Annotated in this window: 48 protein-coding genes and 1 pseudogene; 27 read left to right on the forward strand and 22 right to left on the reverse strand. The window is 57.9% G+C overall.

What is annotated here, in order from left to right; all coding sequences use genetic code 11:
* A pseudogene (locus tag ACFORG_RS20465) lies at positions 1 to 321 on the forward strand (calcium-binding protein); the annotation flags it as partial.
* 133 nt (positions 322 to 454) lie between these two features.
* Here ACFORG_RS20465 and ACFORG_RS20470 read toward each other — a convergent pair.
* The 8 genes from ACFORG_RS20470 to ACFORG_RS20505 form a co-directional block, all read right to left on the reverse strand.
* Complete coding sequence (locus ACFORG_RS20470; protein ID WP_386737428.1) at positions 455 to 1,645, reverse strand: acyl-CoA dehydrogenase family protein; 1,191 nt, start codon at positions 1,643 to 1,645, stop codon at positions 455 to 457.
* A gap of 81 nt (positions 1,646 to 1,726) precedes the next feature.
* Positions 1,727 to 3,319, reverse strand: coding sequence for a class I adenylate-forming enzyme family protein (locus ACFORG_RS20475; RefSeq protein WP_386737429.1), 1,593 nt, complete (start codon positions 3,317 to 3,319; stop codon positions 1,727 to 1,729).
* Positions 3,320 to 3,355: 36 nt separating this feature from the next.
* The gene (locus ACFORG_RS20480; protein WP_386737431.1) at positions 3,356 to 4,123 is read right to left on the reverse strand and encodes a FadR/GntR family transcriptional regulator; all 768 of its coding nucleotides are present in this window, start codon (positions 4,121 to 4,123) and stop codon (positions 3,356 to 3,358) included.
* A 72-nt stretch (positions 4,124 to 4,195) separates the two neighbouring features.
* Positions 4,196 to 4,876, reverse strand: a complete 681-nt coding sequence (locus ACFORG_RS20485; protein ID WP_386737432.1) for an ABC transporter ATP-binding protein — start codon at positions 4,874 to 4,876, stop codon at positions 4,196 to 4,198.
* Positions 4,873 to 5,625: an ABC transporter ATP-binding protein gene (locus tag ACFORG_RS20490; protein ID WP_386737433.1), complete on the reverse strand. Its 753-nt coding sequence runs from the start codon at positions 5,623 to 5,625 to the stop codon at positions 4,873 to 4,875. Before ACFORG_RS20490 ends, ACFORG_RS20485 begins: the two co-directional genes overlap by 4 nt.
* Entirely contained in the window at positions 5,622 to 6,560 is a 939-nt protein-coding gene (locus ACFORG_RS20495; RefSeq protein WP_386737434.1) for a branched-chain amino acid ABC transporter permease, read from the reverse strand. Before ACFORG_RS20495 ends, ACFORG_RS20490 begins: the two co-directional genes overlap by 4 nt.
* Complete coding sequence (locus ACFORG_RS20500) at positions 6,560 to 7,462, reverse strand: branched-chain amino acid ABC transporter permease (protein ID WP_386737435.1); 903 nt, start codon at positions 7,460 to 7,462, stop codon at positions 6,560 to 6,562. The genes ACFORG_RS20495 and ACFORG_RS20500 overlap by 1 nt, the downstream gene beginning before the upstream one ends.
* Positions 7,463 to 7,541: 79 nt before the next feature.
* Positions 7,542 to 8,864 carry an ABC transporter substrate-binding protein gene (locus ACFORG_RS20505; protein WP_386737436.1) on the reverse strand — a complete coding sequence of 441 codons (1,323 nt, stop codon included), beginning with the start codon at positions 8,862 to 8,864 and terminating at the stop codon, positions 7,542 to 7,544.
* A gap of 313 nt (positions 8,865 to 9,177) precedes the next feature.
* Between ACFORG_RS20505 and ACFORG_RS20510 the strand changes: the two genes are divergently transcribed.
* Positions 9,178 to 9,591, forward strand: coding sequence for a universal stress protein (locus ACFORG_RS20510; RefSeq protein WP_386737437.1), 414 nt, complete (start codon positions 9,178 to 9,180; stop codon positions 9,589 to 9,591).
* A gap of 212 nt (positions 9,592 to 9,803) precedes the next feature.
* Here the strand turns inward: ACFORG_RS20510 and ACFORG_RS20515 are convergent, their stop codons facing one another.
* The gene (locus tag ACFORG_RS20515; protein ID WP_386737438.1) at positions 9,804 to 11,411 is read right to left on the reverse strand and encodes a BCCT family transporter; all 1,608 of its coding nucleotides are present in this window, start codon (positions 11,409 to 11,411) and stop codon (positions 9,804 to 9,806) included.
* Positions 11,412 to 11,755: 344 nt separating this feature from the next.
* Positions 11,756 to 14,020: a DUF3604 domain-containing protein gene (locus ACFORG_RS20520; protein ID WP_386737439.1), complete on the reverse strand. Its 2,265-nt coding sequence runs from the start codon at positions 14,018 to 14,020 to the stop codon at positions 11,756 to 11,758.
* A 344-nt stretch (positions 14,021 to 14,364) separates the two neighbouring features.
* Here ACFORG_RS20520 and ACFORG_RS20525 point away from each other — a divergent pair, with 344 nt between their 5' ends.
* From ACFORG_RS20525 to ACFORG_RS20560, 8 genes are read left to right on the forward strand one after another with little or no spacing between them, the layout of a single operon-like run.
* Positions 14,365 to 15,093: a succinate dehydrogenase/fumarate reductase iron-sulfur subunit gene (locus ACFORG_RS20525; protein ID WP_386737440.1), complete on the forward strand. Its 729-nt coding sequence runs from the start codon at positions 14,365 to 14,367 to the stop codon at positions 15,091 to 15,093.
* The gene (locus ACFORG_RS20530; RefSeq protein ID WP_386737442.1) at positions 15,093 to 15,431 is read left to right on the forward strand and encodes a succinate dehydrogenase; all 339 of its coding nucleotides are present in this window, start codon (positions 15,093 to 15,095) and stop codon (positions 15,429 to 15,431) included. The genes ACFORG_RS20525 and ACFORG_RS20530 overlap by 1 nt, the downstream gene beginning before the upstream one ends.
* Positions 15,428 to 15,769 (forward strand): succinate dehydrogenase, cytochrome b556 subunit, encoded by a 342-nt coding sequence (gene sdhC, locus ACFORG_RS20535; RefSeq protein WP_386737443.1) that lies wholly within the window; start codon positions 15,428 to 15,430, stop codon positions 15,767 to 15,769. The genes ACFORG_RS20530 and sdhC overlap by 4 nt, the downstream gene beginning before the upstream one ends.
* 3 nt (positions 15,770 to 15,772) lie before the next feature.
* Positions 15,773 to 17,536, forward strand: a complete 1,764-nt coding sequence (locus ACFORG_RS20540; protein WP_386737444.1) for an L-aspartate oxidase — start codon at positions 15,773 to 15,775, stop codon at positions 17,534 to 17,536.
* Positions 17,533 to 18,489, forward strand: a complete 957-nt coding sequence (locus ACFORG_RS20545) for a fumarate hydratase (RefSeq protein ID WP_386737445.1) — start codon at positions 17,533 to 17,535, stop codon at positions 18,487 to 18,489. The genes ACFORG_RS20540 and ACFORG_RS20545 overlap by 4 nt, the downstream gene beginning before the upstream one ends.
* The gene (locus ACFORG_RS20550) at positions 18,486 to 19,151 is read left to right on the forward strand and encodes a fumarate hydratase C-terminal domain-containing protein (RefSeq protein WP_386737446.1); all 666 of its coding nucleotides are present in this window, start codon (positions 18,486 to 18,488) and stop codon (positions 19,149 to 19,151) included. Before ACFORG_RS20545 ends, ACFORG_RS20550 begins: the two co-directional genes overlap by 4 nt.
* The gene (locus ACFORG_RS20555) at positions 19,151 to 20,260 is read left to right on the forward strand and encodes a molybdopterin-dependent oxidoreductase (RefSeq protein WP_386737447.1); all 1,110 of its coding nucleotides are present in this window, start codon (positions 19,151 to 19,153) and stop codon (positions 20,258 to 20,260) included. The genes ACFORG_RS20550 and ACFORG_RS20555 overlap by 1 nt, the downstream gene beginning before the upstream one ends.
* Positions 20,257 to 21,825, forward strand: coding sequence for a thiamine pyrophosphate-binding protein (locus ACFORG_RS20560; RefSeq protein WP_386737448.1), 1,569 nt, complete (start codon positions 20,257 to 20,259; stop codon positions 21,823 to 21,825). Before ACFORG_RS20555 ends, ACFORG_RS20560 begins: the two co-directional genes overlap by 4 nt.
* Here the strand turns inward: ACFORG_RS20560 and ACFORG_RS20565 are convergent.
* Genes ACFORG_RS20565 through ACFORG_RS20575 form a run of 3 tightly spaced genes read right to left on the reverse strand, consistent with a single transcriptional unit; the run spans position 21,822 to position 24,096 of the window.
* Positions 21,822 to 22,439 (reverse strand): glutathione S-transferase family protein, encoded by a 618-nt coding sequence (locus tag ACFORG_RS20565; RefSeq protein WP_386737449.1) that lies wholly within the window; start codon positions 22,437 to 22,439, stop codon positions 21,822 to 21,824. The genes ACFORG_RS20560 and ACFORG_RS20565 overlap by 4 nt on opposite strands.
* A gap of 23 nt (positions 22,440 to 22,462) precedes the next feature.
* Positions 22,463 to 23,212, reverse strand: a complete 750-nt coding sequence (locus tag ACFORG_RS20570; protein ID WP_386737450.1) for a sulfite exporter TauE/SafE family protein — start codon at positions 23,210 to 23,212, stop codon at positions 22,463 to 22,465.
* Positions 23,209 to 24,096 carry a LysR family transcriptional regulator gene (locus tag ACFORG_RS20575; protein ID WP_386737451.1) on the reverse strand — a complete coding sequence of 296 codons (888 nt, stop codon included), beginning with the start codon at positions 24,094 to 24,096 and terminating at the stop codon, positions 23,209 to 23,211. Before ACFORG_RS20575 ends, ACFORG_RS20570 begins: the two co-directional genes overlap by 4 nt.
* Before the next feature lie 114 nt (positions 24,097 to 24,210).
* On the opposite strand from ACFORG_RS20575, the gene ACFORG_RS20580 reads away from it, so the two are divergent.
* The 4 genes from ACFORG_RS20580 (at position 24,211) to ACFORG_RS20595 (ending at position 28,439) form a co-directional block, all read left to right on the forward strand.
* Positions 24,211 to 25,188: a Bug family tripartite tricarboxylate transporter substrate binding protein gene (locus tag ACFORG_RS20580; protein ID WP_386737452.1), complete on the forward strand. Its 978-nt coding sequence runs from the start codon at positions 24,211 to 24,213 to the stop codon at positions 25,186 to 25,188.
* 82 nt (positions 25,189 to 25,270) lie between these two features.
* Positions 25,271 to 25,750 (forward strand): tripartite tricarboxylate transporter TctB family protein, encoded by a 480-nt coding sequence (locus ACFORG_RS20585; RefSeq protein ID WP_386737453.1) that lies wholly within the window; start codon positions 25,271 to 25,273, stop codon positions 25,748 to 25,750.
* Positions 25,747 to 27,246: a tripartite tricarboxylate transporter permease gene (locus ACFORG_RS20590; RefSeq protein WP_386737454.1), complete on the forward strand. Its 1,500-nt coding sequence runs from the start codon at positions 25,747 to 25,749 to the stop codon at positions 27,244 to 27,246. Before ACFORG_RS20585 ends, ACFORG_RS20590 begins: the two co-directional genes overlap by 4 nt.
* 65 nt (positions 27,247 to 27,311) lie before the next feature.
* A complete protein-coding gene (locus ACFORG_RS20595; RefSeq protein WP_386737455.1) occupies positions 27,312 to 28,439 on the forward strand; it encodes a mandelate racemase/muconate lactonizing enzyme family protein in 1,128 nt (375 codons plus the stop codon).
* Positions 28,440 to 28,582: 143 nt separating this feature from the next.
* Here ACFORG_RS20595 and ACFORG_RS20600 read toward each other — a convergent pair whose 3' ends face one another.
* Entirely contained in the window at positions 28,583 to 29,314 is a 732-nt protein-coding gene (locus ACFORG_RS20600) for an IclR family transcriptional regulator (RefSeq protein ID WP_386737456.1), read from the reverse strand.
* A gap of 133 nt (positions 29,315 to 29,447) precedes the next feature.
* Between ACFORG_RS20600 and ACFORG_RS20605 the strand changes: the two genes are divergently transcribed.
* The 8 genes from ACFORG_RS20605 (at position 29,448) to ACFORG_RS20640 (ending at position 38,762) form a co-directional block, all read left to right on the forward strand.
* Positions 29,448 to 31,049, forward strand: coding sequence for a GMC family oxidoreductase (locus tag ACFORG_RS20605; RefSeq protein ID WP_386737479.1), 1,602 nt, complete (start codon positions 29,448 to 29,450; stop codon positions 31,047 to 31,049).
* A gap of 128 nt (positions 31,050 to 31,177) precedes the next feature.
* Positions 31,178 to 32,272, forward strand: coding sequence for a C4-dicarboxylate ABC transporter substrate-binding protein (locus tag ACFORG_RS20610; protein WP_386737457.1), 1,095 nt, complete (start codon positions 31,178 to 31,180; stop codon positions 32,270 to 32,272).
* A gap of 118 nt (positions 32,273 to 32,390) precedes the next feature.
* The gene (locus tag ACFORG_RS20615) at positions 32,391 to 34,862 is read left to right on the forward strand and encodes a TRAP transporter large permease subunit (RefSeq protein ID WP_386737458.1); all 2,472 of its coding nucleotides are present in this window, start codon (positions 32,391 to 32,393) and stop codon (positions 34,860 to 34,862) included.
* A 3-nt stretch (positions 34,863 to 34,865) separates the two neighbouring features.
* Entirely contained in the window at positions 34,866 to 35,267 is a 402-nt protein-coding gene (locus ACFORG_RS20620) for a hypothetical protein (RefSeq protein WP_386737459.1), read from the forward strand.
* Between the two features lie 23 nt (positions 35,268 to 35,290).
* Complete coding sequence (gene hisD / locus ACFORG_RS20625; protein WP_386737460.1) at positions 35,291 to 36,598, forward strand: histidinol dehydrogenase; 1,308 nt, start codon at positions 35,291 to 35,293, stop codon at positions 36,596 to 36,598.
* Entirely contained in the window at positions 36,591 to 37,349 is a 759-nt protein-coding gene (locus ACFORG_RS20630; protein WP_386737461.1) for an SDR family NAD(P)-dependent oxidoreductase, read from the forward strand. Before hisD ends, ACFORG_RS20630 begins: the two co-directional genes overlap by 8 nt.
* Positions 37,346 to 38,323: a zinc-dependent alcohol dehydrogenase gene (locus ACFORG_RS20635; RefSeq protein WP_386737462.1), complete on the forward strand. Its 978-nt coding sequence runs from the start codon at positions 37,346 to 37,348 to the stop codon at positions 38,321 to 38,323. The genes ACFORG_RS20630 and ACFORG_RS20635 overlap by 4 nt, the downstream gene beginning before the upstream one ends.
* Positions 38,324 to 38,351: 28 nt before the next feature.
* Positions 38,352 to 38,762, forward strand: coding sequence for a universal stress protein (locus ACFORG_RS20640; protein ID WP_386737463.1), 411 nt, complete (start codon positions 38,352 to 38,354; stop codon positions 38,760 to 38,762).
* A 55-nt stretch (positions 38,763 to 38,817) separates the two neighbouring features.
* Here the strand turns inward: ACFORG_RS20640 and ACFORG_RS20645 are convergent, their stop codons facing one another.
* The 5 genes from ACFORG_RS20645 to ACFORG_RS20665 form a co-directional block, all read right to left on the reverse strand.
* On the reverse strand, positions 38,818 to 40,608 hold the full coding sequence (locus tag ACFORG_RS20645; protein ID WP_386737464.1) for a calcium-binding protein: 1,791 nt from the start codon (positions 40,606 to 40,608) through the stop codon (positions 38,818 to 38,820).
* A gap of 165 nt (positions 40,609 to 40,773) precedes the next feature.
* Complete coding sequence (locus ACFORG_RS20650) at positions 40,774 to 41,961, reverse strand: MFS transporter (RefSeq protein ID WP_386737465.1); 1,188 nt, start codon at positions 41,959 to 41,961, stop codon at positions 40,774 to 40,776.
* Between the two features lie 74 nt (positions 41,962 to 42,035).
* On the reverse strand, positions 42,036 to 44,438 hold the full coding sequence (locus ACFORG_RS20655) for an FG-GAP repeat domain-containing protein (RefSeq protein ID WP_386737466.1): 2,403 nt from the start codon (positions 44,436 to 44,438) through the stop codon (positions 42,036 to 42,038).
* A gap of 59 nt (positions 44,439 to 44,497) precedes the next feature.
* The gene (locus ACFORG_RS20660) at positions 44,498 to 44,755 is read right to left on the reverse strand and encodes a hypothetical protein (protein ID WP_386737467.1); all 258 of its coding nucleotides are present in this window, start codon (positions 44,753 to 44,755) and stop codon (positions 44,498 to 44,500) included.
* Positions 44,756 to 45,202: 447 nt separating this feature from the next.
* Positions 45,203 to 46,183 carry a sterol desaturase family protein gene (locus ACFORG_RS20665; protein WP_386737469.1) on the reverse strand — a complete coding sequence of 327 codons (981 nt, stop codon included), beginning with the start codon at positions 46,181 to 46,183 and terminating at the stop codon, positions 45,203 to 45,205.
* Between the two features lie 98 nt (positions 46,184 to 46,281).
* On the opposite strand from ACFORG_RS20665, the gene ACFORG_RS20670 reads away from it, so the two are divergent.
* The 4 genes from ACFORG_RS20670 to ACFORG_RS20685 all read left to right on the forward strand — a co-directional run bounded on the left by ACFORG_RS20670 (position 46,282) and on the right by ACFORG_RS20685 (position 51,494).
* Positions 46,282 to 47,202: a LysR family transcriptional regulator gene (locus tag ACFORG_RS20670; protein WP_386737470.1), complete on the forward strand. Its 921-nt coding sequence runs from the start codon at positions 46,282 to 46,284 to the stop codon at positions 47,200 to 47,202.
* Between the two features lie 443 nt (positions 47,203 to 47,645).
* Complete coding sequence (gene dctP, locus ACFORG_RS20675) at positions 47,646 to 48,746, forward strand: TRAP transporter substrate-binding protein DctP (RefSeq protein WP_386737471.1); 1,101 nt, start codon at positions 47,646 to 47,648, stop codon at positions 48,744 to 48,746.
* A 76-nt stretch (positions 48,747 to 48,822) separates the two neighbouring features.
* Entirely contained in the window at positions 48,823 to 50,136 is a 1,314-nt protein-coding gene (locus ACFORG_RS20680; protein WP_386737472.1) for a TRAP transporter small permease subunit, read from the forward strand.
* Positions 50,137 to 50,138: 2 nt separating this feature from the next.
* Positions 50,139 to 51,494 carry a TRAP transporter large permease gene (locus ACFORG_RS20685; protein ID WP_386737473.1) on the forward strand — a complete coding sequence of 452 codons (1,356 nt, stop codon included), beginning with the start codon at positions 50,139 to 50,141 and terminating at the stop codon, positions 51,492 to 51,494.
* 156 nt (positions 51,495 to 51,650) lie between these two features.
* Here the strand turns inward: ACFORG_RS20685 and ACFORG_RS20690 are convergent, their stop codons facing one another.
* The gene (locus ACFORG_RS20690; RefSeq protein ID WP_386737474.1) at positions 51,651 to 52,712 is read right to left on the reverse strand and encodes an AraC family transcriptional regulator; all 1,062 of its coding nucleotides are present in this window, start codon (positions 52,710 to 52,712) and stop codon (positions 51,651 to 51,653) included.
* A 189-nt stretch (positions 52,713 to 52,901) separates the two neighbouring features.
* On the opposite strand from ACFORG_RS20690, the gene ACFORG_RS20695 reads away from it, so the two are divergent.
* Complete coding sequence (locus ACFORG_RS20695; RefSeq protein ID WP_386737475.1) at positions 52,902 to 53,801, forward strand: LysR family transcriptional regulator; 900 nt, start codon at positions 52,902 to 52,904, stop codon at positions 53,799 to 53,801.
* Between the two features lie 52 nt (positions 53,802 to 53,853).
* On the opposite strand, the gene ACFORG_RS20700 is transcribed toward ACFORG_RS20695, so the two are convergent.
* Together ACFORG_RS20700 and ACFORG_RS20705 are read right to left on the reverse strand one after the other, a co-directional pair.
* A complete protein-coding gene (locus ACFORG_RS20700) occupies positions 53,854 to 55,431 on the reverse strand; it encodes a calcium-binding protein (protein WP_386737477.1) in 1,578 nt (525 codons plus the stop codon).
* Positions 55,432 to 55,581: 150 nt separating this feature from the next.
* Positions 55,582 to 57,507 (reverse strand): calcium-binding protein, encoded by a 1,926-nt coding sequence (locus ACFORG_RS20705; RefSeq protein WP_386737478.1) that lies wholly within the window; start codon positions 57,505 to 57,507, stop codon positions 55,582 to 55,584.
* Positions 57,508 to 57,671 lie beyond the last annotated feature (164 nt).

A 57,671-nucleotide genomic window follows, 5' to 3' on the forward strand; every position in this document is an offset into this window, starting at 1 on the left:
TTCGGCCAGTGGGGGGACGACCGGCTTTTCGGTGGCAACAACGCCGATCGGCTGGATGGCGGCATCGGCAACGACACCATGACCGGGGGACTCGGCGCAGATGTTTTCGTCTTCAACACGGTGTTCAACACCGGAACCGATCTGATCACCGGCTGGGGCGACGGGTTTGACCGGATCGAGATCGCGGGGCCGGTGACGCAGGGCGGAACCACGATCACGAGCAACGCAAGTGGCACGCTGATCAGCTGGGCAGGCGGGTCGGCGCAGGTTGACCACGCCACACCGGGCATCGTGACATTTGCCGATATCGACTTCGTTTGAGCCTTTGATCGACAGGGATCGGCCCCGTCCGCATCAGTGTTCCGAGGCGACATGCCTGCCTTGCATGTTCGTCCGGTTAACGCAGAACCACGCCCCCCGCGGTCAGGGGCGTGGTCCGTTACGGTTCAGAAAGTCACGCGCCGTGCGCTGCTTTCCATTCGCGCTTGATCTTCTTGGCAAGGCTCCACTTGTGCACTTCCGTGGGGCCGTCGTAAATGCGGAAGGCCCGAATTTCACGAAAGACTTGTTCGACGATCGTGTCGGCCGTTACACCTTGACCGCCCATGCATTGCACACAGCGGTCCGCAACGCGCATCAATGCCTCGGAAACGGCAACCTTGGCCATCGAGCTTTCGGCTCCGCCGGGCGAGCCACTGTCAAGCACGTCGGCGCACCAGTAGATCATCAATTCCGCCTGTTTCAGATCCATCAGGTTCTCAGCCAGCATGAAGCCCACGCCTTCGTGGTCGATCAACTGTTTGCCGAAAGCCATTCGCCGATTGGCATAATCCGTGGCGATCTCGTGAGCGCGCACGCAGGCACCGAGCCAGCGCATGCAATGGCTCAGTCGTGCGGGCGCCAGACGGACCTGAGCGTATTTGAAACCTTCGCCGGAGTCTCCCAGCATTTGGCTCGCCGGTACGCGCAGATTGTCGATGGTGATGACGGCATGTCCACCGGGCATGGAACTGTCGATGGTGTCCATCACGCGTTCGATCCGGATTGCCGGGTCCGGCAGGTCGACGAGGAACATGCAGGCGCCATCGTCCGATTTGGCCATGATGATACCCATGCCAGCCCCATCTGCGCCGGTGATATAGGTCTTGCGCCCGTTGATCACCCAATGATTGCCATCCAGTTTGCAGGTTGTGAGCATCATTGAAGGATCGGATCCTGCGCCCCCGTCTTCCGCGGGTTCAGTCATAAAGAAAGCGGTGCGCATGCCGCCGTCGACCATTCGGGACAAGTAACGTTCCTTCAATTCGGGCGAGGCGACCTTACCCAACAGGAACATGTTGCCCTCGTCCGGTGCGCATGTGTGGCACGCAAGCGGCCCCAGCGGCGAAAGCCCCGACCGGATAAGAACCGCTGCTGTTTCTCGCTGTGTCAGGTGCCCGCCATCGTCGAGAATATGGGGCGTCATCACTCCGGCTTTACGCGCAAGTTCTTTCAACTCCATCGACAGATCCTCGGACGGGCCATGACCGCCAAGGCGGCTGTCGCGCTCGAAGGGAATTACTTCTTTTCTGACGAAAGCTTCGACCCTGTCGGCGATTGCAAGCGCCCGGTCAGATATTCCATCGCGTTGAAGCAGTTTACTCATTCGGGTTGGTCCAGTTCTTCTGTGCCGGATTATCTGTCCGGCGGGTTAGTTGTGTACGTCGTATTTCGGCGGGGTTCGTTCTCACCGGTCGATGAAGCCGAGGTCCTGCCTGATCTGGCGTTTCATGATCTTGCCGTTTGCATTGCGGGGCAGGGGTGTCTCGAGAAAGGTATAGCTTTCAGGGCATTGATAGTCGGCAAGTTCCGCTGCGCAGGTCGCGGTCAAGTCCGCCTCGTCCACCGCGTTGGGCGTCACCGACAAAACGGCATGGACACGTTCGCCCAAGATTTGGCAGGGCTTGGCGACAACAGCAGCCTCGATCACCCCGGGGCACGCGGCCAGCACACTTTCGACCTGTGCGCTGAAAATCTTGTGGCCACCCCGGTTCACCATGTCTTTCCTTCGATCATGAACGTAGACGAACCCATCCTCGTCGATCGTTCCGATATCGCCGGACTTCCAGAAACCGGCAGCGAATTCACGGGCATCGGCCTCGGGGTTGCGCCAGTATCCGGGTACCACCATCGCCCCCCTGATCCAAAGCTCTCCGATCTCGCCGGCCGGCAATTCGCGGCCGGTCTCGTCCATGATGCAGATCTCGGCCCCAGGCACGGGGCGCCCCACGGACAGTCGGCGCGCGGCAGTATGCTCCGCAGGCATAACCGTGGCTGGCGATGTCAATTCAGTTGCCCCATAGGCATTCATCAGCCCAAGTCCGGGCAGGGCTTCGGCCAGCTTCTCGATGGTTGCAGCAGGCATCGATGCTCCGCCATACCCTCCCACACGCCATTCTGAGAGGTCATAGTCACTCAGTTCGGTCTGATGCAGGCAGAGATTGTACATCGCGGGTACCATGAGCGAGCAGGTCATTCGTTCGCGTGCGGCGCATTCGAGGAATCTGGCAGCCTTGAATTCCCGCATTATCACGATGGTGCCACCGGCGCGGACAAGTGTATGTATCCCCGCCACCAGACCCGTGACATGGTTCATCGGGACGACGACAATCGTCCTGTCCTTGGACCCAAGGCCCATCGTGACAACGAAATTGGTGGCTGAATGAACGATACCCAAACCGGTCAGCGTTGCGCCCTTGGGAACACCAGTCGTACCGGAAGTGAAGAGGATCGTGGCGACTTCATCCTCGTTGACCTGCTTCGGAACCGTCAGCGGGGATGACTGACGCAATTCCTCGTAGTCGGAAAACCCTTCGGCTTCACCGACCGAGATGCTTCGTTTCCGAGCGGGCGTTTCGCCTGACGGGGGCACAAGGTGAGCAAACTCAGCGTCGACCACCAGTGCAACCGCCTCGGACGCCACCAAAGCGTGCCTGATACCGGGCATCTGGTCCCTTACGCTCAGGGGGACAGTGATTGCGCCAATCCGTGCAGCGGCGTAAAGTAGCACGACGAATGGAATGCCATTCCCAAGCAGCATTGCCAGCCTGTCACCCTTTTGTACGCCCTGCGCGCTCAGCCCTGCTGCAACGCGCCCGACCTCGGCGTCGAATTGGGCATATGTCAGGCGAACATCACCGCAAATCAGCGCCTCGTTATCAGGGTGCTTCGCGACGGCCTCCTCAAGTAGACCGTGCAGACTGCGCGGCCTCTCGGCATAGCAGGCGACCACCCGGTCGCCATAGTGCAACTCGCGCCGCAACGACGGCTCATCGGTCATGATTCAATTTCCACTTCTGCGCATTTACTTGGTCTGTCATTTCTGCGTCTTCCTTTTGTTCATCAGCCGTGTCGCAGCGGCGGCGATGGGCTTGTCGAGGGGTAGGCCGGCCTGGACATACCCCCGTTTGAAATCAGCGATATGCCGCGCCATCCAATCGCGTGCGGTTGCGCCATCACGCGCGCGGATCGCCTCGATCACGTGATGATGCGCAACCAACTGCCGCGCCATTGCTTGCGGGAGTTCAGGGATCAGCGCTTCGGTACCGCTGTAAAGCAGGAAGCCGATCGGCTCGCGCGCCATCTGCAGAACGCGGTTCTTGCTGGCGGCCGCTACGCTGGAGTGAAACTCGGTGTCGATTTCCACCGTCTCCGTTCCATTGCCTTCGGCCGCCATGAGCTGCGTGTGGATCCGGTCCAGATCGGCTATATCGTCTGCATCGGCGTGGCGCGCCGCCAACTCGGCAGCCAGCGGTTCGGTCGCGATAGCGACGTTCCAAAGTTCATCGAAGGTAACGTCCAACATGCTGAGCGCCCGGCTTTGGCGGGAAGACAACTCTTCCATGCGCGGAATACTCACGATCATCTTGCGCGGCGATATCCGTCGCACGAAACCTTCACTTTCGAGGCGACGAATACCTTCCCGGACGGTCGACCGGTTGACATTGAACATGTTGGCCATCTTGATTTCACCGGGCAACCGGTCACCCGGTTTCAGTGAGCCGTCGATGATCTGGGCCTCAATCTCGCTCGATACCTGCTCGTAGGCATGTTTTACGCGCAGGGGGGTCGCTTTGAATGGCATGGGCAATCTACTTCTTTCCGGGCCGATCCGAGCGATGTGTCGTGGTCATGGTCCGAGCAAGGATGGAAATCTTCATGTGGCTCCGGCCAATGCATGATCGATCACGTTGACCTTGATAATTTCGCCTCGCTCGATCACGGACTCGCGTTGCAGCAGGTCAAGCGAATGGCTCAACTCTGACTGCGCAATCAGCACGGACAGCCCTTCTTCCTTCAATGATGCGATGACCTCGGAGATACGCTTGGCCAAAGCAGGCGCCACTCCCTCGAAGGGCTCATCAAGCAGCAGAAGCTTTTGCCCGGCGATCAAGGCCCGTCCAAGCGCTACCATCTTCTGTTGCCCTCCGGACAACAGTAGCGCCTTGCGCGAGGCCATCTCGGTCAGTTCGGGCATCAGATCATAAACGAAGCCGAGGCCCGTCGCCGCGTCGATGTCCTTGTTGACCCAGGCCGGCAGCAGCATGTTTTCTTCGACCGTGAGATCGGGAACGAGGCGGCGGTCCTCCGGCATGTAACCGAAGCCCAGCAGCGCCCGCTGGCGCGGCGGCATGTTCGAGATATCTTCGCCGTTCCAAAGAACCTTGCCAGCGGAAAGAGTCGCCAGCCCTGTTATGGTGCGCAATACTGTGGTCTTTCCAGCACCGTTGCGACCGACGAGACCCATACGCTCGCCTGTCCCGACTTCAAGGCTCACTCCGCGCAAGATCGGCGCGGCTTGAATTTTGACTTCGACATTTTCGAGTTTGAGTGTCATCCGGGCGCCCCTGTCACGTAACGTTGCACTTCGGGGTCCGACAGCACTTCGTCCGGTGCATCGTCTGCGATAACTCTGCCGTCATAAAAGGCCAGAACCCGTTCCGAATAGCGGGTCACGATATCCATGTCGTGCTCGACAAAGATGACGGTCACACCGGTCGAGCGTAGGGCTTCCATCACGAGATCCATGATCGGGAATTTCTCGTCCGCAGCCACGCCCGAGGTGGGCTCGTCCAACAGCATGATCTGAGTGTCTCCAGCCATCGCCATTGCAATGTCGAGCAGCTTCTTGACCCCACCTGACAGCTCCGGGATCAGCCGGTTTCGGTGTTCTGCGATGTTGAATCGTTCCAGCGTTTCCATTGCCCGGTCGCGGGCTTTGCGATCGTGGGCCTTTCGTAGGAATGATGGCCCCTTCTCGGCGTGGATCGCGTCAGCGACCAGAATGTTTTCTTCGACCGTAAGCTCGTTGCAAAGCTGTGCGATCTGGAAGGAGCGGTGAATACCCAGACGCGTTATCTCTCGCGGGGACATGCCGATGATGCTTCGACCACCGAAATTGATCTGGCCCGCGTCCGGCCTGATATAGCCCGTCACCATGTTGACGAAGGTAGTTTTACCTGCGCCGTTGGTGCCGATCAGCGAATACACTGCGCCCTCTGGAACGGTGACGGAGATATCTTTGGCGGCTGTGACCGCCCCAAAGGTTTTCTGGACGTCGCGAACTTCGAGAGAACCCCTGCTCATGCCTCACGACCTTTCCGTCGTCCGACAAGCGATCCCAGGCCGTTGGGCAGGACGATGATCACCACGAGCAGGAAGATCCCGAGAGCCAATTGCCAGGTGTTCGGGAAGTAGAGATTCGAAAACGACCGTACGAGTTCGAGGATGATAGCCGCGACAAAGACCGCTGGCACAGATAGATATCCGGCCAGAATGGCAACGAAAACGAACTCGCCCGACGTCGTCCAGAAGGCGAATTCCGGATCTACGTGGCCAAGCGCCAGCGCCGCGATCGTTCCGCCTATCCCTCCGAGAACCGCACCAAAGACGTAGTTGTAGGTCATGATGTTGCGCACCGAAGCCCCGAGGTATTCGATCCTCAGTTCGTTGTCGCGCGTGGCAAGCGTCAGCAACCCACGCTCGCTGTCGAAGTAAACGCGCATCAGGGTTCCGGCGATGACGACAATCACAACGACGTAAAGGTAAAGTGCCGTCTGCAATGGACGCCCCTCTGGTGCCCAACCCAGGAATGTCGGGGCGGCAATGTTCAGACCGTCTGTCCCGCCGATGAAACTCATCTTGGATAGTGAGCCATAGAGAACCATCGACAGAGCCAGGGACAGCATCGCAAAGAATATGCCGCGATAGTTGGATAGCAGAGGTCCAAAGGCCATACCCACCAAAAGGCAAACCAAAGCGCTCAGCAGTGTCAGCAAAAAGATGTCCGATATGCCGAACTGATTGGCGACCAGTGTGGCTGTGTAGGCTCCGAGGCAGTAGTACAGGCCTTGTCCAAAGGAAACGACGCCGCCCCTCATCATGCCCACGATGCCCAGGCACACCAGTCCTTTGGCCAACGCCATTGCGCATAAGAACATCGCCCAGTCGGGTAGCACGACTGCCCCTGCAGCTAGGATGGCAAGTGCGATGAGTGAACTGGCAAGCAGTTTCGTTGGCATCAGATCTTCCTCGCCTGGGTTTTTGCAAACAGACCCTCGGGTCGAAACAGCAGGACGATGGCCATCACGAAGTAGATAATGAAAAGCTCGGCCTCCGGCAGAAGATGAACAGAAGCCGCCCGGCTGACGCCCACCAACAGCGCCCCGATGGCTGCTCCGGGCACAGAGCCCAAACCCCCGATGATGACCACGGCAAAGGCCACGATGATCACGTTAACGCCCAACCCGGGCGTGACCGAAATCATGGGAGCGGTCAGTGCTCCGCCCAGTGCCGCAAGAAATGCACCCGCCGTGAAAGCCCCGAGATAGATCCGCTGGACATTGACGCCCATGGTCTGGCTCATCTCGGAGTCGTGGATCACCGCCAGTACGATCTTGCCAATCTGCGTATGATTGAGTGTCAGCCAAACCGCGAGGCCTACGATGATTGCGGCGGCGATGACGGCGAAGTCATAGCCCACGTAGAAGAGTGGACCGATCTCGACATCGCCCAATAGCGTGTAGGGCTCGTAGACGAAATAGGGGTTCACGCCCCAGATCAGTTTCATGACGTCTTCGAGAATGAGGAAAACGGCATAGGTTACCAGGACGTTCAAAACCTCGTCTCGGCCGTAGAAGAATCGCAAAAGGCCCCGTTCCAACAAAGGACCCAGCACCAACGCTACAAGGAGCGCAGCGAGGATCAGCGCGGCATAGCTGCCGAAGGGAAAAACCTCACCGCCCGAGGCAAAATAAACTCCGACGAGAGACGCCGAGGCATATGCACCGATCGCGTAAAGGCTGCCATGCGCAATGTTCAAGATGTTGAGCACGCCAAAGACGAGCGTCAGGCCGACGGAGACGATGAACAGCCACCCGGCGTAAATCAGTCCATCGACAAGGATGGTTGCCGCAAGATCCATGGATCAGGTGCCTCTGAGTTTTCGTGACGGGAATTTAGCCCGCCGCCGTACTGCGGCGGGCTTTTTCAGTTGCAAGCGATCAGTCGCACTGTGCGCCGGGGAAACCCTGCGCGATCCACTCCTGCGACTTCATGCCGTCTGGCGGGTTCACGCAGCGGGCGTCGTAATATTCAACATCCACCAACTCCATCTTGCCAGTCTCTGCATTCCACTTGGTGGTACCGATGGCGTTCGGCTGAATTGCCTGATGTCCATCGGCAAGGGCCATTTCGATCCGCCCAGATGGCGCGTCCCATGACAGGCCTTTCATGGCTGCCGCCAATTCCTCGCTCGTCGGTTTCGTTCCGCCGTTCTCGGCCATTGCCTTTTCTATCGCTGTCTTCAGGCCGAAAAGCGCCTGCCACATGCGGAAGGGCGCCTGAACCGGGAAGGTATCGTATTCCGCCTCGTAGGCTTGCCACATGGTATCGGTCAGTTCCTGCAACTCGCCGCCGCGCGCGTAAGCTGCGAGCCCGTTGACGCCGCGGGCGCCGAGGAAGATGCCGTCAGGCATCTTGTCCTGAAGCTGCGGGATCACGTGGTCGCCAGCCGCCAATGCAAGCTGCGCACGTTCGTGCAGGCCACGGGCTGTCGACTGGATCAAGAAACCCTGAAGATCGCCACCCCAGTTCGAGGAATGCACCAGCGCCGGCTTCTCGCGTAGCAGCGCTGAGATTTCAGTGCCGTACTGGCCCGCGCCGAATTTCGGGAAGAGTGCTGTCTTGACCTCGGCATCAGGGTAGAGTTGCTTCATCGAAGCTGTGAAATCGGCCCAGCTGTCCTGGCCCCAGGCGTAATCCTGATTGAGGCCGGCAAAACTCGGAACGTCGAAATTTCGCGACTTCAGGTAACGCGCTAGGCTGACATTATCCATCGTGGCATGAGCCGCGGTGCGAAAGACATATTCATAGCTTCCATCCTCGAATACGCGCGGCGTGCCGCAGTCATAAAGGATGGTGAAAGCCTTGAGTTCATCCGCGACAGGGGGGATGGCGAGGCAGTCGCCCGAAGACACGTAGCCAACGACCGCATCGACTTCTTCGCGCTGTACCAGATTTCGGAACTCCTGGACTTGTTTGGTGGCACCGCCTGCCTCATCAACGACGACGACTTCGATGTTCATACCGCCAAAGCCCTTCTGATCGTAGGGCGCAGGCAGTTTGCCACCTTCGTTCAGCATGTCGACCAGCAGCTTGCCGCCATTCCATGCAGGCACCCCAAAGCTTTCCGCCGCCTGACCGGACAGGAAAGTGATCACGCCGATCTTGAAGGTGTCATCCTGTGCCGATGCAGCGCCGGAAAATCCTGCCGCCAATGTCATGGCAGTCAGCGCGCCACCAATTCTGGATTTGATCGTCTTCATGGTTTCCTCCCTGAAACACCATAGGACCGGCCAGTTTTCGCGGGCAGACGCGGCAACCTCCTCCTCCGGTGCTTGGCAGCTACCAGATACCGCCGCCATCACTCCCCAAGATGGCTCAATTAGTGTCCTATTGTTGGACACTGTTGCCAGATTGACTTTGGGTCAACCCGGTATTTGGATTTGAGCGGAAAAAATCACGACAGCCGATCGCATCGGATGCCATAGCCTGTGGGGAGCCCTCCTCGCGCCATTGCAGTGGCGAGGAAGGCAAAACCGACATAGACTGTTGTTCCGTATCGAAAGGTGGCCAGGGATGCCCAACGACACAGAACTGATCCTTTGCCCGGTCAATCTTCGTCACGCCAAGCTTGACCGCAGCGCGTACAACGAAGCCGTCTCAATGGCGAAACGTCGTGACGCAAAACTCCTCGTGGCAACCGTTGCGCCAGAGATGGAGCGCAACCTGAATATTCGCGACTCCGTGGGCTATTGGACACAGAAACTGGACGCATTCGTCGCGACCTATCGACCTGACGGCTTGGACGTTGAAACCTGTGTTCGGACAGGCGCCGTACATCGCCAGATCGTCAAACTGGCAGAAGAGCGCGGTGCGGACGTGATCGTGATGGAGTCGGCCAATCCCAGAATCCAGGACTATCTTCTGGGAACCACGGCCAGCCACGTCGTGACGCATGCCAAGTGTTCGGTGTTTGTCGTGCGCGGATAGCAAATTCTTGGAAATGGCCGCGGCTGCAACAGATGCAGTACCTTGTCGGTTCTAAGCACTGACCTACAGCATTGCCGGTATTCACCAACCTGCAAGGGGGGTGATCGAATCCTGATGGTTGGCTGGCAATGATGCTGGTTTGCAGTTTCGCCAAGCAGGAAACAATGTCGGCTCCAACACTCCACTGGGCGGGATTGGAGCCGACGAAGGGCTTAGATCTTTCGATACTCGGATCTCAGCGCCAGCCAGAGGCAGTAGCACATTATCAGGATCACGAGGGTAAACGGGATCCCCATGGATACTGCCGCCCCCTGAAGGGCGTTCAGGCCGCCTCCCAAAAGCAGGGCGATTGCCACCAGCCCTTCCAACGTGCACCACCATACCCGCTGGACAACAGGGGCATCCAGTTTGCCACCAGCCGTGATCGTGTCGATCACGAGCGATCCAGAGTCGGACGAAGTCACGAAGAAGATCACGATCAGGACAAGTGAGATCGGCGCTATGATGGAGTATAGTGGAAGCTCCTTCAGGAAACCGAACAGGGCACCTTCAGGGGCGTAGCTGTCGATCACCGTCGCCTTCACGCCTTCCGCGCCGCCGGCGTTGAGCATGTCGATCGCCGCGCCGCCGAAGGTGGACATCCACAGAGCACAGACAGCTGTGGGCGCGATCAAGGCGCAGAGCACGAATTCCCGTACCGTTCTGCCCCGGGAGATGCGCGCAATGAACATGCCGACAAAGGGCGACCATGCGATCCACCAAGCCCAGTAAAACGTTGTCCAGCCATGGAAGAAACTGGTGTCTTCGCGTCCAAACGGATTTGAGAGCGCCGGCAGCAGTTTAACGTAGTCGACCATCACCGAGAAGTACCGCGCAATGGCCGTTGCGGCGCCTGTCATGATTATCACGAACAGGAAAAGTCCGACTGCCATGATCATGTTGATCTCGGACAGTCTTTTCACGCCTGCGTCCATTCCCAGAAGAACCGAGCCGAGTGCGATGATCGTGATACCGACAATGATGGCGACAGTCAGGGTAGGGGAGGGCGCAATGCCGAACACTTCGTTCAGGCCGGCAGCAACCTGTTGCGCGCCCAGGCCAAGCGACGTGGTCAAGCCGAAAAGCGTGGCAAAAACCGCCAGTGTATCGATGACATGCCCCCAGAACCCCCAGACTCGTTCGCCCAGCAAGGGAAAGAAGGCGGAACGCAGTGTAAGCGGCAGGTTGAGATTGTAGGCAAAGATGGCAAGCGAGAGGCCTACAGCCGCGTAGACTGCCCAACCCTCGAGGCCCCAGTGATGTATGGTCCCGACGATGCCGATGTACTCGTTTCCGGGTTGCGCGATGTCCATATTGAGAGGCCGCGCGCCTCCGTCTTCGGCAAAGTTGTAGTAGACCGGTTCGAGGACTCCGAAAAATAGCAGGCCGATACCGATGCCCGCTGCGAACATCATCGCGATCCAACCCGCATAAGAGTAGTCAGGAGTCGCATCTTTGCCGCCTATGCGGACCTTCCCAACGGGCAAAACGATGAGTGCGAGGCAAAACAGCGTTATGGCGTTGACCGACAATACAAGGAACCAGTCGAAGGTGCTGGTCAACCATGGGCGCAACCACCCGAAAAAGCTTGCCGCCGCTTCTTGATTGGCCAACGCTACAATGACGAAGCCAAGGATCAGGATGCCCGAGATCACAAAGACAGGATTGTGAATGTCCAACCCCAACGGTCGGATGTTGTCTTGTCCTATTTCGTATTCTGTCTCGAAGTCCCACACTCGGGGATCTGGATCGAGCATCTTTTTTGCATTTGTATCTGTCATGTCTCCTCCCGTAGTTCGCTATTTTAGTTGTTCTTGTGGAAAAGCTTCGCACAGCGCCCGGGCTTGCGTCCAACCTAAAGACTCCATTTCGTGCGGCCGAGAACCTACGATACGCTCTGGATCGGATGCTCCAAGGGGCTTTCGGCATATGGCAGAGACGCAGAAACACCATGCAGGCACCAAGTCCCGGGTTGGTTTGCGCTGCTTGGAGCAGTGGGGCCCGACCGGGGCATTCTCTACCTTCGGCGTGTCGATGAACTCATCTCCCGGTCACAGATCCGGTAAAACCGCTGAGTCAAAAAGGCCCAACGAAACCTGAGTAAAACATCGGCGCGAAGTGAGAATTAGCGAGTAACATAAATCGGGCTGGACCATGCGACGAAGCCGTCCTCGGTCACGACCCGGACCCAAATCGGATTGTCCCGGCCTGGATTCAACTGAAGGGTAAGGTCCTCTTGTAAGTTACGGCGATCCATTATTCTGGGTAGTCGGAAGAGGCGCAACTTACGGTCGAGGCCACCCGCTTCGATGATCGTGTCGTCGCCGGTGATCCGCGAGAGTTCAAGGCTTGATGAGACGAGATCCGTTTTGATGGATACAGTGCCTTCATCGCGGTCCAGCCATATGTCGCAGCCGCCAAAGTTTCCTGTTGTCACCGCGTCAAAGGCGATGCTTCGCTCGCTGACGATTTCGAATTCACGCTCCAGATTCCACGAGTTGATCTTGGCCATCTCTCGAATGCGGGCTTGATCGAAGCTGATTTTTCCGCGCCAGCGCGTCGTTCTTCCGCGACCCCGGTACTCGGCCCCTTGCCACACTACCCGCAGTCTTCCGTCCGGTTCGGCGTCATGGGGACGCAGCGTCCGGACTATTGCAGCGCCGTTCAGGATATCGACGCGTTCGATCGGTGAGGGCGCTTCGACCAGAACCGAAAGATCGAGATGATCGCCAGTCGTTCGAACGATGTCTCCCATCTGCGCGGTTTCCGATGGCACGGGTTCGTTCATTTCAAGCCTCGGATCGATGGCGAACACGCCGCCGCACTTGCCGAGATGTGCCGTAACTTCGAGATGCAGGCGGCACCCGGTCGTTCCGTAATGGTGCCGCCGGCGCAAAGAGCCAAAGACGTCTTCGCGGGTCAGGTTATCGGCGAGAAAGCAGGTCAGGCCGCTATAGGCGCCGAACTCCGACGCGCCTGGATAGCAGGCCCCCGGTGCGCCCTTGTGGCCATCGCTGTTGCAGACAAGGCCGACACGGTATCCAAGCTCAAACGCGTCAGTCATAATCCATTCGAACGTTCCCCAATCCGAATGAACTTCGACCGCAGTGCGCAACCGGGCGTCTTCTGCGCGCGAAATATCCGCAGGACGGCCGCCTACATGGGCAAAGAGAACGCAATCCTCGTCCTTAAGCGCGGCGAAAAGCTCGGGAAGCGTGTTTGCATCGGTGTCTATGTCCGATCGATCCTCAAGCAACGCGTGAGACGAGCGCCGGATCTGCCGACCTTCACTCGCAAAGAACACGTTATGATCGCCGCCGACCGGCGTATTGCCGGACCATTCATAGCCGGGAAAGACGACAAACGAGCCGTTCTGATTGAACTCTGCAGTCAACTCGTTGATCTGTTGCCAGAAGGCGTTCGTGAGTTGGAAGTCGTTCGCCTGGTGGGATGTGACATCAAGGAATGCAACGTCGCGTGCGAATTGCAGGTAGTCCCGCATGGGATTTATTCCGACGGTTTCGCCACTTTGCCCATGCAGGTCCCCCCAAAAAGATCTGGGGCCGGATGAGCGGACGACGAGGGGATTGGATACGGCCAAAACCGCGCCTTCAACATCCTGCAATGTGAGGCGATACGTTCCTTCTGCCTCTGCCCGCAAACCATCGACGCGGGCCGCCCGTGCGCCCGGTTCTAACGCAACGGATTGCGGAAGGCCCGTGATCCCGGCACCTGTTACCTGCAGGTGCGAAGGTGTTTGGTCGGACGCATTGCCCCACGCATCCTCGCCGCGAATCCCCAGGCTGAAGCTGTCGCCCGCGTGACGCAAGGTCGGCGCGGTGAGCACCCATTTCGTTACAGGTCCCGGTCCGATTTCGATTGCATGCGAGGATACAGGAAGAAACACACCCGTTGCACAGACATCGGCAAGCACGCGAAACTCAAAGGCCGCTTCGCAGAACGTCTGAAGTTGGAAACCGGGAGATCCCAGACTGCGATCCCCCAGAATGACGGTGATCGTGTCCCCGGGGCTCATGTATCCGCGCTTCACGGTAACTCGAATGCCATTGTACCAAGGGCGCTGATGGGGGAATGGCTCGGCGTGCAGATAGAGGTCAACGCCATTGGATGCCGTAGCCGTGACGTAGTTCATCGCGCCGGGATCAGTGAACTGGACGCCGCCGCCGTCACTTGTCCAACGGCCCACGATCTTGATAGCGCCGGTATCGTCGAGGCCAAATTCGCCTACCGTGTACACCAAGGTGAAAGATTGGAACGATCTGACCGGAAACCGTCCCAAGGGCGAAAAACGTGTCGAGCCGTAATCGGCATCGTCGGGGCCGGGCTGCGCCTTGGGCCAGATATCTCCCATGAGATCGTCCGGTATCATCGCACCACTATCCTCCGCGAGGTGTTTGCGCAGACCACATCCCTGTTCAAACTTGGCCAAGGTCACAATGCAAGGAAAAAGGCGAAATGAAACCGATAGCCGTTCATTGCTCTGCTGGTGGCTGTCCGGATGGGCACAAGCAGGTTCGCTCATTTCCTTGATGGGCATCTTGGTGATCGGCGCCTGTCCGTGCTTGAAGCGAAGCCGGCTGTGTTCCGAGTTGTGGCGTGTCCGGTGAATCGATTTTCTGAAATTTTTTCTTACGAAAGATTCAAAAAATTATTCCTTTTTGTTAGGGTTTCTGCAGGTTATCCTCTGTCAGTGTTTTTCTTGAGGGAGCAGACGTGTCCGATCCAAGCAACTCGCTGACCGTATCCGTGCATAGGAGCGGTGGCGCGGGCCACCATTTTGAGGAGTTCATCGTTCCGGCCTATGAAAGCCAGACCGTGCTGGATGTTGTCTCATGGATTCAGCAGAATGCGGATGCCACCCTTAGCTATCGCTTCGCTTGCCGCGTCGGGATGTGCGGCAGTTGCGCGATGATGGTCAATGGTGTGCCACGTTGGACTTGTCGGACCAATGTGAGCAAAGTGATCAATCAGGGCCGTCTTACGATAGCGCCTTTAAGAAACCTGCCAGTGATAAAGGATCTTGCGGTAGACATGGACCCTTTCTTTGACAAATGGGTCGAAGCTGAAGGGTATCATCATCCTGGGCGCAACCGCAGCGAGCCCATCGCGGAAATCGATCCTGAGAGCGATGAGCGCCAGGTCGCAAATGCCGGGATCGAGTGTATCAACTGTTCGGTCTGTTATGCGGCTTGCGACACAGTTACCGGAAACCCAGAGTATCTTGGTCCTGCTGCACTTCAGCGTGCCTGGACCCTTCTCAACGATGCAAGAGATAGCGAGCGGTCGCGCATTCTGGACGCAGTCAGCGGAGTAGGTGGGTGTCATAATTGCCATTCCATGGGCAGCTGTACAGCCTATTGCCCCAATGAGCTGGACCCCATGTCCGCTATTGCGGGCCTGAAACGGGAAACGGTTCGTGGCTTCTTTCGGAGGCGCGGGTGATGCTTGATCTGCGGCTGTACATGCTTCAACGCCTTTCGGCTCTTGTCATGGCGCCGTTTGTCTTGGTGCATATCGGCGTCATTATCTATGCCATCGATGGTGGCCTGTCGGCCGCTGAGATACTAGGGCGGACACAAGGGTCTCTGGGCTGGTTCCTGTTCTACGGCACCTTTGTCCTGGCTGCCGGTTTGCACGGCGCTATCGGGCTTAGGGTGATCCTCCATGAGTGGGCGGGCCTCAGGGGCGCGGCTCTCTCAGTTGTCTCTTGGGGCATCGGCACCTGTCTTATTGCGCTGGGCGGTCGGGCTGTTTTCGCAGTGACATGGTGGGCGGTATGAGGCGTCCAGCGCGATCCCATCCACTTTGGCTGGCCTTTGTGCTGCATCGTCTTTCCGGGCTCGCACTGGCCTTGTTCCTGCCGGTCCATTTCTGGATGCTGTCGCTCGCACTTACGGATCCGGTGCGCCTTGATGCCTTCCTGACCTTCGCCGAAATGCCGGTGGTCAAGATTGCCGAGTTCGGTCTCGTGTTCCTGCTGGCCATTCATTTCTTCGGCGGAGTACGTCTGCTTGCTCTCGAGTGGCTGCCTTGGTCCGGGCCAAGGAAAACGGCGGCAGCGGCTGCAGTTGCGACGTCGTTTCTTGTCTCCGCCATGTTCTTGTTAAGGGCGATCTGACCGATGATCTCACCGCGCGATATTGACAGGCACGATACGGACATTCTGATCCTAGGGACGGGTGGCGCGGGGCTGTTTGCGGCTCTGCATGCACAACAGACTGCACCGCAAGGCACACGCATCACCATTGCAGTAAAGGGATTGATCGGTAAGTGTGGCTGCACCCGGATGGTGCAGGGCGGGTACAACGTTGCGCTTGGTGGCGGCGACAGCGTCGAGCGGCATTTCATGGACACGATCCAGGGCGGCAAGTGGTTGCCCAATCAGGACATGGCGTGGCGTCTTTGCGAACTGGCGGTCGAGCGCATTCGCGAGCTTGAAAACGAGATCGGGTGTTTCTTCGACCGCAATCCCGACGGAAGCCTGCACCAAAAGGCCTTTGCAGGCCAAACCGCCGACCGGACAGTGCACAAGGGCGACCTAACTGGCATCGAGATCATCAACCGCCTCATGGAGCAGGTGCTTGCCCGCCCGATAGAGAAATTGCAGGAACACCGTGCAATTGGCCTGATCCCGTCGCGCGACGGCACCTCGCTCGCTGGTGTCCTGATGATCGACATGCGCACCGGACGGTTCCGTTTCGTCAGGGCCAAGACCGTTTTGATGGCCACTGGCGGCGGACCGACGATGTACCGCTATCACACCCCTTCTGGCGACAAGACGATGGACGGTCTTGCGATGGCGTTGCGCGCGGGCCTTCCCCTGCGGGATATGGAGATGGTCCAGTTCCATCCCACAGGCCTATTGGCTGGCGAGCATACACGGATGACGGGAACGGTTCTCGAAGAAGGGTTGCGCGGTGCGGGTGGGCACCTTCTCAACCATACCGGCCACAGGTTCATGTACGATTACGACGAAAAGGGCGAACGGGCGACGCGCGACGTCGTCAGCCGCAGCATCTATTCCGAGATGCGCAAGAACAACGATCCCGACCAGGAGGGCGTATTCATCTCTATGGGTCACCTTGGACCGGAACACGTGCGTCACAAGTTCAAGGGTATGGTGAAGCGTTGTGCGGATTGCGGCTTCGATTTGGCTGGCGGGCGCGTCGAGGTTGTTCCGACGGCGCACTACTTCATGGGTGGGGTCGTCGTCGATGTCGATACGCGTACCGCGCTCGAAGGCCTTTATGTGGCCGGCGAAGATGCGGGTGGAGCGCACGGTTCGAACCGGCTGGGCGGTAACGGCGTGGCAAACTCGACTGTCTACGGCGGGGTTGCTGGCGAAACCATGGGACGCGACATCAGCGCAATGACTGCTCTTCGCGAACCGGACGAGGCGATCCTCGAAGCCGAGATCGCGCGCGCTTGTCATCCGCTTACCCGTCCAGCGGCTCTGGTGCAGCCGCTCCGCAAGGAGCTTCAGAACGCAATGTGGGATCATGTCGGCGTAATGCGGACCGAAGCAGGTCTCCGTGAGGGACTGGGCCGCATATCGGAGATTTCCGACGACCTGATGGATATCGGGGTGGCCCCTGAGAACCTCGCATTCAACTTGACCTGGCACGATTGGCTGAACCTCCGTTCGCTTTGCGACGTGTCAGAGTTGATCGCCCGGGCGGCGCTTGCCCGAGACAACTCGCGCGGGGCGCATTATCGTGAGGATTTTCCCGATTCAGGCCCGCTTGAGGACAGTTACTTCACGGTTGTACGGCAAAACGGCGACGATCTGAGCGTGACCCGCGAAGCGGTTGATTTCTCCATTGTAAGACCGGGGGAAACCGTTCTGCCGGACGACGAACCCGAAACACTGGTGCCAGCTCAATGATACCTTTATCTCTTGTCAAAACCACGGCCCTGACCTTGATGGACAAGGCCGCAATCGAGATACCGGAGGACTATCTCGACGGCTTGAAACAAGCTGCCGAGACGGAAGATGGTGATCTTTCCTCGTTTGTTCTCAAGGCTATGCTCGAAAATTACGAAGCGGCCAAAGAAGACAGGCGCGCCATGTGCGGCGACACGGGCGTTCCGCGCTGGTTCGTGAAACTGGGCAACGACGCAAAGGTCGAGGGCGGGATGTGTGCCCTCGAGACAGAGTTGCGCCGTGCGACGGCCGAAGCGACAGACAGTGTGCCCCTTCGACCCAACCGCGTTCATCCGCTGTGGCGAACCGACCACAACAACAATGTCGGTATCAATGCGCCCGAGATTGAGTATGCCTTTGAGCCAGAAGGCGACTGGATCGACTTGATTACCGTTCACAAGGGGGGGCTTTTCGGGACGGACTACCGAATGCTCTTCCCGTCTGATGGCATACAGGGGATAAAGCGGTTCTACCTCGACAGTCTTATGGCCTTTGGAAAGCGCGGCCTTGCGTGTCAGCCGGCAATCATCGGCATCGGGCTGGGTGGATCGAAAGATGTTTGCATGACACTCGGTAAGCGCGCCTCCACCCTGCGTGTTGTCGGTTCACGCAATTCCGACCCACGCATCGCCGAGATGGAGGACGAATTCAAGGAACTGGGAAATTCGATCGGTATGGGGGCCATGGGATTTGTCGGCAAAAACATGGTGATCGATTGCAATATCGAGGTGGGCTACTGTCATACCGGTGGAATGCCGATGTCCGTTCATGCCTTCTGCCTGTCGTCCCGTCGCGCGGTTGCTCGGCTTTTCCCGGATGGTCGCGTCGAATACCGGACCGACCCCGATTGGTTCACACCCTACCAGCGGCGCGAGACGGTTGACTGGACCCCCGCTAGGGAGGCCGCGGAATGAAACCCAGAGAGGTCCGCCTTTCCACAACCCCGTCCGCCGAGGATATCGCCAAGCTGCGTCTTGGAGATATCGTGTATCTCGATGGTCTGATGTACACCGCCCGCGAAGGTGTCTACATGCGCGCGCTCGAAGAGCGGGCCAACATTCCCATGGAATTGCCCCGCGATAGTGCGGCCAACTTCCACTGTTCGCCCGCCGCGACGATCCGCTCGGATGGGTCTTTCGATATGGGAGCCGTGACGGCGACCGCCTCGTTTCGGTTTGCCAAATGGCTGCCCGAGTGGATCGAGAAAACCGGCGCGAAGCTCATTATCGGAAAAGGTGGCATGAGCTCGAAAGACTACCGGGAGTACTTCGTTCCAAACGGGGCAATCTATCTCTCGACGGTTGGCTACGGCACTGGTGCGCTGCTAGGGCGGGGTGTCGAAAACGTCGAGGCCGTGCACTGGAACCAGGAACTTGGTCTTGCTCAGGCCATGTGGGTGATCCGGTGCAACAGGATGGGACCTTTCATCGTGGCCTCGAACCTTGAAGGAGAGTGCCTGTTCGAGCGTGAGAACGCAAAGATCGCCGGCAATATCGAACGGCTATACGAGGGAACGAAACCTGCGGTTCTGCGCCGATATGGCGAGACCGACGACCGCAGCGACGAGGTTATCTGATGTCGACAACCAGAGAGATATTCGAGCAGCACCCGGGCAAACCCTCTACCGTGGACGGGCTTTACTCCGAGCACGAGGTACGGCTGGCAAACCGAAATGCGGGCGCGATTCTCGAGCTTTTGCGTCACGACGTGACGCCCACAGGTGCACATTACTTGCTGACCCATTTCGACGTGCCAATGCTCGACCCTGCACGACACAAGGTCAGTTTTGGCGAGGGGTTTGAACGCTCCTTCGATCTCGGGCTTGAAGAGCTTCGCCAACTGCCGCAGGTCACCGTTCCGGTTACCTTGGAATGTGCCGGAAACGGGCGTGCAGGGGTTTCGCCCCGCAATCATTCCATGCCGTGGACCGAAGGTGGGGTCGGCACGTCCGAGTGGACGGGTACGCCGCTCGCGCCACTTATCGACAGGGCCCGGCCTGCTGATGGAACGGTCGACATTGTGTTCACAGGAGCTGATGAAGGTTTCGACAGCGGCACGCGCCATTTCTATGGGCGCAGCTTGTCGCGTGACCGGATAGCGGAATTGGGTGTGTTGCTCGTGCACGAAATGAATGGAGCGCCGCTGTTGCCACAGCACGGCGCCCCAATGCGCCTGATCGTGCCGGGGTGGTACGGCATGGCATCGGTGAAATGGATTTCCACGATAGAGGCTATTCCAACCGCCTATCAAGGACTCCAGCAAGCCAAGAACTATCGCTATCGCAATCATCCGGACGATCCAGGCGAACCTGTCGAAGAAATCCGAGTGAAATCATTGATGGTTCCGCCAGGCATACCGGATTGGACCACGCGGTCCCGCTACGTCGAACACGGCAGATACGAAATTGTCGGTCGGGCCTGGGCTGGGCGAAGGCCGGTGGCGAAGGTCGAGTTCGGGATCGGGGAGGAGTGGATCGAAGCGATGCTGTCCCCGGCCACAGTCCCGTCCGCCTGGGCTAAATGGTCGGTCACGTGGGACGCGAAGCCAGGCGAGCACATCCTGCGGTGCCGAGCCACTGACACCGATGGCAATACACAGCCCGTGGATCCACGTTGGGACGCCGCTGGTTTCGGAAACAACGCGGTTCAGCAGGTCCGGGTATTTGTCAGTGCAGGTACATCGTGAGGGGCGCTGACGTTCTCGTGAGAACGCTGGAGCAAGCGGGTACGGAGATCATCTTCGCTCTCAGTGGAAATCAGATCATGCCAGTTTTCGACGCATGTCTCGATTCATCTGTGCGGATTGTTCACACGCGCCATGAGGCCGCAACAGGGTTCATGGCCGAGGGGTATGCCCAAAGCCGCGGAACCTTGGGGGTCGCCCTTGTCACCGCAGGGGCAGGGCTTGGCAACGCCATATCGCCGCTCATGACTGCTCGGGCCTCGCAGACACCGCTCTTGTTGTTGTCGGGAGACAGCCCGGTTCGCTTGGACGGCCAGGGAGCTTTTCAGGAGATGGACCAGGTGGGTTTGACCGCCTCGGTTACAAAGCTGTCGCGCAGGGTGACCGATCCAAACATGATCGAAGCTGAGTTGCAGACCGCAATCGAGGTCGCCACCTCCGGGCAGCCCGGTCCCGTTCATCTGTCATTGCCAGCGGATGTTCTGGAAGCTTCTAGCGCTGCACCCCTTGCATCGGACAGCGCCATTTCGAAGGCTATGCCGGACCTTGCCGAGATATCGGCCAATTTGAGCAAAGCGGAAAAGCCGCTTGTCCTGCTGGGTCCCGAGCTTACCCCATCCCGCGTCGCCTTGGACTTCGCAAGGCTGGGTGTTCCGGCAATTCCTATGGAGAGCCCAAGAGGCGCGAATGACCCGAGCTTGGGGCGGGTTGGCGCTGCATGGGCGGAGGCGGACTTCGTGCTCGCGCTGGGCAAACCGGTGGATTTCTCGCTGCGCCACGGCAGGGCGGAAACCTGGAAAAACGCGCGGTGGATCACGGTCCACGGGGATCCACTCGAAGTTGCGCGGGCAGAACGTTGCCTGAGTGACCGGCTGATCGTGGCGGTCGAGGGCCCTCCTCGCCGTGTCGCCGAGGCCCTTGTCAGATCTGTCGACGCTCGGTCGTTGCCGCATGACTGGGCAGATCGCGTCGCGGGTCTTTGTGATATCAAACCCTCGGCGCCGCTGATGACCGATGGTCGTCTCACCTCCGCTGGCCTGTGCGAAGCTGTTTCCCGATTTGTCAGTTCCGCAAGGGACCCGATTTTCATAAGTGACGGTGGAGAAATCGGGCAATGGGCTCAGGCGCTGGTCCGGTCGTCGCGTCGGGTCGTCAATGGCGTTTCAGGCGCTATCGGCGGGGGTGTATGCTACGCGATAGGTGCAAAAGCGGCCTCGCCTGCTTCGGATGTGATTGCAGTCATGGGAGACGGAACAGCCGGGTTCCACCTGATGGAGTTCGAGACTGCGGTTCGAGAGGACATTCCCTTTGTTGCCGTGATCGGGAACGATAGGCGATGGAACGCCGAGCATGAGCTTCAACGCCGGAGTTTCGGCGCTGACAGGACGCATGGGTGCATGCTGTCGGGTGCGCGATATGACCAGGCCGTCGCGTCGTTAGGCGGCTACGGTGCGCACGTTACACGCACTGACGAACTGTCCGATGCTTTACAGGACGCCTTGACATCAGGGCGACCAGCTTGTGTGAACGTTGAAATTCAGGGGCTGCCAGCCCCGGTAATGGACTAGATGCCGTGCTGTGATAGCGCGGCCATGGTTCCGTCCCGCGCAAGCATCGACTTACGATGTGCGTTGAGCTTCGGAAATTCGGCGATATCCAAATCCGCTTGCTTCATCCAGCGATGTAACAGGAAGAGATATGGGTCGGATATCGAATAGGTGTCGCCGAGGGCCCATCGACCGGTCAGATACTGCGTCTCGACGAGCGTTGCGCACTCGCGCAGGTTATCGGCAACCTTTGCCTTCATGCCTTCGATGACCGCGGGGTCGTCCGACCAGCGTTGCCCACGACCCTTGTGGGCGAATGCGACATGCGCTGTCGAACAGATATAGGCGTTTAGTTCCTGAATTCGGGCGCGGCTGTAAAGGTCAGTTGGTAGCAGCTCGGCCTCTGGAAAAGCTTCCCCGATGTACCAGAGAATGGCCGGGTTTTCGGTAATGATACCATCAGGCGTCAACAGGGCAGGGACGCGCCCCTTTGGGTTCACGGCAAGGAATTCCGTCGTAAGGTGAGCGCCTTGCGGGATGGACCGCTCATCTGCTTTGTAATCGGCACCGATCTCTTCCAACAGGATATGCGGGGCCAGCGCGGAGGAGCCTTTGGAAAAATAGAGCGTGAACATTTAGGTTGCCTTTCCTTGCCGCGTCACAAAACACCGAATTCGCGGAACACAATTCCTAGCCCTAGGGCGAGACAAAGCAAGATCAGGGTCCGGCGGAATTGATCGTCACTTACCTTTCGAAAAACAAAGATGCCGATCTGAACCGCGACGAGCGCCGAGGGAAAGGCGACCGCGAATGCGAGCCAGGTCTGCTGTGTGAATGCGCCGTTCCATGCCAGCATCAGGACCGTCGTGCACAGGATTGAGACGTTGTAGGGCTGCAGTACCGCGCGTGTCTCTGCCTTGGGCCATGGGCGCATCGACAGCCAGATTGCGGGCAGCGCACCGGAGAGCGACGCGAGCCCGCCAAGAATTCCGCCGATCAGGCCCACGGTGGCGTCGGTTCTTGGGGTGCGTTTTTCAAAGCGGGGTAACGCCCTGCGGAACCCGAAATATCCGCCATAGAAGATGAGAAAGCCCGCAACGATCAACCGCAATGCCGTCGCGTCCACGAATGACAGCAGCGAGACCCCAACCGGAACGCCGATGAGGCCGGGCAGGATAAAACGCATCAAGCGCGCCTTGTTCTCTGTAAGTTCCCTACGAACCACGTAAAGGCCCTGCAGCCCCGTTAGCGTCGACATGAGCGCCACGATGGCTACGGCAGACTTCGGCTCGAGTACGGAAAGGAAGAACCCGAGCGCGAAAAGCGCGGTTCCAGTCCCTGCAAAACCATTGATAAAACCGCCGGCGATACCGCCGAGTACAAGGTAGAGTGCTGTTTCTAATGTCATGCGAGGCTATTTCCGGGGGTGCAAGCGCTTCGCATGGCGGCCTCTACTTCGGCGATAATACGTCCTTTGGGCGTGTCGGCCTTGAAGGCAAGCCCCAGGGTGCGATCAGGCGCCGAAGGGCCGAGGTCTATCCATTTCAATGGCAAGGCATTGGCGGGTGCGACGCAGCATTGCGGCACGATCGATACCCCGAGATCGGCGTAGACCATGCTTGAAATAGCGTCGAGATTGTCCAACTCCATCGTTTCGCTCACTCTGATCTTTTTGGTCTGAACCCAGCTTTCAATTTGTGTTCCCACCACGGCTTCGCGGTTGAACCGAATAAAAGGTCGCGTGGACAGCAAGTCTATGGGATCATCGTTAGCGGTGTCCGACGACGCAATCAGCCTTAGCGGCTCCACGGCGATCTCGCGAAACTGGAATCCGTCTGGAAGAAGGACGGGTCGGGTGACGACCGCGGCATCAAGCTGGTGGCGTTCGATCGCCGCGATGAGCGGGGTTGTCAAACCGGGCCGGATGCTGAGCCTGAGCGCGGGGCAAGTGCGTTTCAGCATGGTCATGGCTTGGGGAATAAGGCCAGTTAGGGTCGTCGGCACGGCCCCCAAAGCGATTTCGCCAGCGAGGCTCGTCTCGTCGAGTATGGAAGGCACCAGATTATCGTAGCTTCGCAGAACCCCGCGCGCCTTTTCGACAAGTGCTCGCCCGGTCGCATTCAGCGTCGGCGTGCGGGTGGTGCGATCGAATAATTTGAGGTCGAGTTCTGTCTCGAGCGCCCGCATTTGCTGACTGACAGCAGCATGGGTCAAGTGAACTGCGTCCGCCGCTTCACTGAAGGTTCGATGCTCGGCTACGGCGACGAGCGTTCGGAGATGCTTGATCGACATCCGAAGGATAGCTTTCTTTCAGGAAGTGTAAGACCTTATTACTTTCTTTAAAATATTCTTACGGTTATGTTTCCACAACACCGAAAAACTCGGGACACTACTTGGGAGGAACAAATGACAGTCAAACAAATCGCCGCGGCGGTGGCCATCGCGACCGGGCTCAGCGCTACGGCCGCTTTTGCAGAGTATCCGGAGCGGCCAATCAACATGGTCATCCCATACGGCGCGGGTGGGGCAACCGATATTTCCGCGCGAACGATTGCTGAGCCCCTGGGCGAGGCAGTAGGAAAGCCGCTTGTCATGGCGAACGTCACCGGTGCCGGTGGCGCGACCGGGTCGGTCGCCGTCCAGAACGCAAATGCCGATGGTTACACCATGCTGTTTGCGCGCGTTGGGTCGCACTCGGTGAACCCTGCCATGAAGGCGACGCTGCCCTATACGCTCGATGACTTCCGTTTCGTGACCGTTTACGAGATCAACCCGGTTGCCTGCGCAGTGACCCCGTCCTCTGGCATCGAGAGCATGGATGACCTCATCGCTCGGGTCGGCGAGGGTGGCGTGACCTATTCGTCATCGGGCGTCGGGTCCTTGCTGCATCTTGCTGCTGTAATGGTACTTGACGAATTTGGTGTTGAGAACCCGCTCGAACAGGCCACCCACATCCCGCAGCAGGGCGGTGGTGCGGCGGCAACTGCCGTCTTGAACGGAACGGCCACCTTTCTTTGTACCAACTCCTCGGCGCTTGCGAGTTTTGTGGCCAACGGTCAGCTCAAACCGCTCATGGTGACGACGGCAGAGCCTGTCACCGGGTTTGACGCACCCACGGCAAACGATCTGGGCAAACCCGAGCTCAACCAGCTGGTCGGTTGGACCGGCATTGCTGGGCCGGCTGGACTGCCCGATGATGTGTCCGAAAAGTGGGGCGCCTGGATGGCCCAAGCGACACAAGACGCGAAATTCCTCGAACAGATGCAGGCTCGCGGCTCGGTCATCGAACTGATGGATCCCGCCGAGGCCAATGCCTTCATCGAGGCGCAGTACACGAAGTTTCGCGCGCTCGTAGACAAGCTGGGTATGCGCATCGAGGGATAAAACGCGGAAAGGCGGATCAAGTTTTTGACGGGCCGTTCCAAATGCGACGGCCCGCCTTTTTCTTCGGGGGGAAGACGAAACCGTGTCATTGAACGATCTGAACACACGATTGGGCCTTGCCGCACTTGCGGGAGCGGCCTTTCTTGTTCTTGTCGCCATTCCTCAGTGGGTCTTCAGCCCATCCAATGTCGGCAACATCATTCTTTCTCCGACATTCTGGCCCTACATTCTCGCCGCGTTTCTTGCACTCGTCGGGGTTGGCCTTTTACTAACGCCTGCAGGGCCGGTCAGCGACACGGAAGAAGATGATCCCAAAGGGTCGCCTTGGCTGCGTCTCGCCGGTCTGGGCGCGATCATGATCCTGACCATGTTCGCTCTGCCGCGTCTGGGAATGGTCTGGAGCTGCATGCTGGCCTTTGCCGCCACCGCCTTCATGTTCCGCACGAGATACCCGAAAGCCGCTCTTGTCTGCGCCATTTTGGTTCCGCTGGTTTTGTATGCTTTCTTTGCGCATGTTGCCGGGGTGGCGATCCCGCAGGGACAGTTCGTGAGGTTGCCATGAGTTTTACCGACAGCCTGATGGCGGGCCTCTCACTTGTCGGAAATTTCGAAGCCTTCCTGTCGCTATTCATCGGCGTCGTGGTGGGTGTCATTGGTGGCGCAATTCCCGGTCTTTCCGCGACCATGGCAGTTGCGCTGACGCTACCCTTCACATTCTCCATGGCGCCGATCAACGGTATCTTGCTGTTGCTCGGGGTCTACAAGGGGGGCATTTTCGGTGGCTCGATCCCGGCGATCCTGATCAAGACACCTGGAACCCCCGCATCCTCGGCTACAATTCTCGATGGCTACCCGATGGCCGAACGGGGCGAGGCGGGCAAGGCGCTTGGCATGGCGCTTTGGGCATCGTGCACGGCTGATTTCGTCTCGAACATGGCTCTTATTGTTTTTGCCGGATGGCTTGCGTCCTTTGCTTTGAGTTTCGGGCCGCCCGAATTCTTTGCGCTTATCCTTTTCTCGCTGACGATCATCGCCGGAGTGTCCGGCGAGAGCCTTCTTCGGGGTGCACTCTCGGCAATTCTGGGCTTGTTGCTGGCGACCGTCGGACTCGATCTTGTCTATGGCACGAACAGGTTCACCTTCGGCGACCCGAACATGATGGGTGGGTTGAACTTCATCGCTGTGCTCATCGGGCTTTTTGCCATTCCAGAGATCATTGCGATGGCCTGGCATCCCGAAGGGCATTTGGGCAAGGCGCGATCACTCGGTAACGCATGGGTGACTGTCGCTGAGTATCTGCGCTCGTTGAAATCGATTATTCGGGGCAGTCTGATCGGTGTCTTTCTCGGCTCGATCCCAGGGATTGGGGCCGCGCCTTCGGCATTCCTCAGCTATTCGGAAGCGCGGCGCACGTCGAAAAACCGGGCCAACTTCGGCAAGGGCGAAATCGAAGGGGTCGCTGCGTCGGAGGCAGGTAACAACGGCGTGGCAGGAGCGACGCTCATTCCGCTGCTTGCCTTGGGTGTCCCCGGCGATGTGATCACCGCGATCATCATCGGCGCCTTTATGATCCATGGGCTCCAACCGGGGCCGATGATGTTCGTGTTGAACGTCGATATCATCTACGGCCTGTTCATCGGCCTGATTGTCAGTTCAGTGTTCCTGTTCATCGTGGGTTCGGTCGCTATCAGAGGGTTCCGTTTTGTCTCCGATATCCCCAAGCGCATCCTGATGCCCGCGGTGCTCGTGCTTTGCATCTACGGTGTCTTTGCGGTGAACAACAACATTTTCGATGTGGGCGTGATGTTTGCAATGGGGTGGGTAGGCTACCTGATGATGCGTGCGCATATCCCTGCTGCGCCGTTCCTGATCGCCTTCATTCTTGGCCCGCTGCTCGAAGACAATTTTCGGCAGTCAATGCTGATGTCTGGCAGTGATCTGTCGATACTCGTCCGTGGCCCGATCACGTGGTTCTTCTGGACAGTTACCTTCATCACCGTCTTTGCGATCATCAGAAACGCCCGGCGCGCCCGCCGGTTGGCCAAGTCGCTGCCCTGATGACCTCGCGCCAGGGCAAACAGGGCCCTCTCTGGGCCGGGGGCGCAAACGCGACTGACCCACACGTGGTTTCGCGGATTGATATCTGGGCTTTGCGTTGCCCGATCGAACGTCCGGTGGAAACCTCTTTCGGACGCATGTACGACCGGCCAGCGGTGTTCGTGCGGGTCGAAGCGGCTGACGGCTGCTTCGGTTGGGGCGAAATATTCGCCAACTGGCCGGCAGCCGGGGCAGAGCATCGGGTCAATCTTCTCGCAAGGGACATCGCGCCTCTCATCCTCGGGCAAAAGGTAGACAGCCCCGACACTGTTTTTGACGCATTGACCCGGCAAACGCATATCCGGGCGCTTCAATGCAGCGAATGGGGGCCTTTCCGGCAAGTACTTGCCGGCATCGACACTGCGCTGTGGGATTTGAAGGCGCGGAGTTTGGGACTGCCCCTCCGTGTCTTGCTCAACGCTGATGCCTCGAACCATGTGCCGGCCTATGCCAGCGGCATTCATGTAAACGCCGCCAAGGCCGAACTGCCTGCGCTTCGCGCGATGGGATATAAAGCCATCAAGGTGAAAGTGGGGTTCGATACATCTTCTGATATCGAAAACCTTACCGACTTGTCGCAATCGTTGAACGATAAGGAGCGCCTTTTTGCGGACGCAAATCAGGCGTTTGACGTGACCCGCGCGTGCCATTTCCTTGATGCATCGACCGAGCTTGGACTTGGCTGGTTGGAGGAACCGATCCCGGCAGATGCCCCCCCGTCCGACTGGGAACGTGTTGCCGCACGATCAAGTACACCCTTGGCCGGAGGTGAGAATATTGCTGGTGAGGTGGCTTTTGACGAGGTTCTGCAACACGGCGTGCTAGATATCGTGCAACCTGACCTCGCCAAGTGGGGCGGTGTCACCGGTTGCGTTCGTGTAGCGAAAGCGGCGGTTGAAGCAGGCCGCATCTATTGTCCCCATTTCCTTGGCGGAGGTATCGGTCTGGTGGCGTCGGCCGAAGTTCTCGCAGCGGTCGGAGGCGGCGGACTGCTTGAGGTGGACGTTAATCCGAACCCGCTGCGCCAAGCCTTCGCGATTGGTGGTATAGATGCGAACACTGGGCTCTGGGACACGGGCCCTTCCGAAGGGCTCGGCATTGAAACGCTACCGGAAAGCCTCTTGCAGTACGTTACACATTCCGTTTCGGTTTGACGCGGACAACTCATGGCTTTCCGACTGCCGTAGTCGACACTGGACAGTATAGTGGCTGGACTAGGCTCGCTCCGTTTGATCTCCGGCGCATAGTCAACTTCAAGCCGGGCCGAACTGATTGCTGCTGGCAACGGACCTGAAGGTCAGGAAAACAGTGCTTCCCGCAGTTTGATCGCTGCCTTCTGCAGTATCGCCTTGCGAGCGACGGCCTCTTTCAGGGAAATCCGCTGGGTCGGACCATGGAAGGCGAGAGAAGCGACAAAGCGGTCAAACTCGTCGGTGACCGGGACAGCGATCGCGACCATCCCGTCAATGAATTCTTCGTTGTCCAGCGAATAGCCTTGTTGGGAAATCTCATCCAGTTCCGTCATCAGCCGGTTTGGGGTAACGTGTGTCGCCGCGGTCATTTTTTGCAGAACCAGCGCTTCGACGAAGGCTCGTCTTGCTGCCGGTTTCAGGCTGGCCAGAAAACACTTGCCACTTGCCGTGCAATGAAACGGGACGTTCGAGCCGACCGGCAGCTGTATCCGGAACGCCCAATCCGTTTCCACCCGGTCCAGATACCGCATGCCGGAGTCCTCGGGAATAACATAGTTTACTGTCTCTCCAACCTGGCGGGCGACCTCCATGAGGATCTGCCGCCGCGCTATGTGATCGCGGGAATTGTGAAGCAGCCCAGCACCCAGTTCTCTCAGCCGTCGGGCCACCCGATAGCGTTTCGAGTGCCCTTGCCTGGCGATGAAGCCGTTTTCCTCCAGCGTCGCGCAGAGCCTGTGGATGGTCTGTTTCGGCAACCCCAGCGAAGCATTGATTTCGGTCGCGGTCAGCGCCTGATCACTGTTCCCGAGGACTTCAAGGATCATCAGGGTCCGCAAGTTGGTGGGGATGCGTTCAGTCGTTCGCACGCGCAATCTCGTTCCGAAATGTATGTTGCATCGTGTGAGAATCATTGTAGCGTTAAAAATCAAGAACAAAAGTCTCAGTTTTTACATTTTTCTGTTGGTGAGAATGGAGCTCGATTTCGTCATCGTGGGGGCCGGTTCAGCCGGTTGTGCCGTTGCAAACCGACTTTCGGAAAGCGGCCGATACTCTGTCGTCTTGCTTGAAGCAGGGCCGCCAGATACGAATCCATGGATCCATGTGCCCGTCGGGTACTTTCGAACCATGGGAAACCCGAGGACGGACTGGCGTTACAAGACAGAGCCTGATGACGGTATTGCCGGGCGTTCCATTCCTTGGCCGCGCGGTCGCGTACTGGGCGGATCCAGTTCGATCAACGGACTTCTCTATGTAAGAGGCCAACCGCAGGACTATGATGGTTGGGCACAAATGGGTTGCATCGGTTGGTCTTGGGATGATGTGCTTCCGTATTTCAAGAGATCCGAAAACTGGGAAGGCGAAGATCATGATGGACTGCGCGGCAAGGACGGTCCGCTGTCTGTTCAGTCTTCGCGCCTGAACCGTGACGTGGTCGACAAGTGGGTCGAGGCGGCGATTGCAGCGGGTTTCCCGCGCAACGATGACTACAATGGAGCGGTTCAAGAAGGCGTGGGCTATTTTCAACTCACGATGAAGGGAGGGCGGCGCTGCTCATCGGCAGCAGCCTACCTCAAGCCCGCGAAAGACCGTCAAAGCCTGGAAATCCTGACCGACACGCAGATCGAGAAACTGTTGATCGAAAACAACCGCGTTCGGGGCGTTCGCGCCCGGATCAACGGCAGTTTTCAAGAGATCAAAGCACGGCGCGAGGTCATCTTGTGTGCCGGCGCCATAGGCTCGCCACAGATTCTGATGCTTTCTGGTATCGGCGATCCCGCCGACATCTGCCCGCATGGTATAGACCTACAGGTCGAACTGCGCGCGGTGGGCAAGAACATGCAGGATCATCTGCAAGCGCGTCCGGTTTTCCAGACCGATCTTGCAACGATTAATGTCGAGACCAGCAATATTTTCAAGAAGGGTCTGATCGCCGCTCAATATGTTCTGACACAACGCGGACCGATGACGATGGCCGCGAGTTTGGGCACCGCATTCCTTAAGACTGAAGATCATCTCGAGACACCGGACATCCAGTTCCATATTCAGCCCTTTAGCGCAGACAGTCCTGCCGAAGGCCCGCACAGGTTCTCGGCGTTCACGGCATCGGTTCTGCAATTGAGGCCAGAAAGCACGGGGTACCTTACCCTGAAATCGCGCGACATGGATGAGCATCCAAGCATCCACCCAAACTACCTTAGTACTGACACCGACTGCCGTACAATCGTCAAAGGTATTCAGATCGCGCGCCGTATCGCGTCGACCGAACCGCTGAAGAGCCACGTGACCCGAGAACACGCGCCCGGTGCTGGTATCGGCCCGGACGATGAAACGGCGATTTTGGACTGGGCGCGCGAAACTGCGGTCACGATTTATCACCCGACCGGAACCTGCAGGATGGGCAATAATGATACTGCCGTTGTCGACCCCAGGTTGCGTGTGAGGGGCATTGACGGTTTGAGGGTCGCGGATGCGTCGATCATGCCGCGGATCGTCAGCGGAAACACTAACGCGCCCGCCATCATGATTGGCGAAAAGGTTAGCGACATGGTTTTGGAGGATGCCCGCGCATGACAGGTTTCCGACATGAGAACCAAGAAGAAAGCGATGTTGAGCCTTGAGAACGAACGGGAAATAGATCCGGGACGTGCCTTCGCCTCGGGAAAAACAAGAAACAGAAGGCAAAACTTGGGAGGACAAGAATGATTAACGCAAAAAACCTGGCGGTCGGCGCCGTGGCGTTCGCCATGATGGCATCATCCGCGATGGCGGAGAAAGTACTGAGAATTCAATCGGTTTTACCCGCAACCGCTGATGAAGTCTTTATGCTCAACGAGTTCGGCAAGGATGTTGCCGCGCTGACAGGGGGCTCTCTCACGATCGAAGTGCTGCCCGCGGGCGCGGTTGTCGGGCCGCGTGACATCATGGACGCGGTCGATGCTGGCCTCGTCGAAGGAGGCTTTGCCTGGACGCATTACTGGGGCGGCAAACACCCAGCGGCAAACCTGTTTGGCGCACCTGTGGCCGGGGCCGGCGTTGGTCTGGACAACATCGCCTTTCTGTCATGGTTCCAGTACGGCGGCGGCAAAGAGCTTTACGACCGCCTCTGGGAAGAGATGGGGGTGAACGTGAAAGGCTTTATGCTTCAACCCGTCGGTCCCGAAGCGTTGGGCTGGTTCCCGGAGCCGATCAAATCGATGGACGATTTCCGGCAGATGCGTTTCCGCGCCCCGCCGGGCATGGTTGGTGCAGCTTATGCTGACATCGGCGTTCCAGCGGTTGCCATGGGCGGGGGGGATATCCTGCCAGCGCTGGAAAAAGGCACGATCGACGCGGCAGAATGGTGCTGCCCCAAGCCGGACTCGGTCTTTGGCTTCCAGAAAGTGTTGAAACACTACTATTTGCAGGGCCTTCACCAAGTCGTTGTGAACGCCGACATGTATGTGAACGGCGATTTTTACGACTCGCTGACCGATATCGAGAAGAAAGCGCTCGAAGTAGCCGCCAATGCCTCGCTTTCCAAGTCGATGTCGTACCGCATCTATGAAAACGGCAAAGCCTTGAAAGATTTGACCGATAACCATGGGGTCATCCTCGAGGATACACCTGCTGATTACTTTACCGAGTACATGGCTGCGGCGAAAAAAGCGCTGGAGGCGGCCGCGGCAGAGAACGAGTTCTTTGCCGAAGTCTGGCAGTCGCAAAAAGACTTTGCCGATATCGCGGTGCCTTTCTGGGCGGGTGCTCAGGCGTCTAATGCCGGACTGGGCAAAGCCCACGCGGACTCGCTCAAGTAACGTCCTGTTCCGCGCTCCGAACAAGGCTTCGGAGCGCGGACATCGGATCAACACCCTTCCCAAACATTCATGAGTCGCCCGTCGCGAGGGCCGCTTGTGAACAAGGGGGACCATTGCTATGGCCGACGAAGTCAATCCTGACAATCTCGAGATCGCCGATGAGTTGATCGCAGAGCGCCGCGCCGAAGCGCCTGGCGAAACGCCTGAAGACATGACGCCATGGCAGCGGCCCATAACGGCGGCCATCGACACCATCAATTATCGTGCCGGCCAACTCATTGCGCTTCTCATGGTGCCATTGATCGCGGTCGTCGTGTTCGAGGTGGTATCCCGCAATTCCTTTACAATACTGCAGAACGCGGGTTTCGAAGACTTGGCTCGGTCGCTTGGTCTCGGTCCGACGCTGTGGGTTTATGACACGAGCCGTATGCTCGCTGGTGTACTGTTCATGGCAGCTGCCGGATACGGCCTCATGCGTGGTGTGCATATACGGGCAGATTTCCTTTACCGCTCCTGGTCGGACAAAACGCAGGCAACGGTAGATGCGACGCTCTATCTGTTGTTCTTCATGCCGTCGATGATCTTCTTTACCATCGTGTCGGCGCAGTTCTGGTGGCTTGCCTTCTCGACAGGCGAAACCATGCAGATCGACAGCGCGTGGGGACCGTTGTTGTGGCCTGCGCGGACGGCCATGCCGGTTGGCGGTTTCCTTTTGACGCTGCAAGGCATCCCCGAAATCTTTCGCGCCTTCCACAAGATGGGCAAGGAACGAGAGCGTTGGTTTCTGCGCGCGTTGCCGTTCTACCTGGTGGCGTTGATCTGGCTGGTGCTGGCAGTTTTCACGCCGGATCTTGTTCCCGGCGGGCAGTGGTTTACGGATCTGATGGCGGCCCGTCCCGAGATATCCAGACCTACGATCGGTTTGATCATGCTCGGCGCTATGCTTTTCGTGATCTTCATCGGGTTCCCGATCTCGTTCACGCTCATTTTCCTCGCTTTCGTTTTCGGAATTTGGGGCGCCAATTTCAAACTGACCACACTGTTGATGACGTTGAACACCAACTCGACAATGCTGAACGATCAGCTCATGGCGGTTCCGTTGTTCGTCCTGATGGGGATCGTGATGGAAGCTGCAGGCCTGATGGAGCGCCTGTTTGCATCTATCCAGATGATCATGGCACGGGTACGCGGGGCGTTATTCATTGCCGTGTTGCTCGTCTCGACGATTTTTGCCGCAGCTACGGGGATCGTCGGAGCTTCCGTGACGCTGCTTGGTATCATGGCCGGTGCTACGATGAGCCGATCAGGTTACAACGTGCAACTTGCGGCCGGGACCATCACCGCGGGCGGGACGCTTGGCATCCTGATACCGCCGTCGATCATGTTGATCGTGATGGGCCCTGTATTGGAGGTGTCGACGCTTGACCTCTTTCGCGGGGCGTTCATTCCGGGGGCGCTCCTGGCGTCGCTTTACCTGCTCTACACGCTGGGGCGTTGCTGGCTGAATCCGAGTTTGGGGCCAATTCTTCCGGAAGAGGACCAACCCGATACGTCGAAGTATTATGGGGCAGAGGTCGCACTGATCTGCTTGGGCATCCTGACGGTTTGCCGTGTCTTCGGCCTTGGTCTTGGTGGTGCTTTTGGGGGTCTTATGCCCTTTGGCGGGCTTGTTGTCCTGGCTTTGACCATGGCGGTGGCCTACGCGGCCTACCGAAGGTTGAATGTGCTTCGGATCGTGGTTCCCGTCGCCTTGCTGTTTCACGTCTACATGATTTTTGGAAACATCGGCGAGGACGGAAGCCTGCCCGTCTGGTCGATTGTTTTCGCTGCATTCACGGGGCTGTTGGCGTATCTGGCAAAACCCATCTACGGGGCCGAGGCGGATAAAAATTTTTACTTTTCTCAGCTTTGGGACGAGTTCTTTGCGGGGCTCATGCCGCCCACGATCCTCATCTCCTTTGCCTTAGGTTCCATTCTGCTGGGTCTGGCGACGCCTGCAGAGGCGGCGGCAATGGGGGCATTCGGCGCGATCCTCTTGTCGATAGGATACCGCAAATTCACAATCCCCAGCTTCTTCGACAGCCTTATCAAAGCGTTGGAGATCACTGTTCTGATCATGTTCTTGGTCGCTGCCTCGAATTTCTTTGGCGCTCAGTTCAGCGCTCTCGGGACACCCAAGATGCTCACAGAACTGCTTTTGGGACTTGAGATGTCGCCCTACCTCGTCCTGATCATGGTTATGGCGTTGATCTTCCTGCTGGGATGGCCGCTAGAGTGGGTTCCCATCGTGCTGATCGTCGTGCCTATCCTTCTGCCAACCGTCGAAACACTGGAGGTGTATGGCCTCGAGCGATACGACCTGATGGTTTGGTTCGGCATCCTTGTTGCCGTAAACCTTCAAACTGCGTGGTTGTCGCCACCGGTTGCGCTCTCCGCCTATTTCCTGAAGGGCGTCGTTCCGAACTGGGATCTAAGAGATATCTACCTCGGTATGATGCAATTCATGCTGGTTCAGTTGCTTGGCCTGATCCTGTTGTTCATCTTTCCGCAACTCGTCCTTTGGCTCCCCGCCTTCATGTCGGGGAACTAGCCGATGCACGGGGAAACCAGAGCGCTGTCCTGCCTGAAATGGCTTTGGAGCATTACCGCGAACGGGTTCGATCTGTCCGATAGGGCTGGATGGGTCATCGAGAATGCCAATGCGTTGAGCTGCAAGAAAGTGGACCGACCACAGCAGTTTTCGGGCAGTCGTGTCGGTAGCCTCACAGGCGCGGCAAATGAAACTTCGTTGACTGTTTGCTACGTGGCCAGAAACCCGCCGGTAAACTTATGCAGCCTCAAGCACGTCGCTTTTTCCTCGATGTTTGCTTTGTCATTTACCCTCTGCGCGCAAGCGTTTGCAGATGATGTCGAGATGATTGCCGGAGGATTGGGTGTCGTTCTAGTTGCCGGGACCGTTTGCTCGTCGATCCGCTGGACCCGACGATCAGCTTGAATTTGGAGTTGGAAAATACTGATATGCCAAGAGAATATTTGAAGAAAGCAAAGCTCACATCGGTTTCCGATGCTGGAGAAGTCCGGGAAACAGTGTCGAACATCATCGCGGACATTTCCGAGAACGGAGACGCGGCAGTTCTCAAGTATGCCAAGAAATTTGACAATTATGACGGGAATATCCTTCTCACTCCCGATGATCTTGCCGAAGCGGCGGCCAAGGTGCCGCAGAAGTTGAAAGACGATATTCAATTTGCGCATGACAACGTGCGCCGGTTTGCGGAACAGCAGCGCGCCACCGTGTCGGACATTCAGTATGAAATCGTTCCGGGCCTGATTGCCGGTCAAAAGGCGATCCCGGTGGATGCTGCCGGATGCTATGTTCCGGCTGGGAGATATCGCCATATCGCAAGTGCCGTCATGACGGTTACAACGGCTAAAGTCGCGGGCTGCCGCCACATTACCGTATGTTCGCCGCCACAACCGGGCGAGGGGGTCTCGCCCGCCATTGCATACGCGGCTCAGATCAGCGGAGCAGACAAGATCATGGCCATCGGCGGCGTCCAAGCCATTGCCGCCATGGCATTCGGGTTGCTGGATCAACCGCGGTCAAACATTCTTGTTGGTCCGGGAAACCAGTTCGTGGCAGAAGCCAAACGCAGCCTGTACGGGCGTGTTGGCATCGACATGATCGCCGGACCAACCGACAGCCTGATACTGGCAGACCGGAACGCGGACCCGTTCATCGTGGCGACTGACTTGGTGAGCCAAGCCGAACACGGGTACAACTCGCCGGTTTGGCTGGTTACCGATGATCGCAAGCTGGCAGAGACGGTATTGGAAACCGTGCCCAGGTTGATCGATGACTTGCCCGAATTGAACCGGGAGAACGCTGCCGCCGCGTGGCGCGATTATGCCGAGGTGATCATCTGTTCGGACCGAGAGGCAATGGCGGCTACATCGGACGAATATGCGCCAGAGCATCTGACCGTACAGGCCGATGACCTCGACTGGTGGCTCGATAGACTAACATGCTACGGCTCACTGTTTCTTGGAGAAGAAACGACCGTGTCCTACGGCGACAAGGCATCCGGAACTAATCACGTTCTGCCGACGTCACGCGCCGCCACCTATACTGGCGGTCTGAGCGTACACAAGTACATGAAGATAGTGACTTGGCAGCGCGCGACGCGCGAAGGGTCCAAATCGGTTGCCGAGGCGACGGCGCGCATCTCGAGGCTTGAGGGAATGGAAGGTCATGCACGGGCGGCAGATGTGCGATTGGCCAAGTATTTTCCGGACGAAACGTTCGACCTGACAGCAAATGGATGATCTTCACCAGTTATTCGACCTTACGGGCAAAACAGCCTGCATCACCGGCGCAAGCTCGGGTCTCGGGCGACGGGCGGCGACTGTTCTCGCGGCAGCCGGCGCTTGCGTGGTTGGCGTAGCGCGCCGCGAGACCCAACTGCAGGAATGGAGTTCTGAAATCGGACCGACGGCGAGAGCCATCGCATGCGATCTGATCGACATCGATCCAGCGGTTCTCGCCGCAGAGATATCCGCCCCTTATGGCGCCCCCGACATTGTCATCCACGCCGCGGGCATCAACCCGCGACAGAATGCGGATGATGTAACAATGGACAAGTGGCAGGCGACGATCGACCTGAACCTCTCCGTTCCCTTTTTCTTGACGCAGGCACTGGTCCCTTCAATGCAGGCAAAAGGTTGGGGGCGCGTGGTGAATTTTGCATCGCTGCAAAGCGACCGCGCTTTTCCTGGTGGCATCGCTTACGGGACCACCAAGGCTGGTCTGGTCCAGATGACGCGCGCAATGGCGGAGGCGTGGTCGCGATTTGGCATCAATGTCAATGCGGTGGGTCCGGGGTTCTTCCCTACGGAATTGACCGAGCCCGTCTTTGCCGATCCTCAACGCGCTGATCGCAACGCAGCGCAAACCTGCGTTGGACGCAACGGGGAACTGCCAGATCTGGATGGTCCGCTGTTGTTCTTATGCTCAGAGGCATCGCGCTACGTGACGGGGCAATTGTTGATGGTAGACGGAGGGTTCACCGCGAAATGAAAGCTCTCGTTTACGAAGGTACCGCCACCCTTGTGCTGCGGGATGTGCCGGGTCCTGAACCGGAAAGTGGCGAAGAACTGGTTCAGATAGATGCCGCTGGGATTTGCGGATCCGACATGCACGCGTATCTTGGTCACGATGTCAGGCGGCCGGCGCCGTTGATCCTCGGCCACGAAGCAGCGGGCACCGTTGTTCGGGGAGCGCGTTCGGGGAAGAGGGTTACGATCAATCCCTTGGTCACGTGCCGAACCTGTTTGGCCTGTAAGGCAGGGCGGGAAAACATCTGCGAGTATCGCGAGATCATTTCAATGCCGCCGCGCGAAGGCGCGTTTGCTCAATTCGTGACCATCCCGGCCTCGAACCTCGTTGTTGTCCCCGATCATGTGTCATTTGGCAAAGCGGCCCTAGCAGAACCGCTTGCGGTAGGTTGGCACGCCGTGCGCCTTGGACTCGAGGCGCTGGCAACGAACGCAGACCGCCGCGCGATTGTTCTCGGTGGCGGGGCAATAGGTTTGGCCGCTTCGCTAGCCCTGAAGGCGCAAGGATTAACTGATGTCACGATTGTCGAGCCAAATGAGCAACGGCGCGCCTTCCTGAGCAGGTACGACGAACGCGCCGCGGCCGAGGCTGTTGATGAGGCGCCAATCGTGGTTGATGCCGTGGGATATGCGGCAACAAGGGCGAAAGCATCTGCGTTGGTGGCGCCTGGTGGGGTCGTCGTACATATCGGTTTGGGCGAAGACACCGGTGGCTTGGATATCCGTCGCATGACGCTTCAGGAAATCACGTTCATCGGTACATACACCTATTCCGCTCAGGATTTTCGCAACACCTGTGAAGCGATGTTCGATGGGCGTCTTGGTCCGCTTGACTGGTTCGAAACACGAAGCCTGTCAGATGGCGCTGGAGCTTTTGATGATCTGCGTCATCATCGTGTCGCAGCCCCAAAGATCGTTTTGACACCCTGGTCCTGATTGACTCCGAGAAAGATGGAGAGGTCGAATGTACAGCAAAATACTTGTCACTCTTGCCCTCGACCACGGGTTGGCGCCGCGCTTGTTGGGCATTGCGCGCGGATTGCTTGCTCGAAACGGCGAAATTCATGCGCTTCACGTCGTCGAGGCCGCTTATGGTTTGGCGCAGGCCACCCAGTCGAGCGAGGTCGCGAAACAGGCGTTCGAACGGGCGAAAAGCCGTATGCAGGAAAAGCTTGTCGGGGAGGCGCGCATAAAACGAACTGTTGTCGAGGGTCATGTTTATCGAAGCATCTTGGACTTCGCACGAGAACAGGGCGCGGATTGTATCGTGATGGGCTCCCATCGACCGGGGCTGAGTGACTACTTCATCGGTTCAACGGCTGCGCGCGTCGTTCGGCACGCAGCTTGTGCCGTCCATGTACATCGCGAGGCCTGACGCCTTTTTCAGAAAAGCGACACAATTGACGGTTCTGTCGGGGTCATGGCCCGGGTCAGATGAAAACGCAGGAAAAGTCGTTTTCACTCAACTCGGTCGCGGTGACCTGCTGAAGCGTGACTGAGCCAGTGGCCCATTTCAGAACCGTGTCGCTTCCATCTTGTGAGACTGTGATGTCTTGAAAACTCAACCAGTCGAAACGGAAACGGTCCACGCCCATTTCGAAATCACGAATAACATCATCGCCAAGATCGAACCGCGCGCGAAAGCGGAACAGATCTGATCCTTCTCCGCCGGTGACAATGTCGTCGCCTATGCCCGGGTCAAGCGTATCGTTACCGGCGCCGCCATCCAGAGAGTCCTTTCCCCAGCGGCCTCGTAGGATGTCGTTGCCATTACCGCCCAGCAGCGTGTCGCGGCCAAACCCTCCAATAACGGTATCATTGCCTGGCCCGGAGGAGGCGTCGATAAACAAGTCGTCACCCTGGTTCACCCAAACGAAATCGTCGCCTGCGCCACTTTCGATCGTATCGTTTCCCCGACCGGCAAAAACGACATCATTGCCTGCGCCGTCCCGAACAAGATCGTTGCCGGCCTGACTGTTGATCCAATTCAATCCAGCGGGCTCGTAGATTGAATCATCGCCGGACGTACCCCAATATTCGGCGGCGAAAATCCGTGCTTTGACACTCCATGCTCCGTCCTGTTGCTCTGCCCAGGTAGCTGCAAACCCTCCATTCGTGAGATGGGCAACGCTCGGCCAGTCGTGAGCGTCTGAGTGTTGACCGCTTATCCGAACATCCTCTCCGAGAGGTTCGCCGTTCGCGTCAAAGCGGCGGCTGAAAACTCCGATATCTGTTCCATCTGCACTGCTTGAGTGCCAGCTAATGACAAACCCACCGTCCGGCGTGTCGATAACGGCTGGTTGGCGCTGATCGCCGTCCGTTTCGACGTTTACCTGGAACTCGCTCCCCATCGGTGAGCCGTCCGGCGCGAACATCTGGCCATACAAACCGTGCCCGCTTCCGTCCTGGGACGGCCCGCCGTCTTCGCGAACGGACTCCCACACCGCCACGATGCCGCCTCCGGCGAGCGTAGCAATCACCGGGTTCTTCTGTTCATCGCGCAGATACGTGTTGATTCGAAACTCCGTGCCGACCGCCTCTGCTGCGGCATCAAAACGTCGACCGTAGACATCATGTGTTCGGGTTGCGCTATTTTGAGAGCTCGATTGCCACACAACGGTAAACCCGCCATCGTTCAATGCCGTGAGCGACGGAGACCCCTGGTTCCCGATTGTGGTCGAGTTTACTCGGAACTCGGTGCCGACTCCTGATCCATCAGACGCATATCGTCGTGCAAAAACGCCGCTTTCGTTGCCGTCTTGTCGCCAAGACTGCCAGACTACGACAAACCCGCCATCATTCAACGGCGCAACTTTTGGAAAAGACTGGTCGAACTCTGTCTCGATGTTGACGCGGAATTCGGTGCCCACCGGATCTCCGGTCGGCCCAAACCGTTTCCCGTAGACGCCGATGCCGCCACCGTCTTGAAAGCCTGAATGCCAGGCGACAACAAGACTACCGTCGCTCAGTAAGGCAGATGCGGAGTACACTTGGAAATTGGTCGCCCAATCGTTGATGCGGAACTCCTCGCCAATCGCAGTGCCGCTCGAGTCGAACCGTTGGCCGAATATCCCGTATGAGGATCCATCCTGAGCCCATGAGTCCCACGTGATTAGGAAACCACCCTCTGACATCGCTGCGATTTGCGCGTCTTTCTTTCGCGTGTCTGCATGGCTGTTTACCTGGAACTCGCTCCCGGTTGCGGATATTCCAGCGGTCATGGCTTTCTCCCGTGGGCGGAAGGTTGTCCGGTCGACCCTAGCTCTGGTGGCCGATCACTTCAAATGTACTGATGGCGTCGAATGGCCCACTTGAAAACACTGCCGGTCCGATGGCCGGTTCAGTGGTAGGGCGTAGAGCTTGGTTCGATAAGGGATGTTCACGGTTCAGCCAAACTGGTTGTTCTTGATCAATGACCTCTGATGCATGATCGGTGCCATCGCACCCAGCGTCGTGAGCGCCAGGACGGTGAACGCGTATTCATGGGGCAGCGTGAACAACAACGCTCCTCCGATGATTGGCCCCAGCAGCTTGCCCATGTTGCGCATACCGCCAACGATGCCAAAGGCGAAGCCGGTCGCGTCGGTCCCAGCCGCGCGCGCGATCATGGCCATCGCTGCTGGATGATAGGCACCGTTCCCAATGCCTATCGAGATTGCGACCAGCATCAGCAAGTCAGCGGATTTCGCCGACGGAACCATCACCAGTGCCGCGGCCATCAGTGCAAGACCTGCCATGGCCACCTTTTCGGGAGCGCGCAAGCGGTCGGCCAGGCGTCCGGCGAGGGGGCGGGTGGCTGCCATAGCCATCTCCTGAACCGACAGAAAGACGCCAGCGGAAAGCGGCGTTCCTCCTTGCGCAAGGATCATCAGTGGCAGGAAGGTTTTGACAGCGTAGAGCCCGACTCGGGATGACATCTCGACCAATCCGAAGCCCAGCAAGGGACGATTGCGTGTCAGTAACGATGGCAGCTCGGAAATTTGGTACGTTGCGGAATGCTTCTTTGCCGCGTTTCTTGGTCCCGTTCGCAATGAAAGAACCGGAATGTATGCCAATACAGCAATCAGGCTTGTGCAGGCATAAACTTGTGGCGCGGATACGTAACTCAATAGAAGGCCACCAATTAGTGGGCCGAGTATGTATCCGCCAGTGCGCGAAAGTCCGAACCAGCCGAACAATTCGGCCTTGGGGCCCGCGTCCAGATCGGCGATGAATGCCAGCGTAACCGGACCGTAAATTGCGGTGGCAAGGCCGTGCAGCAGGCGCAGTGCTACAAGGTCTTCGGTCGTTGTGACGCCGGAATACAGCAGTGGTGTAAAGGCAAACAACGCCGTTCCGAGCATCAGCCATATCCAGCGTCCGTAACGATCCGAAAGCATGCCAAAAACCGGTTTTGACAACATGCCCGTAAGTGTCGAAACAGAAACGATGGCCCCCAGAATAACTTCATTGGCGCCCAGTTGATCTGCGAAGACAGGCAATACCGGCGATTTGCCCGCCATGTATGCCGTACGCACTGCAAAATCCGCGAGGAACAAGGCGGCAAACGCGGAAAGAACGCTGGTTCGATGCATCAAAGCACTGCTCTCTCCAGAGAACGCACCATGACTGGAGCGTTCTCATTTGCGTGTTTCAACAAGCGGGAGCGTCAGATAATGATGCCGACATAAACCCCGGCATTACCGAAGCCAACGATATCGGCTCGGCCATCACCGGTGACGTCCGCCATCATCCTCGGGTGCATGTTTACGCGCCAGCCGCCAGCGTCATAGCCAAAGTTGTCGACGATCCGCTTTGGTGGGTTGAAGGTGCCGTCTCCATTCGATGTCGCCACATAAACTCCGGCGTTTCCAAAGCCGACGATGTCGGCACAGCCGTCGCCGGTCGTGTCGGCCATGAAACGCGGATGCATGTTTGCGCGCCAACCGCCTGCACTGTAGCCGAAATTCGTGACTGCGAGCTGTGGTGTCGCATATGAACCATCGGGATTGGCAAGCGAGACGTAAACGCCTGCATTCCCAAAACCGATGATGTCGGCCCGACCATCACCAGTAACATCAGCCATCATCCTGGGATGCAGGTTTGTACGCCAGCCTCCGGCGACGTAGCCGAAATTATCGACCACCCTTACAGGTGCGGCAAAGCTGCCATCAGCCTGCGCGCGTGACACATAGACCCCGGCATTGCCGAACCCGACGATGTCGGCCCGACCGTCGCCAGTCGTGTCGGCCATCATGCGCGGATGCCTGTCGACCCGCCAGCCTCCAGCATTGTAGCCAAAATTGTCAACGACGCGGTGCACCGGGCCGTAGTTGCCTGTCGCGTCGGCGCGCGCGACATAAACACCTGCATTGCCAAACCCGACGATATCGGCTCGACCGTCGCCTGTCGTGTCGGCCATTATCCGCGGGTGCCGGTCCACTCGCCACCCGCCAGCATCGTGGCCGAAATTGGCCACTTCGAGTGAGGGCGGAGCAAAGCTACCTGTCGCCTGCGCGCGCGCAACATAGACGCCGGCATTACCGAAGCCAACGATATCGGCGCGCCCGTCACCGCTGGTATCTGCCATGACCCTAGGATGGCGTTCCACACGCCAGCCGCCTGCATTGTAGCCGAAATTGTCAACCACCCGTACCGGTGCAGCAAAGCTGCCGCCTGGCTGCGCACGCGAGACATAGACGCCCGCATTGCCGAACCCGACGATATCGGCGCGACCGTCCCCGGTGGTGTCAGCCATCATCCGGGGATGCATGTTCACGCGCCATCCCCCTGCGTTGTAGCCGAAATTGTCGACAACACGATTGACCGGGAGGGTATCCACGGCAGAATAGCGCACCGCCCTCGGCAACACGTCGGCACCGGTTTCGCCGCCTTCTTGCGTCAAACCTGAGGCGACCCAAGAAGTCGTATTCGGCACATCAGCGCGACAGTTTATGTAGTCGCCCCAGCGTCCCGCGTTCGGCGCGTTCGATCCAAGCCTAGAATAGCGGTTGGGCCAACTGTTGTTCCCGTCATCGTAAACGCCGACGACATGCCCGGGATTGCGGGTTCCTCCGCCGAAATACGCTGCGAAACCAAGAGAGTTGACACTGTTGTAGCATACAGCCGGGTAGGCCCATGCACCATCATTCGACCAGATGTCCGGCTGGTTGATGACCGATTTGTCGCTCTCGCGAATGCGGACCACCTTGCAATACGCGTTCGGTCGATTGCCGCCGCTCCCGGCCGTCCAGGCAAAAGAGATTTGACCGCCGCCCATGCTTCCGGCGGTGATCCGTGGATCACACCGAGCCAGCCAGTTCACGCCATTCGGAGCGGTCGAGGAGATGTTTCCGGACCAGTTGTCGACGTCGATGTCCCACTGACTGATAGAGTTGCCACTGTCCGGCCACGAAAACAGCCTGATCTGGGAAGTCGAATTGTGGCTGGCAAAATACATCTCTCCAGACGGAACCGCGTGTTGGGTCAGCCGCAAGGAGCCGTTGTTTGTCGTGTCCCACCATCCAAAACCAAGATTTCCACCGGTCTCTAACGTGTCGAGTGGGAAGCGCATGACCACCGCACGCTGCCACTGGTCCGAATTGTTGAAAACGTTGAAAGTGACGTAAAGATGGTCTGCTGAAAGCGCGGCGTCGGGATAGTCGAACCAGACATCGTCCCAAGTCGTGTCCAGTGTTGTTGGCGCGATGTCCCACCAGTACCAACCACCGGTCGCAAAATCTGCGTCGCGCGATATCACGATGCGGAACACGTTCGTGCCCGTTGCCGTTTTCACGTACTGCTTTATCCAAATCCAGATGTCTCTCCGGGCGTCGAACAGCGTCAGTTGATCGCAACAGAACCCACCGGCCGCCGAAGGGGTTGTCGTGTATGGATTAACGTAAGTCCAATTGGCGCCGCTATCGGTCGAACGGCTGGCATACCAATTCCCGGTTACGAAAAGCCGTGTGCCGTTGGTCGCGACCGACGGTTCTCCGACTTGAGATGTGGCACCCGAGGTCGCGGCGTCGTTCAACGGCAGGTTCGCGGAAATGAGAATATCTTTCGGCATCACCAAACTCCTTGAAAATCAATGGTTTCCATCCGTGCCAAAATTCGTGGCATCAAACCTTAGGAAGGATCCGTTGGTCCAATCTCCTCTTCTTCGTCAGCGCGCTCTAAAGCAGCGGGACTGGCCTCACCTTCCGGCAGGGGCGGGCCAGCTTGCTTGCGGGTCTCAGATATGCGGGCGTTCATCGCTTCGTAATCGGGAGGAACGAATTCCGCAGCCAAGGCCGGCGTGGAATCCTGCTTCTGGCTTTGCCCGGCCTGGGCCGAGTTGGTCCCTGAGACTGCGTCCGGTTCTCGGGTATCGTCGTCATCGGCCATATCAATTTCCTTTTGCTGACGATTTCAAATGGATTGACGAGGCACAGCCCTTTTGGACCCTCGCATTGAAAAACGGGCTTCAACAGCGTCGCTGCGGACATTCTTCGATGCCAAGCCTGCACAATTGATCTTGTTCTGGCATGGTCAGGCCAATCTGCCCTACCGATGCACAGCATTCCCGAACCGGCGCAACGTTAAATTACTTCACGTCGATTCCGCGTTGTGGGCGGAAGCAGCCTCTGTCAGACGTCGAAGCCCCATGGCAACCAGAATAGAGTAATTTCTGGGATTCTTCAACCCAAAGCTTCACCCCGTCCGCGTCGCCCAATGGGTTATCCATTCGTGCTAGCTCGAATGCTTCCCAGAATTGCTGGCGATGGCCCTCTAGGCATTCGGATGCGTGCGGCACCCTTTTCGGTGGCTGAATTGACTAGCGGAAGCTGATCGTCACCGCCCCATCAACCTCTGGCGTCGGGCTTGCATCTTGGTGTTCGCAGCGACAGTTCCATCGTGAAAAGACCCGAACCATTTGTCCCAAGGAATCTCGAGGCTGCCGTAATTGCACTCGAAATACCGGTGATGCATCTGGTGATGGAATGTACCGAGAGCGAGGCGGTTCCTGTCATTGATCAACAGGCCCTGGAACCCGGTATGGGTCGTGATGGCCGTCAGGAAATAGTACTGCAGGTGGAAGAGGATGTGGAGTGGGTGCGCACCGATGAAAACGTGCACGAAAACCGATCCCAGAAAGATGAACTGCTCAACCGGATGCATGGACATTCCCGACCACGGTCCGACATTGATGTTTCGGTGATGGAGCGAATGCACGTGCTTGTAGAGGTACGGGAAATGGAGAGCGCGGTGTATGATGTAGAAGTAGAAACTCTCCCAGATCGGGATCAGGAAAAAGACGGCAACGAACCATACTGGGGTGTCGTCAAACGTGACCAGCCGAATGTAGCCGTTGGACAGAGCCCAGAACATCACCACTTCGAACGCTGTCCAGATGACGACACCAGTTCCCAAGGTCCAGAACATGTTGTCGCGAACCTGGCCACCCAAGGTGAATTGCTTTCCGTTTACCATCAGGGGGCGTGGATCGAACTTCATCTTCTGGCCCTGTGCGGAGTAGGTGTAAAACCACAGGTGCAGTGAGCCAGCGACCAGAAGCGTAAGCATGACATTGCGCACATACATTTGTGCGATCCAGCCGATCTCAAACTCCTGGACAGTTTCGAGCGATGGCTGGAACCAGACATAGCACACCACAGAGATACCAAGGATGATCAGCTTTTCGGTGATCAGAAACCACGAATTCCATACCCATTTGACCATCTCGACCGGGTTGAGTGGCCATATGAAAAAGGGCGAGGTCTTCAATGGGACTTCAGGCAGGTAGTTCCATCCTCTGAGTTGCTCGTCAGACATATCGCTGTGCTCCAGATCGTTGAGCAGAGGTTGACACAAGTGCCTTCCTACAACAAACAGAATGAATAGATGAGTTACGTCGGAAAAACAGATTTAGAATGGCGATCTCACTCAAATCGATGCGGTATTTCTGTACTGCAGTAAATCGTGGGAGCATTTCGCAGGCTGCCGAGGAACTGAACATTGCAGCCTCGGCGGTTTCGGCAGCGATCGACCAAGTAGAGCAAACACTCGACCTCACACTTGTCACCCGGCAACGCTCTCGCGGGATCGAAGCCAACGCAAGCGGGCGACAGATCACCCGAAAATTCGAGCGCCTTCTCGAAGACTATCAGTCGATCCTGTCGGAAGGAGCGGACCTGAAACAGGCTTTGGGTGGCGAATTGCGGGTCGGATACTATGCTCCTGTCGCGCCCGCTTTTTTGCCCGAAATTTTTTCAAGCTTTCTTCCACCAGAGAACGATGCTCTGCTTCATCTCGAGGAATGCGACAACGATGCCGCGCAGGATGGGCTTCTCAAAGGGGCGTACGATGTCATTCTGTTCGCAAGCGAGGGTGCTCAGGCTGCCATCGAATTCGACGTTTTGATCAAGGCACCGGCATATTGTCTCTTGCCCGCGTCGCATCCGTTGGCCCGCCGTGCCAGCGTGAGTATGGCCGAAATTGCGAAAGAGCCACTGGTTGTCCTCGACCGGCCGGTCGTATCGTCTTACTACCATAGATTGTTCGAAGGGGTAACTAATGAGATCAGGGTGGCGGCCTATGCCAACTCGACCGAGATGGTCCGCAGCCTTGTCAGTGCCGGGCACGGTTGTGCGGTGCTGAATATGCGACCTTTGACGGCCACGTCCTATAGTGGCAAGGCCTTGGTCAGCCTACCAATTCGCGATCCGCTCCCGCCTTTGACACTGGCCATAGCCTACGATCGGTCTCGGCCCAGGCGCATTGTTCGACATTTTGTTGATGCTTGCCTTGGTTATTTTGCGGCAAAAGGTAAGGACCGTTGCATTGTCGAGTAGGTTCTTGCAGCGCGTAGGGTGCAATCGGCAAGCCAAGCCGTTCCGAGTAGGTCGGTAGTGCAATACGGATCCAGTGCCACCACGCTCAAGAAGGTGCCGAACCAGGTACGCGTGGGAGGCTGCGTTCAAGGAATCCTCAGCCTCGGCTGATCCTTGATGCCATGGCGCGTTCGGAGGAGTTCATGGCAGACGAGGAATAGCACCAACCGACACATCTTGTCTTAATTTATTGAAAAATATTAAAAAACTAGGTGCCAGCAGAGCGCGGTTCAGATGAAAATAGGGCGCTTGGACCCATCCGCCAAGATACCCATAGCGGACTAATCCACGAAATCGGCAAAAAAATGTTACCAATTCCGTCGCGTCACGCTAACGTAACGTTGGCCTGTGCGACCGGAGCCACTCGTTCCGCTGCATCACGGGTCAAAATTGGGAGGAGAAACATGATCAAGAAGATCACCACGCGCCGCGGTGCGCTGCGGACGTTTGCCGGTGCAGGTGCTGCCACACTCGCAGCGCCTCATATCGCGTCGGCGCAGGGTCAGACGACCACATGGAAAATTCAGACAAGCTGGCCCGGCGGCGCTGGCCTCCAGATTTTCAAGGACTGGTGTGCCACGATCGAAGAAAAGACCGGAGGAGAACTCGCGTTCCAACCCTTTGGTGCCAATGACGTCGTCGGCGATTTCCAGCTTTACGACGCTGTGAAAAACGGTGTGCTGGAAGCGGTGAACCCGTTCACAATCTACGCGCAAGGCATCATTCCGGCGGCGACGTTCCTAACTTCGATTCCGCTGGGCCTGCGTAACCCGCACGAATTCGACGTGTTCTACTACGGGCTTGGCGGTATCGATATCGCGCGCGAACTCTATGCTGCCCAGGGGCTGCATTTCGTCGGTCCGGTCCATCACGGTCCGAACATCATCCATTCCAAGGTGCCGATCCGGTCGATCGATGACTTTGCCGGCCGCAAGATGCGATTGCCGGGTGGTATGGTCGCCGAAATCTTTACGGCTATCGGGGCCGAAACCACGGTTCTTCCGGGGTCCGAGATCTTCCCGGCGCTCGAGAAGGGCACCATCGACGTGGCCGACTATGTGGGACCGGCCGTGAACTATGCGCTCGGTTTCAGCCAAGTGACAGACTACATCGTTATGGGGCCGCCGGGTTTCATGTCGCTTTACCAGCCTGTCGACATCATGGACATCACCGTCGGCCAGGCCGCATGGGATGCGCTGTCGCCGCAGATGAAGCAGTTCGTCGAAATGGAAACCCACGTCTACTCCGACATGCACCACGCCGCCATTCAGGCGGCCGACCAAGAGGCATGGACCAAGTTCGAGGAAGACGGCACCGAGGTGACCCGCCTGACGCAGGACGACGTGGAATTGATGACCGAGGTCGCGGTGCCGATCTGGTTCGATTACGCAAATCGTGATCCGCAGGCTGCACGTGTGTTCAAGATTCAGCTCGACTACATGATGTCGGGATCTTTGGGTTATGTTGATCCATCCCTGACGCAGGATCTCGAACTGAAGCTCTGACAGCTAAAAATTGGCCGCCCGGTGCGACGCGCCGCCGGGCGGCCTATCCCATAATAACAAATCGAAGAGGGCCGGTATGCCGGGACTCAGCTTTACGCTGCCGCATTGGCTGTACTGGGTGGGATTGATCGTGTTTCCCATAGTGGCGATGGTTCTGTCCCGTCGTCCGCAGCCGCAAGAAAAACGCTATACCCTGCCATTGGCCTACATGATTACAGTGACCGGCGGCATTATCGGGCTTCACCGGTTCTATGTTAAAAGCCTTTTGGGCTTCGTTTTCATTCCGGTCTTCCTGTTCGTTCTCTATGCGAACGGGCAAACGCAGGACGCTCGAACCGTTCTTTCGAACTACGCCAACCAGTTACGCGTTGCGGAACGTGTGCTCGAACGCGAAGAGGATCGGGTCGAAGAGGCGCGCTCGGAGTTGTCGGAGCTGCAAGCCGCGGTGACCGAAGCGGAAGAGGGGTCTTTTGCGAAGAAAAGCGCGGAACGCCGGCTGAAGCGCGCCGAAGAAACGATCGAGAAGGGCGCCGCACGTCTGGAAGAGGCGCGATCCGATCTGGAAGAATTCACCCCGCTGCGGGACGAAGCCGCGGATGCGCGCGCTTTCTGGGACAATGCTGCAGGATATGCCTTCTACCTCATTCTTGCGCTTCTGTTGATAGACTTCATCCTGCTGCCGGGGTTGGTGAGACGCGCGAACGAAAGCCTGCCTGCTCACGAAGAGATTTCCGAGGCAGAAAAGGCGCTGGCTGCCGCCGAGGCGGAAGAAGGGCCGAAACATGACTCGGAATACGCCCAGAACTGGATTGACCGGCTGTCTCTGTTTTGCGGCGAGTTCGTAGCCTATTGGGCCGTCATCGCCGTCTTCGTCTATTACTACGAGGTGATCGCACGCTACGTGTTCGGTTCGCCTACGAACTGGGCGCATGAAGCGATGTATCTGATGTTCGGTATGCAGTACCTGATCGCCGGCGCTTACGCCATGCTGACGGAAAGCCACGTTCGGGTCGATATCTTCTACGCGCCGCTTTCCAAACCAAAGAAGGCTTGGGTCGACCTGCTGACGTCGATCTTTTTCTTCATCTTCGCAGGTACCTTGCTTGTGACCTCATGGATTTTTGCCATGGACGCGATCGCCGTTCCGTCTGGCAACTCGATCGTCTCCGACTGGGCGCGCGGTCAGGTTTCGCTTGGTGAAATGATTGCCGGCTTTGGTCTCGACCAATGGTCAGATCCAAACATCCGTTGGGGTGAAATCAGCTTCAACGAATGGGAGGTCCCGTTGTGGCCAATGAAGTGGGTGATGGTCATGGGGGCTCTGCTACTGATCCTTCAGGGCATTTCGAAACTGTCCAAAGACATCCGTGAAATCGCGCGGGGGAACTGAGCATGGGTATTGACATCGGAATCGAGCTTCTCTCGCTCATCATGTTCGGTTCACTTCTGGTCCTGCTAATGGCGGGCCTTCCACTGGCCTTCGTCACGGGAGGGCTTGCTTGCGTTTTCCTGTTCCTTTTGGGGGATGCCCGAGCGCTGAACATCGTCCCCAGCCGTATTTTCCCTTTGATGACCAACTATCAGCTTTCGGCAATTCCGCTTTTCATATTCATGGCGGCTATGCTGGAGCGGGCCGGCATCATCAACGACATGTTCGATGTGATCTACAAGGTTCTGGGGGGTGTCAAAGGTGGCTTGGCCTCGGCCACGATCATCGCATCGACGATCCTTGCCGCCATGGTCGGCGTGATCGGCGCGGCAGTCGTCACCATGGGGATCATCGCGTTGCCCGCGATGCTCAAGCGCCACTATGACCCCAAGATCGCCATGGGTTCGATCATGGCAGGCGGTACGCTGGGTATCTTGATTCCCCCTTCGATCCTGGCAATCATTTACGCGGTCGTCGCCGAGCAATCGGTCGGTGAGTTGTTCATCGGGGCGGTTTTCCCCGGCCTTCTGCTTTCCGGCATGTACATTCTTTATGTTTCCGCCCGCTGCTACATCAATCCCGTACTGGGGCCCGCGATCCCGATGGAAGAGCGTGTCTCGAACGCGGAAAAGGTTCGCTTGGTGGGCAAGATGGCCGCGCCAATCACGCTTGTCGTGGTGGTGCTGGGTATCATCTTCTCGGGGGTCGCGACGCCGGTGGAAGCTGCCGGAATCGGTACATTCGGAGCTTTCGTCGTTGCCGCCATCCACCGAAAACTGGATTGGCCTACTATTCGCGAGGCCTGCACCACGACGCTAAAGGCTTCGGCAATGGTCATCTGGATAATGTTCGGTGCCACCATTTTCGTCGGCCTTTACGTTCTCGAGGGCGGCCAACAGTTCGTACAGGATGCTCTGGCGTCAACGGGCCTCGGACCTTGGGGCATTCTGATCCTCATGCAGATCCTGCTTGTGGTTCTCGGGATGTTTCTGGATTGGGTCGGTATCCTGTTGCTCTGCGTTCCGATTTTCGTGCCGATCATAAAGGCTTTGGGTGCGGCTGCGTTCGGGCTCTCCAACCCTGAGGATCTCGTGCTGTGGTTCGGTGTGCTCTACCTGGTGAACATGCAGATGAGCTTCCTGTCGCCTCCATTCGGATATGCACTGTTCTACCTCCGCGGTGTGGCTCCGGACTCGATCCCGATGACTGACATCTTCAAGTCCGCCTTGCCGTTTCTTGCCCTACAGGTGTTCGGGTTGGTCCTGTGCATGCTCTTTCCACAGATCATCACGTGGCTGCCCAGGCTGGTGTATGGCTAACTCCGTCGGGAGACCGCCGCGCCAAGTAGGTCAGGCGGTCTCTCCAATTGCCATGTGATACTGGGTCTGTCGCGATGCAGTGTTATGATTGGTTCGGTTAGAAAACCGGTCCTCACAAAGGCGTATGACCATTTTCGTGCCGACGCTCTCTATCTCTCAGTGTTTGGCCCTGTACCGGCTTGGCGGATCTCCAGTCCAATTTCTGAATGCGCGGGTGAACGCGCTTGAATCTTGGTAGCCCATCAGGAACGCTACCTCGGTCAGTTGCATGGCACCTTCTTTCAGCAGGCGTTTCGCCATGCTCCTTTTGTAGTTAAGTGCTATTTCGGAAAAACTGGTGCCGTACTCGCCGAGGCGTCGAGAGAGCGTGCTCACGCTCATGCCAAGGGCTTGAGCGACCTCTTTCTGGGTTGCCATTCCCGATGACAGCCTTCGGGCGATCTCGTTCTCGACATCCACTGGCAAGGATCGGTTATAGCGTGATGCCTCTTGCAGGGCATGTTCGCAGCAACGACGCAAGACTTTATGAAGTTCGTCATCGGCCGTGATCAACGGAACAGTCAGATCAGGCTTGCTGATCTTCACCCGGTTACTGTCGGAGCCGAAGACGATCTCGCAGCCGAGATAGCGTTCCATATCCGCAGTGTTTCTGGACCGAATGTGTCTAAGCTCGATCCTTTCCGGGCGGATCTTGCGGTTGGTCCAGTTTCTAAGCGAACGCACGGTCCCAGCCACCTGAAACTCGATGTATTGCCGTCTGTGAACGGAATGCGGCACATTGTAGTACCATTCCCAGATACCGTCCGAGTGCAGCCTCGTGGTGTCGATTTCCAGAGCATCGCCGATTATCCTCTGATACCGGCCGAGATTGACAAGAAAATCCGAGATTGTCGGAGCTGAAAGGCCGACATATGCGATGAGACCTGCGCGACGCGACTCCCGTTGGGTGCCACACCTGAAGCCAAACAGGTCATCTCCGACAAGGTCGGCGGCCCTTTCAAACAACAACACCAGGTCTTGGAATAATAGCCTTGGGTCATCACCTGCAAGTCTTCGCAGGTCAATCCCGGTGTTGCCTACCACTTGCGCTTCTGTGAAGCCGCGCGCTTTCAGCTCTTCCAGCAGCAGCTTTCCCCAAATCGCGCTGTGCTCAGGCGGCTGATCGAAGGGCGATATCGACATGAAAAGAACTGCAAAGAGTTTGATGCCGTATGTCAAGCAACTTGTCTTGGACTGATTACGTAAGGTGCGAGCGATGAGCACCAAGGCCCGGTCATTATCCGAGGTTCGGTCTGCGGCCAGCCCGCAGGCGTGATGGTGTTTCGGCTTTCAATGAAATCGCAGGGAACGGGTAAGGCTTGCTTGGCCTTTGAAAGGATCCCGGCTTGCGCGCTTTGGGAGGAGAAAATGGACCGTTTCACTGAAATGGAATCCGTCGCAAGCGTGGTAGACCATGGCGGGTTTACTGACGCGGCGAAAAAGTTGGGTGTGTCTAAGTCATATGTTTCAAAGCACGTGGCCAATCTCGAAGCGCGGCTCGGGGCGCGGTTGCTGAACCGTACCACGCGCAAGGTATCACCGACCGAGATTGGCATGGCCTATTATGAGCGCGCCAGAAGGGTATTGAACGACGCCGGTGATGCCGATGCAATGGTCTCGGCAATGCAGAGCGCTCCTGCTGGCATATTGCGTATCGCGGTGGACACAGATTTCGGGGTAAGCCGCGTCGTTCCGATCCTTCCCGAATTTCTCGACGCTTTCCCACAAATCCAGACGGATCTGGTGCTCAAGAACCGTCACGTGGAATTGATCTCGGAAGGGTTCGATATGGCCATCCGCTGCGGTGATCTGGAAGACAGCACGTTACGCGGCCGCAAGATTGCGACCTTCTCGAAACGTCTGATCGCGGCGCCTTCCTATCTTGAACGCCATGGCTACCCGCAAAGGATAGGAGACCTCAACGATCACAAGCTACTGAACTACTCGAACCGGGGGATGTCCTGCGTTTGGAAGATCCCGATTTCCAGCGGTCAAACGCGTGAGGTACGCGTTCCCGGTTGGCTGAGCGTCAATGACGGGCAATCGCTGCTGCGGGCCGCGATAGCCGGGCTTGGTATCGCATACTTGCCGAGCTTTCTCTATGCCAATGCCATGAAGCAGGGGCTGGTGGTGGACGTCATGCCAATCCTTCCGGTTGAATCGCAGAGTGTATTTGCCGTTTATCCGCCTGGCCGCTTCACTCCGCCCAATGTCCGGGCGCTCATCGATTTCCTCGTTCACAAGTTCGGCAAAGGTGCCGAGTGTTGACCGAGCAAGGTGCAAGTCATGCGGTGGCAAAGACGCTGAACGTGTCACGTAGTCAGAAGATGAAATCCCCCGCGGTCAGGTTTGCGGCAGTTTCGGTGATCAGCAGGATCTGGTCGCCCGCGCCGTAGTCGATGCGCACGTCGGCACCGACCTGGGTGATGGTCAGCGCGGCGTAGTTGGCGGCCCCGGTCAAGAACTGGATCTTGTCGACACCGTCATTGTAGTCGAGGATCGTGTCGTTGCCGTTGCCCGACCAGAACTGGAACACGTCGGCGCCGAGCCCGCCGCGCAGCGTGTCGTCGCCCTTGTTCCCGGCGATGGTGTCGTTGTCCCACATGCCGTTGATCGAGTCGTCGCCGTCCCAGCCCCAGAGCACGTCATTGCCGAAATCGCCGATAATCTCGTTGTCGTTGTCATCCCCGTAAAGCGAGTCGTCGAAGGTCGACCCGTAGAGATCCTCGATCGAGATGTAGCTGTCGCCATAGGCGATGCCGGTGTTGTTGGCCGGGTTCTGAAGGCTTGCGAAGACGCCGGTCAGCTGGGCGTTGTAGTAGGAGGCCCGGTCCTGTCCCTCGCCGCCGTCGAGAACGTCGCGGCCCGCGCCGCCCAGGATCGTATCATTGCCCGCCTCGGCATAGACGCGGTCCCAACCTGAATTGGCGCTGAGGTAATCGTCGCCATCGCCGCCAAGGATCGTGTCCGATCCACCGCGACCGAAAATGTAATCGCCGCCTCCCTCGCCATCGAGCACGTTGGCGCCGCCATTCCCACGCAACCGGTTCGACAGGTCGTTGCCCACCCCCGTGAGATCGTCCGCGCCCAGAAGGGTCAGTTCCTCGAGGTTGTCGGCCAAGTCCCAAGACACTGCCGCTTCGACCGTATCTGTTCCTTCGTCTACCAATTCGACAAGTACGAGCGTAGGGTCATCCACAACAAAGCGGTCATCGCCCAGGCTGCCACGCACTTCGCCGTGCACCGTTCCGCCGCGCCCGTCAAACAGATCGTCACCCCAGCTCAGTTGCACATGCCCGAACAACATCCCGATATTGTAGACTGCGTCTGCGGCGCGCGACCCCATGAACGACCGGTCGGAACTCAGGATCTCACCACTGTTATAAAGAATAGTGCCTCCCGTCTGATCGACTTCACCAGTATACACCGCCGAACTGCCGCCGTTGATGACACCGGAATTCTCGATGCGGACTGTACTGTTGCCGGAATTGGCAAATAGGCCGTTCCCTTCCATCACCCCTGTATTGGTGACGTTGATGGATACACCTCCATCGGAATGTGAGAGATCCATGAAGGCGTAATCGGCGCGCACATGCCCCGCATTATGGATGGAGATGAAATTTTCGGCACTGACAGAAATGCCTTCACTGTCCTCGGAACCGATGTAAGCGTCCGGGCCGATATCGATGCCTATTCCATGGCCAGATGTGTGTTCCACGGCATGAAAACCGACGCCTCTTGCAAGGACCGTCCCAAGGATGGTCATGTCGACGGATCCGCTGGACGTGATCGCATTAGCCCCGGATGTCAGGATCGTTCCGTCCCGTCCGACGAAGCCTCTCTGGCCATCTGTCAGGGTTTGGGCCGTCGTGGTATATCCAGTGATAGAAAACGTCATGGTGACTTCCTCCCAATTGATACGATCCTTCGTAAAGCGCTTTTGCGCCTTTCGTCGTCATGCGGGGCCGGTTTGGCGCGCTTGACCAAGCCGTCTGTTGTTGGCGCACAATGGGCACCGGTAGGTTGCTACGCGTCGGCGCAATAGTCCTCAAAAAATGAAATCCCCCGCGGTCAGGTTTGCGGCGGTTTCGGTGATCAGCAGGATCTGGTCGCCCGCGCCGTAGTCGATGCGCACGTCGGCACCGACCTGGGTGATGGTCAGCGCGGCGTAGTTGGCGGCTCCGGTCACGAACTGGATCTTGTCGACACCGTCATTGTAGTCGAGGATCGTGTCGTTGCCGTTGCCCGACCAGAACTGGAACACGTCGGCGCCGAGCCCGCCGCGCAGCGTGTCGTCGCCCTTGTTCCCGGCGATGGTGTCGTTGTCCCACATGCCGTTGATCGAGTCGTCGCCGTCCCAGCCCCAGAGCACGTCATTGCCGAAATCGCCGATGATCTCGTTGTCGTTGTCATCCCCGTAAAGCGAGTCGTCGAAGGTCGACCCGTAGAGATCCTCGATCGAGATGTAGCTGTCGCCATAGGCTATTCCGGTGTTGTTGGCCGGGTTCTGAAGGCTTGCGAAGACGCCGGTCAGCTGGGCGTTGTAGTAGGAGGCCCGGTCCTGTCCCTCGCCGCCGTCGAGAACGTCGCGGCCCGCGCCGCCGAGCAGGGTGTCGTTGCCCGCCTCGCCGCGGATGATGTCCCAGCCGGAGTTGCCGCTGATGAAGTCATCGCCATCGCCGCCCAGCATCGTGTCCGAGCCGCCGCGGCCGTACATGTAGTCGGTCTCGCCGCCGCCATCCATGCGGTTGGAGCCCATGTTGCCGCGCAGCCGGTTCGACAGGTCGTTGCCGTCCCCGTTAATATCGTCGCCACCGAGCAGGGTCAGCTCTTCGAACCAATCGCCCAGTTCGTACGAGACAGCGGCCTCGACCGTATCGGTGCCTTCTCCGTCATACTCGATCAGCGAAGTTGTCGCGTCGTCGATGCGGTACAGGTCGTCACCGTCGCCACCAAGGACATCGCCGATCACCTGGCCGCCGAGACCGTCGAAGACATCGTTGGCATCATGCAGTTCGATATCGCCGTTGATGATACCGGCATTGGTAACCGAGTCCTCGGCGTCGGCGCCGACGACACGTCCGACGATCAGGCCGGTGTTAACGAGTTCGAGCGCAACCTTGGTGCCATCGACATATTCCTCTTCGTATCCCGGAAGTGTGTCAGGCGGTTCGGTCGGGTTCCCGGCAGGGTCAAGACCCACGCCGATCCCGTCCTGAAGCATATGCGCGCTGATGGTGCCCGAGTTCATGACGTTGAGCTGGTAGGGCAGGTCGGATGTCGTGTTGAACCACGGGTATTCGCGCAGGATCCCGTTGAAGCCCGATACGTTACCGGAGTTCATGATGTAGGCGTCGCCAGCCTGAACGACATGGATGCCCGAATAGTAAGGGCTCCAGTTGCCGCCCGAAATCGTTCCGGTATTGGTGACGAAACTCTGGCCCTCGTCATCCGCGTTGTTGATGCGCATGCCGTTTTGGTGCCCGTTGATCGTGCCATGGTTGACGGCATTGATATGGTTTACCGAGCCGTCGCTATCCGCGGTGGCAAGGACGACACCGCTGTTATTCAGGCCGGTAATCGTGCCAAGGTTCGAAAAGTCTATTTGGGCCTTGAACACGTTCACGCCGTTGCCCGCGCCCTCGATCGCACCGAGGTTGTTGAAGTCAAAGGTTCCCTGGCCACCGGCAATGTTGACGGCATCGGCCTCGACGCTGTGCACCAGGGCCCGCGTACCAACCGAAAGGTCAACCGAGCCGAGCCTGTTGATGAAGACACCGGTGTTCTCGGCGACCACGGTTCCCTGCACGTTCACGTTCATATGCGAGGTTTGGGGCGTATAGCCGTGCGTCAGCCCGTTGCCGGTCGCGACCTCGACATTGTGGTTGTAGGGCAGGTAGTAGCTCGTACCCGAGCCCACGGCCCCCGGCATCGTGTATGTCACGAATTGGCTTGGAATTGTTACGAAAGGCATTGTCTTTCCTCCTGAGCAATGTGGTACTCAAAATGCGGGTGAAACTGCCCCAACCCGCCGGGCTGCCCGGGAGCGATTGAAATGTGTCGCCTCCCGGGGCGCAAAAAAACAAAAAGGTCTGGGTTCTTCCGGCTTCGCGTTCCCCTTCTCGGATTCGAGGCGGG

The organism is Lutimaribacter marinistellae (assembly GCF_042648365.1).
GTDB lineage: Bacteria > Pseudomonadota > Alphaproteobacteria > Rhodobacterales > Rhodobacteraceae > Lutimaribacter_A > Lutimaribacter_A marinistellae.

Excerpts from the sequence above, each read along its gene's own strand:
- ACFORG_RS20505 (WP_386737436.1), bottom strand. The coding sequence starts at position 8,864 with ATGAAGACGATCAAATCCAGAATTGGTGGCGCGCTGACTGCCATGACA.
- ACFORG_RS20480 (WP_386737431.1), bottom strand. The coding sequence starts at position 4,123 with ATGCCATTCAAAGCGACCCCCCTGCGCGTAAAACATGCCTACGAGCAG.
- ACFORG_RS20540 (WP_386737444.1), top strand. The coding sequence starts at position 15,773 with ATGATCTCACCGCGCGATATTGACAGGCACGATACGGACATTCTGATC.
- ACFORG_RS20610 (WP_386737457.1), top strand. The coding sequence starts at position 31,178 with ATGATTAACGCAAAAAACCTGGCGGTCGGCGCCGTGGCGTTCGCCATG.
- ACFORG_RS20615 (WP_386737458.1), top strand. The coding sequence starts at position 32,391 with ATGGCCGACGAAGTCAATCCTGACAATCTCGAGATCGCCGATGAGTTG.
- ACFORG_RS20510 (WP_386737437.1), top strand. The coding sequence starts at position 9,178 with ATGCCCAACGACACAGAACTGATCCTTTGCCCGGTCAATCTTCGTCAC.
- ACFORG_RS20620 (WP_386737459.1), top strand. The coding sequence starts at position 34,866 with ATGCACGGGGAAACCAGAGCGCTGTCCTGCCTGAAATGGCTTTGGAGC.
- ACFORG_RS20670 (WP_386737470.1), top strand. The coding sequence starts at position 46,282 with ATGGCGATCTCACTCAAATCGATGCGGTATTTCTGTACTGCAGTAAAT.
- ACFORG_RS20490 (WP_386737433.1), bottom strand. The coding sequence starts at position 5,625 with ATGAGCAGGGGTTCTCTCGAAGTTCGCGACGTCCAGAAAACCTTTGGG.
- ACFORG_RS20680 (WP_386737472.1), top strand. The coding sequence starts at position 48,823 with ATGCCGGGACTCAGCTTTACGCTGCCGCATTGGCTGTACTGGGTGGGA.
- ACFORG_RS20660 (WP_386737467.1), bottom strand. The coding sequence starts at position 44,755 with ATGGCCGATGACGACGATACCCGAGAACCGGACGCAGTCTCAGGGACC.
- ACFORG_RS20470 (WP_386737428.1), bottom strand. The coding sequence starts at position 1,645 with ATGAGTAAACTGCTTCAACGCGATGGAATATCTGACCGGGCGCTTGCA.
- ACFORG_RS20645 (WP_386737464.1), bottom strand. The coding sequence starts at position 40,608 with ATGACCGCTGGAATATCCGCAACCGGGAGCGAGTTCCAGGTAAACAGC.
- ACFORG_RS20575 (WP_386737451.1), bottom strand. The coding sequence starts at position 24,096 with ATGTCGATCAAGCATCTCCGAACGCTCGTCGCCGTAGCCGAGCATCGA.
- ACFORG_RS20700 (WP_386737477.1), bottom strand. The coding sequence starts at position 55,431 with ATGACGTTTTCTATCACTGGATATACCACGACGGCCCAAACCCTGACA.
- ACFORG_RS20590 (WP_386737454.1), top strand. The coding sequence starts at position 25,747 with ATGAGTTTTACCGACAGCCTGATGGCGGGCCTCTCACTTGTCGGAAAT.
- ACFORG_RS20650 (WP_386737465.1), bottom strand. The coding sequence starts at position 41,961 with ATGCATCGAACCAGCGTTCTTTCCGCGTTTGCCGCCTTGTTCCTCGCG.
- ACFORG_RS20580 (WP_386737452.1), top strand. The coding sequence starts at position 24,211 with ATGACAGTCAAACAAATCGCCGCGGCGGTGGCCATCGCGACCGGGCTC.
- ACFORG_RS20630 (WP_386737461.1), top strand. The coding sequence starts at position 36,591 with ATGGATGATCTTCACCAGTTATTCGACCTTACGGGCAAAACAGCCTGC.
- ACFORG_RS20475 (WP_386737429.1), bottom strand. The coding sequence starts at position 3,319 with ATGACCGATGAGCCGTCGTTGCGGCGCGAGTTGCACTATGGCGACCGG.
- ACFORG_RS20705 (WP_386737478.1), bottom strand. The coding sequence starts at position 57,507 with ATGCCTTTCGTAACAATTCCAAGCCAATTCGTGACATACACGATGCCG.
- ACFORG_RS20495 (WP_386737434.1), bottom strand. The coding sequence starts at position 6,560 with ATGCCAACGAAACTGCTTGCCAGTTCACTCATCGCACTTGCCATCCTA.
- ACFORG_RS20555 (WP_386737447.1), top strand. The coding sequence starts at position 19,151 with ATGTCGACAACCAGAGAGATATTCGAGCAGCACCCGGGCAAACCCTCT.
- ACFORG_RS20500 (WP_386737435.1), bottom strand. The coding sequence starts at position 7,462 with ATGGATCTTGCGGCAACCATCCTTGTCGATGGACTGATTTACGCCGGG.
- ACFORG_RS20545 (WP_386737445.1), top strand. The coding sequence starts at position 17,533 with ATGATACCTTTATCTCTTGTCAAAACCACGGCCCTGACCTTGATGGAC.
- ACFORG_RS20685 (WP_386737473.1), top strand. The coding sequence starts at position 50,139 with ATGGGTATTGACATCGGAATCGAGCTTCTCTCGCTCATCATGTTCGGT.
- ACFORG_RS20530 (WP_386737442.1), top strand. The coding sequence starts at position 15,093 with ATGCTTGATCTGCGGCTGTACATGCTTCAACGCCTTTCGGCTCTTGTC.
- ACFORG_RS20655 (WP_386737466.1), bottom strand. The coding sequence starts at position 44,438 with ATGCCGAAAGATATTCTCATTTCCGCGAACCTGCCGTTGAACGACGCC.
- ACFORG_RS20665 (WP_386737469.1), bottom strand. The coding sequence starts at position 46,183 with ATGTCTGACGAGCAACTCAGAGGATGGAACTACCTGCCTGAAGTCCCA.
- ACFORG_RS20695 (WP_386737475.1), top strand. The coding sequence starts at position 52,902 with ATGGACCGTTTCACTGAAATGGAATCCGTCGCAAGCGTGGTAGACCAT.
- ACFORG_RS20640 (WP_386737463.1), top strand. The coding sequence starts at position 38,352 with ATGTACAGCAAAATACTTGTCACTCTTGCCCTCGACCACGGGTTGGCG.
- ACFORG_RS20570 (WP_386737450.1), bottom strand. The coding sequence starts at position 23,212 with ATGACATTAGAAACAGCACTCTACCTTGTACTCGGCGGTATCGCCGGC.
- ACFORG_RS20520 (WP_386737439.1), bottom strand. The coding sequence starts at position 14,020 with ATGATACCGGACGATCTCATGGGAGATATCTGGCCCAAGGCGCAGCCC.
- sdhC (WP_386737443.1), top strand. The coding sequence starts at position 15,428 with ATGAGGCGTCCAGCGCGATCCCATCCACTTTGGCTGGCCTTTGTGCTG.
- dctP (WP_386737471.1), top strand. The coding sequence starts at position 47,646 with ATGATCAAGAAGATCACCACGCGCCGCGGTGCGCTGCGGACGTTTGCC.
- ACFORG_RS20485 (WP_386737432.1), bottom strand. The coding sequence starts at position 4,876 with ATGACACTCAAACTCGAAAATGTCGAAGTCAAAATTCAAGCCGCGCCG.
- ACFORG_RS20635 (WP_386737462.1), top strand. The coding sequence starts at position 37,346 with ATGAAAGCTCTCGTTTACGAAGGTACCGCCACCCTTGTGCTGCGGGAT.
- ACFORG_RS20605 (WP_386737479.1), top strand. The coding sequence starts at position 29,448 with ATGGAGCTCGATTTCGTCATCGTGGGGGCCGGTTCAGCCGGTTGTGCC.
- ACFORG_RS20565 (WP_386737449.1), bottom strand. The coding sequence starts at position 22,439 with ATGTTCACGCTCTATTTTTCCAAAGGCTCCTCCGCGCTGGCCCCGCAT.
- ACFORG_RS20550 (WP_386737446.1), top strand. The coding sequence starts at position 18,486 with ATGAAACCCAGAGAGGTCCGCCTTTCCACAACCCCGTCCGCCGAGGAT.
- hisD (WP_386737460.1), top strand. The coding sequence starts at position 35,291 with ATGCCAAGAGAATATTTGAAGAAAGCAAAGCTCACATCGGTTTCCGAT.
- ACFORG_RS20515 (WP_386737438.1), bottom strand. The coding sequence starts at position 11,411 with ATGACAGATACAAATGCAAAAAAGATGCTCGATCCAGATCCCCGAGTG.